We start from the raw sequence: 42,023 nt of genomic DNA, 5'->3' as shown, positions 1-42,023 counted from the left end.
CAATGACGCCCACGACATTCGCACGGGTTATCCCAGCTCCCGGTATGACCGGTTCGCCATCACATCTCATCGCCCTTGCAACTGGTGAACTTCCTTTTCCTTCGCGTCTTGTTTGATTGCCACCGAACCAGATCATGCTGCGGCGCTGATCGGCGCCCGGTAGGTTCCTCCGCGCGTCATGATCGCCCAGGCCGCGCGCGCCGTCCGGTTGGCGGCAGCCACCGTCACGACTCGGGCGGGCCGGCGCTTGAGCATCGCGACCATGCGCGGATCGACCGAGTCAGGCCTTGTCCTTGCCCGCCGAACGAGCGAGGTCATGCCGACCACCAGCAGCCGGCGCAGATAGCGATCGCCCATGCGCGAGATCTTGCCCAATCGTTCCTTGCCTCCGCTGCAGTTGGCAAGCGGCGTCAGGCCCAGCGAAGCGGCGAATTGTCGGCCCGAGCGGAAGCGCTCTGGTTCAATCACCGAGGCAGCCAGCGCAGTGGCCGAGATGACCCCGATACCGGGGATCGTCGCAAGCCGTTGCGACAACTCGTTTGAGCGATGCCAGGCGAGGAGCTCCTTCTCGATTGCTGTCAGCCGGTCCTGCAGGTCTCCGATCTGGCGCGTCAGGCCAACGACGATGCGCTGCGCCAGGGACGGTACTTCGGGCACCTCGCCGGCTGCTAGCCGCGCGGCAAGCGCAAGCGCGTGGTGCAGCCCGCGCGCCATCTCGATCCCGAATTCGGCGAGCAGCCCGCGCACCATGTTCACCAGCTGCGTGCGCTGCTTGACCAGAAGATCGCGCGTCCGGTGCAGCGCCAGAGCCGCCTGCTGCTCGGCCGACTTTACCGGCACAAACCGCATCGTTGGTCGCGTCACCGCCTCGCAGATCGCTTCCGCGTCACCCGCATCGGTCTTGCCGCGCTTTACATAAGGCTTGACGTAAGCCGGCGGCATTAGCCGCACCTCATGGCCAAGCCGGATCAGCTCGCGCGCCCAGTAATGCGATGTCCCGCATGCCTCCATGCCGATCAGACAGGGCGACAGCTTCGCGAAGAAGGGCAGTACCTGCCGGCGGCGCAGCGGCTTGCGGACGACAACATCGCCCACCGCATCAATACAGTGAACCTGAAAAACGCTTTTGGCCAAATCCAGGCCGATCGTGATAATATCCATGACGGGTGGCTCCCTTGGCTCGTGGTCGCTTTGACAGCATCCACACTTTGGCACTCAGATGCCGGGAGCGGGAGCCATCCACATCATCTGCTTTCAGGCGGCAGCAGGGCTGATCGCTACGGCCGACATGCGGCGCAAAGCGGAATATGGGTATCGCGCCGCGACGGTCGAGATTCAACCGCGGCTCAGAGCTCGCCGGAGAGCACTGAAACGAATGCGATATTGCGCCGGCGTCAGCCCGACCTTGCGGCGGAAGAGACGCCCGAAAAAACTCGCATCCTCGTAGCCGACTTCATTCGCCACCGCTTCGACCGGGAGATCGCCCGTCTCCAGCATCTGCTTGGCCTGCTCGAGCCTGAGCGCGTGGATGTAGTCGATCGCCTTCATGTCCGTAGCCCTGGCGAAGCGGCGCACGAAGGAGCGCTCGGACAGGCCTGACAACTTTGTCATGGCGGCGACGGGCGAGGGCGTCCGGTAGTTGAGCTCGGCCCATTTCTGGCACCGGTTGATCACCGCGTCGCTGGTCTGGCGAAAGCGCATGAGCGCGGCGAAAGGCTGCTGGCCCATGTCGTGCCACTGCAGCATGTAGACCTTGGCGACCTCCATCGCCTCCTTGAGGCCGACAAAGCGCGCGATGAGATAGAGGGCGAGGTCCTGCCAACTCGAGCCGCCCCCGGCCATGACAACCCGTTGCGCCTCGCCGCTCAGCACAAGCGACTGGTCCGGCTTCACCTTCACGCCGGGATAGTTGTTCGTGAGCGTCTCGACATAGCCCCAGTGAATGGTCGCCTCGCGATTGTCGAGCAGCCCCGCCTCGCCGAGCAGCACCGCGCCAGAGCATGCGCTGGCCAGCATGGCGCCGTCGTCATGCGCACGCTTCAGCCAGGCGGCTTCGGCGTCATACTGCCCGGCGACGCTTTCGCCCGGATTGACGAAGAAATCGGGGATGCAGACGATGTCGGGGCGGGGGCAATCGGAAAGCGCGTGGTCCGGGCGCACCCAGACACCGTTTGCGGCGCGAAACGCGCTGCCGTCCCCGGCAACCACATAGGGCCGCATGCGCGGCGTGCCCGAGGCTCCGCTGGTGATGAACAGGAAATCCCTACCGGGCGAGGAAAACAAGTCGAACATGCCGTAGATCGTGGAGGCGGTAGCCTCCGGAGCGGCTAGGATCGCCACATTTAATGGTCTGGCCTGTTCAACCATGGCAGAAATGACCGCCTTCTAGCATTTTCGACTTTAGCGACCATGCTCGCGCCGCGCTAGCGTGCTTGAAACGAGGAGACCGCCCCATGGCCGCCACCGCTACCCTTGCACCTTCGAGCATCGAAAGCTTCCGTTCCATCTTGCGCGGCGAGGTGCTGGAGCCGTCGAACCCATCCTATGACGCGACTCGGGTCGTCTGGAACGGCATGATCGATCGCAGTCCCGCCCTCATCGTGCGCTGCCGGAATGCTGCCGATGTCGTGGCGTCGGTGAATTTCGGGCGCGAGCAGGGGTTGGCGATCGCAATTCGCTCGGGCGGCCACAATGTTGCAGGCTACGCCGTCTGCGACGGCGGGCTGATGATCGACATGTCGCTGATGAAGGGCGTACGGGTCACGCCCGGCCTCGACCGTGCCTTCGTCGAGGGCGGCGCCACCTGGGCCGATGTCGATGCGGCCACCACCCCGCTTGGCCGCGCCACTCCAGGCGGTCTCATCTCGGCGACGGGCGTTGCCGGCCTGACGCTTTCCGGCGGCATCGGCTGGCTGCGCGGAAGCCACGGCCTCAGCATCGACAATCTGCTGGCCGCCGATCTGGTGACCGCCGATGGCCGCCTCATCCATGCCGACGCGACGCAGAACCCGGATCTCTTCTGGGCGCTGCGCGGCGGTGGCGGCAATTTCGGCGTGGTGACGAGCTTCGAGTTCAAGCTACACCCGATCGAGCAGGAGCTGATGTTGTGCGGTCCGGCCTATCCCGAAGAGCGCGCCAACGAGATCATTCCGCTCTGGCGCGACTTCATGCAGACCGCACCCGACTGCCTGAGCGGCCTGGCCGAGTTCTCCACCCTGCCCGACGACCCCTCAATTCCCGAGCATACAAGGGGCCGGCGCGTCCTGGCGCTCGCGCATGTCTATGACGGACCGGCCGACGAGGGCGAGCGGGTCGTGGCGCCGTTGCGCAGTTTTGGGGAACCGCTTGTCGATTTCAGCGGCCGCATGTCATATCGCACCATCCAGTCGCTCTATGACGGGCTGTTCCCGAAAGGCCGCGACCGCTGCTACTGGAAATCCACCTACCTCTCGTGCCTCGACGACGAGGTCACCGAGGAGATCACCGCGCGGATGGCGAAGCGCCCCTCCGAAATGACCTTCGCCTCGATCTGGAAGTTCGGCGGGTTCGTCCAGCGCGTTGCAGCCGATGAGACTGCCTTCGGCGACCGCTCCATGCCCTTCATGCTCAGCCTCGACGCCATCTGGCCTGGCGCTGACGAGGACGATGCGAACATCGGCTGGGTTCGCAGCTTCTGGCAGGACATGCAGCGCTACTCGACCGGCCGCCTCTATCTGAACTTCCCCGGCCATGGCGAAGGAGCGGATCTCGTGCGCGACGCCTTGGGAGCCGAGGCCTACGCGAGGCTCGCCAAGATCAAGCACAGATACGATCCGGACAATCTGTTCCGGCTCAACCAGAACATCCTGYCAATGCACTGACGCACAATCCAAATCGGGCGTGCGGTGGCGACTCTCGTTTCGGCCCTGGTGGCTTTAGTCGCGCCCAGCGTGGTCGCCGCGATGTCCGCTTGCAATCAGTGGCAAATCTGTCCGCAACGGCCGAGATTGGGCGCAAAGCAGCCACGGTACCTCTGCCACCACGAGGCGTAGGCCGAAGGTCCAACATCTTGAACCGGATACTCTACTCGCTCATCAGGCTACGACCAATAAATCCGACAAGGGAGAGTGTACCCGCCGGTCTTGGCGGATCCCAAGTCGCCCCGACTTCCTCCGCTAAGGTTGCCCATCCCGCAAGCTTGGCGGTCCATTCGGGCGTCATGCGCCTGTCCGTTGCCCACCCCTCGAACACGTCGGCCAAGTGCATCATATGTCGATAGCCGAGCTCCTCGCGCAGGTCCTCCGACCAGCGTTGCTCTGCAGCTTGATCGAATATGCGTGCGAGTCCTTCTGCCGAGGACTTCGACTGGTTCCTGCGCTCCTCCATAGCGTTCAACGCGAGCAGATTGTGCGCCGAGCGACGAAGTCCGTCTCTTTGCTCTGAAGTGAGACCCTTGCCCGTCTCCGCCCGAATTTCGAGAGCCTTGGCCAGCCTGATCCTTTGCTCAGGAGTTAAGCGGGGCATCGATGCAGCTTTCCTGGTTAAACGAACTCGGGGGCGCTAAGCATTTTCCGATCAATCTGTAGAGGAGGGCCGGACGTCAGATTTCCGACTGACCAGCCCACGGCTCCGCCTTGCTTTCTGGCCATCAGCATGCCGAGACCGTCCAACACCGACCATGCCAAGACGCAGACGGCAGYGCCATGCCACCACGGTTCGCAATGTCGAGTTGGCAAAGGCCATCGATTGGAGTGGATCCCATTAGCTTGCGCCCAGCGTCGACAATCGCGGCACAGGGATCAGGCTCTTTTTGCGAGCCTGCTGAGTGTCGATCGCGAGCAACCGGTAGCGGAAACAATACTGTTCCAACTTTGCCCGTCTTTAAGCATTTTCACGATAGCCGCATTGCGTTTCGCGTCTTCAGGTCGGCCTCGATAAAGACCGCTGCGCCTAGCCTTCTCGATACCTTGCGACTGACGACGACGCCGGTCCTCATAGTCCTTCCTGGCGATAGCCGCGAGCATGTCGAGCATCATTCCATTGATCGCTGCGAACATCCGCCCCGTGAACTCGTCAGACGTGGTTGTCATCATCGTGTGGGAGGTCGGCAGGTCCAGGGCGACAACGCGCACCTTGCGATCATCCATTTCGCGCTTAAGGCGATCCCAATCGGTAGCGTTCAGGCGGCTCAACCGATCGACTTGCTCGATCAGAAGAATGTCGCCGGGCTGACAGTCAGACAGCAGCCGGAACAGTTCCGGCCGTTGGAGCGAGGCGCCGCTCTCGTTCTCGATATAAGTCGCAGCGATGGTCAAACCTTTATCCTTCGCGAATTTCTGGAGATCGACATTCGCCCGTTCGGCGTCCTGGTCTTTGGTCGATGCTCGGAGATAAGCGCGGACGAACATGAAAACCCTCCTTGGTTCGATTTAAGTGGTCCCCCAATATGCGGTTCGATTTGAGTTGTCAAACGACATTTATCGAACCGCGCCAAAGACGGTTCGACAAAGGTACACCCAAAAGACATGCTGACTACGCTGTTCAACACAGCGCCACGGCAGCGGTTCAATCGGAGAACTGCGCTTAAGGAGGATGATGCGATGAGAGAAGACGAACGCATTTCGATCGTTAAGGAACTCCTCTTTGCCTACGTGAAGAGCCCGTCCTTGCGCCACATCCGCGACCCCTATTCGCTGATCAGATTGGCGCAGGAGATCGTTAGGCGGGTTGACCGGGGCAATTCGATCTGGAGGAAGTGGGACGGGCAACGTGAGGTCCTTCTCAAGTCCGCCCTGGGTTGTTGGATACCAGTCGAGGCTCTGCGCGACTTCATCAACGAGATGCCGGGGCCACTGGCTACGACGACAGATGTCGGCCAGCGCCTGAGAGCGTTCGAAGACGAGGAATATTTCTCGTACCCAAAAGAGGAGCTTCGCCCTGGGTGTCTCGCCCTCTACGACAAGGAAAGGGCCGAGGGTACCGAGCTTCCTGCTATCATCGGCCTGCTCAGGGACCACGTAGAACAGGAAGAGGAGCGGCTTCGGGTAGAGCAGGAGGAACGGTATAGGAGATTGCGTGAAGAGGACCAAATTGCTGGCGAACAGCGGCTCCTGTCAGGCGCTGACTGCAAGTGGACGCAGCTCCAGAAATCTCCTCATTGGTATTGCCGCACCAACGGCAGGACATACCGTCTCTCGCCAACGAAGGACAAAATGTGGAACCTCTACCGCGTTAGTTCGGTCTCGGAGGAAGACGAGAGAGCCTTGATCGGGAAGTACCAAGGGCGTGGTGACGCGACGAAAGTGGTTTCGCAAATGACCTATCAGCCGGAGCCAAAGTGGTAACTAGGGCGGATGAGCCGAGCAGAGCGGCTCCCCGCCGCCGCGACCTGGCCACCGCACCCTGGAATGACGATCCCGCTCCGCCTGACCTGCTGGCTCTATGACCTGCGTGGACAGGAACGAGGATGTCGCGGGGGGTCAGGAAACCGCGTTGCCAGAAAACGGCCCAATCCGGCACGGGCGGTGCCCAGCCGGGAGGGGGAGTCGCCCAACTCGGACCCACTGGACCGTCGGTGGTGATGGTGTTCTTGAGTAGCTTGCTCAGGCGCATGTCACTATGCTCGGACTTTTATGGTCAGGCGGGGAACTCGTATGGCACGCCCGAACGTCATACTTATTGCGACGCTGCAACTATCGAAATTGCTCCGAACGATATTTGCCAGACTTGCCGGCCCATTACAAAATATGATCGCGTTCGGAACTACCGGCAAAGATCCAGTATCCAGTCGCCACCTTAGAGCCCTCAACGTATTCGTCACGCTGGTAGTGCTAAGTACAATATTCGTGATAGGACAGTCTTTGTTTCGCCTTGGATTCGCTAAGCATCACGCCTTGATTTTATGGGCGTCGTTTATCCTATTCATGTGGGCACTTACTCCGCTGTCAAATCGGTTTGGCGAAGTTGTAGCGACAACATATTTTGTCGGCGTATCTTGGATCGGTTTTGTTGTTCAAGGATACATCGCCGGCTCTTCCCTTGGCAGTCATTATTTCTTATTAGCGGCCCCCGCGGTATCGATTTCTCTCGGATCCAGGCGAATGTTGATCGCAATATTACTTTTGTTCTGGGCGCTTTTCGGATTCTATATAGTGGAATTCACATTTCCAAGCTCCTCGTTCGAGCCTGTACCAGGGGATTTTGCCGAACTAAACTTGCAGTACTGTTTATTTGGTTCGTCTATATTGGTCTTTTGGTCGATCTACTATGCTCTCTATGTAGGTGACCGCGCTGAAGCGGCGCTTGAGCGTGAATATGAGCGATCGGAACACCTCTTGCTTAATCTCATGCCTGCATCGATTGCTGCAAGATTGAAAGAAAAACCAGACGAAACTATCGCTGACCACTTCGACGAGGTAGCTATTCTTTTTGCCGACGTAGTCAATTTTACGCCTCGCGCTAGCAAGTTACCCGCGGTAGAGGTTGTACGGTTCCTCAATCGAGTCTTTACCAGATTTGACCGCTTGGCAGCGATCCATTGCTTGGAGAAGATCAAAACGGTTGGAGACGCCTACATGGTGGCGGGTGGCATGCCTGACCGCCATCAAGGGTACGCTCGACGGGTAGCCGAGTTGGCACTCGACATGCTGGACGCGACCCGCGACGTCTCGGAAGAGATAGGAGAGGAAATAGCCATACGGATAGGAATCCACGTAGGGCCGGCAGTCGCAGGAGTGATCGGGACACAGAAGCTATTTTACGATGTATGGGGAGATACCGTGAATACCGCATCTCGGATGGAGTCACTTGGTAGTGCCGGCCGGATTCAGGTGACCGAGACAGCTATGCAGATTCTGGCTGACGAGTACGTGTTTGAGAGACGCGCCCGAGTTCATGTCAAGGGGAAGGGTGAGATGGAACTGTACTATTTGCTCGCCCGCAAAGCCGTGGGCGAGCGCGATCAGCCTATCCCCGGTCCTTGACAGCCAAGGGCGGAGGACACCGGCGAATGAGCTTCGTTCGCTCTATATCGCCTCGCCGGCGCGGTCTGGCTGCTTGAAGAGCGCGTTCGCGACCTCGAGCGGCTTCTCGGCCGCAAGACCATGGAAGTGGAGATCCTCAAAGACGCGCTGGCCAGGTCGGAGTCAAAAAAAACCGAACTTGCGGCTCTTGTCGCAGCCGAGGGACGGTTCCCGATGAAGTCCGTTGCCGAGACCCTCGGGGTGGCGCGTTCCCATCTCCATGACAAGGTGCATCGCTGCGCGGGCCTTATCGCAAACCCGACGACGATGGGCTCTTGGAGCTGGTCGCCGCCTAATCGACGCCCGACCTATGGCTATCGTTGCATCACAGCCCTGACGAACAGGGAACGCGCCAAGCGCGTGCGAGAGGCGTTGAACTGCTGGGGTCCTGCCGACTGGAAGGGCGAAGGCAGACATACCGCGTTGATCCGCAACGAACGAATGCTACGCGAGGGTAAGCCCGATCTGGTCTGCGGATTCCCGGGCGGCGGCGGAACCTGGTACACATGTTCCCTCGCCGAGAAGCTCGGAATCACCGTTATCATGCTGGCCTGACCTCACTCGGGTTCCACCGTCTCCATACGCCCTGGGCTCTCCTTAACGGTCGCCTTTGTGCGGAGCGATCTCATTGGCAATGGAGGTGATCTGGTAGATCAGCACGTCCGAGCTCATCTGAGAATAGCGGTTGAGGTCGTTGTTCGTGTCGGCACGCTTATTGCCGATGAGGCCAAACAGTTTCGCCTTGGCCATGATGGCGGAGATTGCCGTAGCCGGCTGCCCGCGCTGATGCGCTAATGCAATCGCGCAGTCCAGTTCCGCGGCGAGCGACTCGCGCGTGACGATTACTGCGTCAGCGAGTTCCTTGACCAATTCACGAATACGGTTTGAAATCTTAGCACTTCTTAGCAGCCGCGAAGAGTTCGCGAAGGCCGTTTGTTTGGAGCATTTGAAGCCTGCCTGTTGGTATGCCTTGTACGCTGGCCACCCGTACGCGCGGAGCTGGCAGAATCTCTCGTGCCTTGGATTGTTTAGTGCAGGGTTGGAAGACTTCCCCCTTGCGTCTGAAGAGCCGCCGAAGGCTTCGAAGGAGCTCCTCCGGGCCCGTCCAGGTAAACCCCGGGCTGCTAAGGCTCTTTCCTCGTCCTGTCTGCAGCCGGACATGATGCCGCTTCGGCGGGCAGAATGCGCAGATGCGTCGATCCGAACCTGGTTGCCGCTACGGATCACCATCATCTCCCGAATCAAATCTGACATCAATGTAAGGACCAGCACTGACGATTCTCTGAGCACTGAAGGCAACTTGGCGGGACCGACCCCTTGCCGCTCAGGCCGACATCAACTCGATCCCCGGCAGCCGCCGCCCTAGCCGAGATCCGATCCGCCAGCAGATGCGCGGCGAACCCGCGAGTGCTTGAAGCTCCGTCGCCCGGCGGACCGGCGGCATCGCCCGTTCCATGTGCCGTCGACACTTACAATTCTTTCTGGCGTCTTCAGACCGCCCTTCAGTGGGGCAGAAGGCAGCAGAAGTCAGCAGCAGGCCGCCACAGACTTGGCTGCGAGCGTTTGCACCGGGGAGCAGATCGAGACCTTGGCTAGCTCTGACTTCGGGACGTAGAACGGCATCCGCTTGGCTCCGTGATGGTGCACCAGATGGTAGCGATGCATGCCGCCGATGATAGCTATCTCTCTATCGTGCTCTGCGATTGGGGGCGGAGACACGCGCAGTCCGTGAACCCAGCGATAGGCGATCTCGATGCTCTTCGACTTACACCGCCTGTGCCAGGGGTCTCTATCCTAGTTGCCTGGTAGGTCAGCTTGGAATGGACGTCCGCCACGTCGGCCTCGATAAGCACGAAGTCGCTGGCGGCATGGTCATCAGGGCCGTCGCCATCCTAGGATAGATAAAGCTTGTGGGGAGCGTAGTCCCAGGCTGGCACGAGGGCCTGTGGGATGTTCTTCCGCCCCTTGCCCCATTTCTGCGCTTTCCGGTCTATCTCCGCCTGGGAGAGTTCGAATTCCTCGTCGAGCTTTCCTTCCATGATGGCCTTCGCCGTCAGGTTGTTCAGCCCGCGGCCAATCAGCCGAATGAGCTCGGCGGCGTCGGCGGCGGCGAATGTCACGCTTTCCCCATCAACCCGGGTCTGACACAGAGGCCCAAGGAGGCCGATGGCGCAGAGCTCCTTCCAGAATGAATTCCCCGCTTACGCTATGGATATCTGATCTGCAGTGCCTTCTTCCGGCAACCAGCGACAAAGGCAGAGCATCGAAGAGCTCTTCATCGCCACGGAAGAGCCCTTTGTCCTGGCAGAAGACCCGCAGAAGACCCCGAAGGTACGGTTCCAGTTCCAGGCTCGTCAAGGCAAACACAGGGCTGCAGGAATCCCCATCGGCAACTAGTTTGACCCGAGCCGTTCGGACGCGTGATCTCTTTCAGCTTGGCTGGGGTGAACTCAGGGACACCGTTCGCCGCGGCGCCAAATCCGTTTCGCAGCGCCTGTGGCCCAGCGTTTGACTCGGCACCGCTTCCATCGTCATGGCGCTCCTTCAGACCATCGCAACTCCCGCAACCTCGTCGATCTCGTGCCCACGCAGCTCGATCTGACAGTGCGACGGTCGGAACATTGCTGCCCGCACGGCGGAACGGGAAGCCACAACTTCAGCCTTGAAGAAGTCGAGTTGCGATTTCATCGGATCAGCCTCCTGTCCCGGTTCGGATGTCACCGTCGCCGCCGCGGTTGTTCGAAGCAGGGGCTCTGCCCCTTCCACCCCGAGAAAGGACATTCGTCCTTTCAACCTCTCCATCATGCACACGGCCTAGTACTTCAACGCTCACGCCATCACGCTCTTGAAGGGGAATGTCGTTCCTATTGCTGCCCCGGTCGTCTGTCACTGTCACCCCCTTCTATAGAAAGGGGGTTAGTGACCGTGACGGTGACGTTTTCGGGTTGAGGTGTCACCAAAGGGGTCATCAAGTGCCACCGGTGACGATGACGGTGACGTTTTCACCATCGGTGCAGATGAGATGTTCGTCGTGCAGGTGTTTACGGTTCTTGCTGAAGAGCTTCCGGCGGGTATCCGGCGACTTGTCCGGCCACATGGCGTAGCAGGCCTCCTGCCACGTCGCCACGGTTGCTGAACCACCGCTGGAAATTCGGCTAAGCGCACCGARCATCTGGTCGGCAATGGTCTGCTTGCGTTGTGCTTTTGCCTCGTCAAAATTCAACGCGGACGGCTCCAAGGCCCGCAATTGCCGGATGACCTGCACAGATATTATCCCGTCGGCACTCTCGATATCAGCGCCGTTAATGTCGAATGCGAAGCGAGCACCGCCTGGCCCGTTGCGCATTTTCTCGACCTCAGCGAATGACGCTCCCGATTTCCCTTTATTCACCCGCACCACTGCATCGGCACGATCAAAGAACACCCGACTGCCGCGCATGCCGCTGTTCTCATTTTTGCCGGTATGGTGGAGGGACAGGACGGCGCATTCCAGTTCGCGAGCGGTCCTATCGGCGTTGCTCATGTATTCCGAAGCGGCGGTGGCGTCGTCTTGGCTCTTCGGACCGAAGCTGGCCGCAAGCGTGTCAACGATGATGACCGCGACAGGCAGGCCCGATTGCTTCGCAAACTTTTGAGCGGCGCCCATCACAGCAATTCGGGACGCATCGGCAATAAGCCCCTGGACCGGGGCCTCCATGAGAGCGATCGGCAGGGAAGCGGCTTCGAGCCCGAGATCGCGCGCAGCGGCTACCAATCGAACCTTTGCGCCCTCGATATCTTCGCCGGCCACGTATAGGACACTACCGCGGCTTACCGGCCTGTTGGCCCATTGCTTGCCGCCAGCCACGGCCACCGCCGTTCTGATCGCAAGGCCGGTCTTTCCAGCGCCGCTCGGGCCGTAGATCAAGCTGGGGCCGCACGGCAGGACATCTGGGATAATGATCCGGCGTCGGGGCTTGTCGTGCAGGAGCGCATGCTCGATCTCTGCCAAGGTGATGAAGGTGTTGCCCATCGACCGTCACTCACCCAGAAATTCTTCGTCGTGAGGAGGCGCTTCGCATTGTTGGCGGGTCTTCGGGGCTCGAGCGGGCAACTCATCGAGAAAGCTTTCCAAGTCACGTCGCAAAATCACGGTGCGCCGGCCAAATTTTCGGGCGACAAGTTGCCCAGCATTGATCGCCGCAAAAATCCGCGTGCGGCCGATGCCGGAAAATTCAACGGCCTCCTCGATGGAGAAACCAAGTTTGTCGGTGTTCATGAAAATGCTCCACGGGTTGTTAACGTGGAGCAACGTTGGGGCGCAGCACCTGAAAAAAGTCTGGCAACGGATCGTCCCGGAATTTAATGGCGGAATTTCCGTGACAGTTTTTTGTCGCCTATAGAAACAACGCCCTTGCCTGGCGGATCACTTCCAGATCCGCGTTCGTCAATTCGACCTCTGCCACATCTGGCTTCGGCGCGGGGGGCTTGAGCGRCTGGATTGCGACCTTCCGCGCCTTCGCCTCGTCCGGCGTCGCGCCTTCGATCTTCTGCCCGGCGGCGCTTGCCTTCTTAGGTGGCCTGCCGCGCTTCTTGAACTGGTATGCCTCGGCCTGGTTGATCACCTCCCAAAGAATTAGCCCGCGATCGTGAGCCGCCTTGTGCGCGCCCTGTAGCATGGCGGCCATTCTTTCATCCTTACGTGCGGCGCTCAGCCGATTTCTAAGAGTCCGCTCGTTCTCGCCCTTCCATCGTTGGACGAACCGCGGCGACCTGGTCAGAATGCGGACGGCCTCGCTGTCCGAACACCGCCGCTCACCAATGACATGGTCAGCATCGAGGACAAGCGCGATGTCCCTCTTCCAGTCTCGCGGCCGGCCACGCTTGCCGCGGTTGTATAGTGAACGGGAACTGGGCTCGCGCTCCAAAAGAAGCGCTATAGCCAAATCCCTCCAGGGCACACCTTTGTCAGGGATCAGTTCAATGCGATGGCGATCGCAAACGAGCATCAGTTTTTTCCACAAGTCTTCGACGGCGTCCCAGTCGAGAGGCTCGGTGGTGGAATCCTTCATGATCCCACTCCAAGCCGAACGACATTGCCGTCCCGCACCGGCACCAGGGGGACCACCGCCCGAGCTGCCAGTTCCTCGAGCCCGTCAACAATCCATTTTCCGTAATGCCTCTCAATCATCGGCACTGACGTATCGTGGAGGGCCGCAACCAGCCGAATCGGCAGATTGGCGCGGATGCCACGCACGATCGAGGAATGGCGCAGGGCGTATGGGATCACGTCGAGCATCTTCGCCCGTTCCCTGACGTCGTGCCACGGCCGATGCAGTTCGCTCGGCGAGTGCCAAGGACCGCGCCCATCACGGACCCATCGAATTCCGCCCGCAACCTGCTTGTACCGCCAGCGCTCCAGTAACGGAGCGTCGTTCTTCCTGCCCGTTTCCGTTGCCACCAGCGCGTCTAGCACGTCCTTGCCGACGGCAACGGGAATGCTGCCGCTCTTCCCGCCTCTACCCTTGCGGCTCACTGGCACCATCAACCGTCCGTGGCTCCGCTGCACATCACCGACTTTCATACGTGCGATCTGCGAGAAGCGCGCGCCGGTCCCCGCAAGGACCACAACAAGTTGGAACAAATCGCCGTCCCAATCCTGTTCGTCATCGATCTCCCGCGCCGCGGCAAGCAGCGCGCCCACCTGGGCATCACTGAGTATCTGATTGTCACGCGCCAGCGGAACGGGGTCATCCTCGTCGCTCTGCTGGGCCTTCAGGCCGTGCTTAATGACGGCTGGCAAGGTAGGTTCCAGCCGGCGACGGTGCGCGGCATAGGCGCCGTTGAGCGCCGCTTTCAGGTCATTGATGGTGCGCTGCTTTGCCGTCACCTTCAGCGTCTCCGGCAAGCGGTCGCGCCACTCTAGGAGGTTGCTTTCCTTCAAGGCGTGCAGCGCCACGTCCACCAGCGGTGCTGCTGGAATTGCTTTCTGTTTGCCGCGCTTCTCCTGGCCGAGGATGTACCGGCTGAGCCGCCTGCTAGCATCTGAACGGACCGTGCGGCCAGCCCTTCTGCTCTCGCGCGCATCGCGGTCGGAAATATAAGATTCGACAGCCAGGCGCACCGTAAGCACTGGCCCGTCGGCTGCGGCCTTAGCTCCCCTGCGCGCCTGATCGACAATTTGGCGAGCCCGCGCCTCGGCCTGCGGGAAAGTGAACAGACCTTCCGTCGGCTTGTCGTTGAGGTCATTGGCAGGGCCTACGGGCGCTTGCTTGTAGTTCGCGCCCGGTCCCCAGTTGCGCCATCGGGCAAACCAGACACCGCCCCGCTTGCCTTTGCGATACCAGAGCGCTGCCTCAGCATCGAGGCGCCTCGGATATTCACCAGCACCGAGCTTGGAACGAGCATTCGCAGTGGTGATTGGTGCTTCCTTGAGGGTCTTCGCCATATTCCCGCCTTTCGATTTTCGAAAACACGTCGAATATACGTCGAATATATCCCCCCGTACAGTGATGAACGGAAAGGAACGAAACCCTTGCAATTACTGGACTTTTGCGAATGGCCGTGAACGGCGAAACCCGGAAAAACCAGCCCTCTCACGGCGGGAACAGGGGTTCGATTCCCCTTGGGCGTACCATTCTCTCCATCAATCATCCGATCTCTCTGCTCTCGTCGCTTCTGGCGCAGCGGGGCCGATTGCATTAGCATTGCGGCGTGGATCCTGAGCTAGCTCAAGCGGCGCGCAGAACGCCGGGTGCAGGGCAGGTCCAGACCGGCAGTTGATGCCACGCGGGGAGGAAGGCCAATGCAGAAACTGCAATCGCAGGGCGTGCATCACATCACGCTGGTCGGCGCCGGGCGCCAGACCTCGATCGATTTCTGGGAAGGCGTGCTCGGCATGCCGTTCATTTTCGAGCAGCCCAACCTCGACAAGGCAAAAGAGAGCCACCTCTATTTCGATCCGGGCGACGGCCGGCTGATCACCATCTTCACCGATGAGAGCCGTACGCCTGAGAAGCGGCGCACGCCGACGGATCCGGGTTGCGTCCACCACATCGCCTTTTCGGTGTCGCGCGTCACCTTCTTGCAGGCGGTTGGCCGGCTCGACGAGCGCGGCATCAAGCACAGCGGCGTCAAGGATCGCGGCTTCATGGATTCGATCTATTTCGAGGATCCGCTCGGCCTGCTGATCGAGCTTGCCTCCTACCGCTTCGAGCCGCCGGCGGGGTTCACCCATGCCGATGTGTTGATGGAAGCGCACAGTCTGCGTGTCGCGCGCGGCGACTACAACATTGCGGAAGTGCATCTCGCCGATGCGATCCAGGCGCTCGTCGAGCGTTCCCGCGCAACCTTGTCGGACGACCGGGCACCGAAGAACCCATACTGAACAAACCAGAGGGAGGAACAAATGGCCAAGACAATAACGAAGAGCGCGAAAAAACCGGCGGCCAAGGTAGCCGCTAAACCGGCGGCGAAAGCGGCGGCTAAGCCAGCGGTGAAGGCTGCTGCCAAGCCCGCTGCGAAGGCCAAGGCAAAGCCGGCTAAGAAACCCGCCGTGAAGCTGAGCATGCTGAAGCCCAGCGTCAACAACATGACCGTTCGGGTGTTCGCGCGCGCGGCCGGGCTGGGCGCCGACGAGACCGATGCCTGGGGCCACACCCGCTCGCCCGAATTCACGGCGCGAAACCCCTCGCATTTGACGCCAATGATCGAGGACAAGGGCCTTCCCAGGGGCGTGTTGTGGGAAAGCTGCGCCATCATGCAATACCTGGCGAACAAGCACGGGCTGGAGAAATTCTATCCCAAGGCGCCGGCCAAGCGGGCGATGATCGACAGTGCCATGTTCTACCTGGTCGGTACGCTCTATCCCTATGTGGCGCGCGCCACCTATCCGTTCCTTGGCTTCCCGCAATATGCCGGCGAGGTCGGCCATAGCGACGCGCACCCCGACAAGAAGTCCGAAGCCCAGAAGGCCGCGATGGCCGCGATTGCCGAGCCGCTGGAGGTCTTCCACAGTTTCTTCAGGGACGGCAAGCCGTTCATCGGCGGCAAGAACCCGTCGATCGCCGACATCCGCCTGGCGGCGACGCTCGAGTTCCTGGCGGTCGTCGATTATCCTCTGCCCAAATGGGCCAAGGAGTATATGGCGGCGATCGAGAAGAAGCTCGGCAAGGCGTACGCCGAGCCTGCCGGCGACGTGCGCGGCTACATCGCCTATGTGAGATCGCAAGCCAAGGCCTGAGGTTAAAGGGGCCCAGGTTAAGGATTCGTTAACCAAAGCCCTGTCTACTGGCGATAATTCACCCCGCGACCACGGATGTACTGGCGCCGAGGTGGAAGGAAAGGTCGGCGCAATGCCGGCCTTTTTGCTTTCGCTCACTGTCGACGTGACGTCCTATCTTCTTGTTTTAACGCAATTCCAGACGGAAAACTCGTTTCACTCCTTTCCTGGAATTGCTCCGGTGTCGCATTTTTGGCGTCAACTTTTTGCCCAGAGATATTGTCATTGCCGGCATTGGCCTTACCATCCATTTCGGCAGTCGGCATGGACTGCCGGTCAGGAGTGAGACGAGGGCTGGCGATGAAAAGCGTTGCGAGGCAGGCTGTGGTTGCGGGGATGATGCTGGCAGGCGCCGTTCATCCTTCAAATGCCGCTGAACTCAACACCATGAGCGATGTCGGGGCTGCGATCCAGGCATGCTGGACGCCGCCGGCGGATGCCGGAACTGCCAGCGTTACCTTGAGCTTCAGCTTCAAGCGGGACGGCACGCTGATCGGCCCCCCGAGGCCGACAGCCATCCATGTGAACGGCGACGCCAATGCGAAAAAATCATTTGTCGATGCCGCGACGACGGCCTTGCAGAATTGCCTGCCCCTGACATTCTCATCGAAGTTGGCCCAAGGCGTCGCCGGCAACGTGTTCACGTTGCAATTCACGTCTCCCAAGTAAGGCGACAGGGAAGCCGGAACCGCCTTGCCACGGCGGTGCACTCAGCTCTTGGCGTATGCTGGTTCAGTGGTGACTGCGCCTCGCCTCGGCATGCCGGGCAAGGTCAGGCGTCTCGAAGACATAATCGTTCCAGGCCGATTCCGGAACCTGGCCGGCCAGATAACATTCCAGCAACAGGCTTTGCTCGGCATTGAGGGGCCTTGGTGCACGCTCGTGATCCAGCCCCAGCGAGTGAAACAGGTTCCTTGTCAGGTCCGAAACCGTGAAGTGGATCGACATCTGCGTTCTCCTCTCTCCTGGCCCATTCAACGCTGAAGCCCAGGCAAAGGTTTCAAGCTCAAACACAAATAAAGGATGGTCTGGAACACAAGGACAGTTGGAACAGAGGGACGCTCACGGCGTTGTGATAGACATCAGCCAGGAGAAACGCCATGGCAACGTTCAGGGAAATGAGGGTGCTGGAGATCGTCGAAGACGGCTCCCTGACCACCGAACAGAAAATCGCTGAACTGCGCGAGATCGAATCCGAGGCTCGTGGGCTGCAGCGGGCTGCGTCGGAGAGCCCGATGGGCGACGATGATGGCTGGCAGGACGATTTGCGTCAGGTACGTCTCGCACTCGACAAGCTCGGTGCGAGAGAACCCAAAAAGGGCGCTGCCTCGCTCTGAACGCAGAGCTTGATGACAGGCATTTGCCAATCGATCGCTATTCGCAGACCATGCGAGCTCTCTTGCCGGGCTCGGTGACGTTTCTGCACGTCAGCAGCTTCGCCGGTTCAGACGCGGAGGCCGGCGCGGTCGAGACCCTCGTCCGGTGCCGTCTTGGCGGGGCATGGGTCACCACCCTGCGCTCGGAAAGTCGCTGTGGCGGCTGCGGCGCCACCGGAAAGGCGCCGTCTTCAACCTGCTCGTATTCGACACGTGGTGGCGGACGATCCCAGAAACGCCTGACATCGAGCGGCCTCGGGATGACCACGGTGCCATCATAGGTGCGCGAGCAGCCGCTCCCGAAAAGCAGCATCAGCCCCATGAAGCAAGGCGAGATCCGTCCAACCATCCGCAATATCCCTTGAAGCTTATATAGCGGCTTCAATCCTGCCGGCAAGCCGGCGGAATAACGCAGGCCGTGTCGACCGAAATATCTAACCGCCCATTAAGGTTAGCGGATCGTTAATGCTTGTCGGGCACATTCCGGCGACGAACCGCGGGGGAGGGTTCGGCCTTGGTTTTCGGGTGGGACGGCATGGCGGAAGCGGACGACACAATCGGCGCGCGCGGCAAGCGCGAGCCTCGCAAATCGGCAGCGCATGGCGACGCTGCATTACCGTCCCCTGCGGGCAGGGATTCGACCGACGCGCTTCGCCAGCTGGTCGAAGCCGGTTCGGACTGGGTCTGGGAGACCGACGCCGAACTGCGCTTCTCCTGGCTCTCGCAAAACTACCAGGCAGCCACCGGCATCGATCCGGCTGATGTGCTTGGCCGGTTCCGCTTCGACTTCCTCGACCAGGTCCTGAACGACGACCGCAGCGGTGCCGCGCATCTGGCGGATCTGCAGGCGCATCGGCCGTTTCGCGACTTCGTGCATGAGCTGAAAGGCGGCCGCTCCGATTGCCGCTGGATCTTGACGTCGGGCTTTCCAAGGTTCGATGGCGAGGGAGGATTTGCCGGCTATCGCGGCATTGGCCGCAACGTCACGGCGCTGGCCGGCGCCTTCGGGGCTCTGGAGCAGAAGCCTGCGGCGGATAGCGAACCCGTCCAGCATCTTGCCGATCTAGAGCGGACGATGGACGCCATGCACATGGGCGTCGTGCTTCTGGACGCGAGGCTCGATACGCTGATCGTCAACAAGGCCTATCGCGACCTCTCCAGGATCCCGGACGGTGCCGTGACCGTCGGCGCCCCGTTCAGCCTGTTGATGGAACTCAACCGCCGCAACGGCATCTATGGCGATATCGACGAACAGCAATGGCAGCGCTACCTCGCCACCCGCATCGAGGAGATCCGCGCCGGCTCCGTTGCGCCACGCGAGTTCCCCCATGCCGACGGCAGGACCATGATGTTCTCGGTCACTGCCCTGTCCGGCGGCAAGCGCCTGCTGACCTACTACGACATAACCGATCTGAAGCTTCGCGACGCCGAAGTCGAGAACGCCAATGCCAGGACCGCGGAGACCTTCGCCAACCTTCGCGCCATGGTCGACCAGATGCCGATCGGTGTCCTCGTCCTCGATGCCGATTTGCGCGCCGAAGTCATCAACCGTGCCTTCTACGATTTCTGGCAGATCGACGCCCGGCGCGCCGAGATCGGCTGCAGCTTCCGCGAGCTGATGGACGCCAGCCGCGACGTCGACCCGTATGGTACCGACGAGGCGACATGGCAGCGGCACATCGCCGATCGCGAGGCGGAAATCAGGGCCGGCACCGCCGGATCGCGACAGTTCCCGCGCAATGACGGCCGCACGCTGATCTCGTCGATGGCGCCGCTGGCCGGCGGCAAGCGGCTGATCTCCTATGTCGACGTCACCGACATGAAGGATCGCGAGGCCGAACTTGCCGACGCGCTGGAGAAAGCGCGGCTGGCGGAAGCGGTGATCAACGCCGTCAAGGATCCGATCTTCGTCAAGGACGACCAGTTGCGGTTTGTGTTCGTCAACGAGGCGTTCGCCGCCTTGTTTGGCCAGACGCCGCAAGCCATGCTTGGCAAGCCCGGCGGTGATTTCGTCTCAGGCAGCAATGTCGCGCTTTTCGAACAGAGCGAACGGGACGTGCTTGCCAGCGGGCGTGCCTACGAAGTCGAAGAAAATTTCGAGGCCGATGGCGCCAGCCGCTCGCGGATCGTCAGGAAGAGCCGCGTCGGCATGGCCAGCGGCCGCAACTACGTCGCCGGCTTCCTGTTCGACATTTCCGACATGAAGCGCCGCGAGACCGAGGCCGAAGATGCGCGCAAGCATCTCGCCAGCGTGCTGGAATCCCTGCCGGCGGCCGTCATCATTTACGACCGCGACGACAAGTTCGTTTTCGCCAACCGCAAGATCCAGGACACGCTGCCGGCTTTGAGGCCGGCATGGCAGCCCGGCTGTACACTTCGCGAAGCGCTCGTCCTCGGTCATTCGAACGGATATTTCCGCAACAGCGGAGACCCGCAAGTCGACACGCTCTACGACGGCGACCCCGATCGCTGGCTGGATGCGATCCTTGCCCGCTACCGCCTGTCCAGTTCCTCGTTCGAACGTCACAACCCCGATGGCCGCTGGTATCAGGTCTACGACATGCGGACCGACGATGGCACGTTCATCGGCGTTCGCGTTGACATCTCCGAGATCAAGAGCCGCGAGAAGGCGTTGCGCGACTCGATGCGCCAGATCGATCTGTTCCGCCACGTGCTGGACGAGCTACCGGTGGCTGCCTTCATCAAGGCGCAGGACCTGAGCATCGAGTTCGTCAACAAGGCCTGGTGCGCGATAACAGGTCTCGCCAAGGAGGAGGTCATCGGCCGCACCGACCGCCAGCTGTTCGGTGGGCAGGATGGCGATAGCTACAGCCATGACGACACCGAGGTCGCCGTGACCGGCGCCGTCAAGGAGGTCGAGGAACCCGTCACCCATCGCGACGGCACGGTTCGGCAATTGATGACGCGCAAGAGCCGCCTGGTGGCGCTGGACGGGTCGGTGCATCTGGTCGGTTCGAGCACCGACATCACCGAGGTCAAGGCGCGCGAGCGCGCGCTGGAAGAAAGCATGCGCGAGAACGAGGTGTTCCGCAGCCTGATCGACAACGTACCGGTGTCGATCTACGCCAAGCGCTCCGATCTCAGGCAGTTCTATGTCAACAAGGGCTGGTGCGACCTGACCGGCTTCGCCAAGGAAGAGGCGATCGGCAAGACCGACATCGAGATATTCGGGCCGGACGGCGAAGCCTTTGTCGGCAGCGACCTTGCGGTGCTGCGCACCGGTGAAACCCAGGAGGTCGAAGAGACGGTGACGTTGGCCGACGGCAGCGTCAGGCATCAGTTCGCCCGCAAGGGCGCGATGATCGCCTCCGACGGTTCGCTGTACCTGATCGGATCGACCACCGACATCACCGAATTGAAGACGCGCGAGGCCGAGCTGCGCGAGGCACGGCAGCGTGCCGTGCTCGCCGACCGCGCCAAGTCGGAATTCCTCGCCAATATGAGCCACGAGATCCGCACGCCGATGAACGGCGTGCTCGGCATGGCCGAACTGCTGGCCAAATCGGACCTCAACTCGAAACAGAAGACGTTCACCGACATCATCGTCAAATCGGGCAATGCGCTGCTCACCATCATCAACGACATCCTGGATTTCTCCAAGATCGACGCCGGCCAGCTGGTGCTCGATCCGGCGCCCTTCAACCTTGCCGAGGCGATCGAGGATGTGGCGACACTGGTGTCGACACGCGCCAAGGAGAAGGATCTCGAGCTCATCGTGCGCATCGAGCCTCGTCTCGAGAGCCTGTTCGTGGGCGATGTCGGCCGCATCAGGCAGATCGTCACCAACCTGCTCGGCAACGCGGTGAAGTTCACCGATGAAGGCCATGTGCTGGTCGATGTCACCGGCGAAAGAGTTCCGACCGGGACGAAACTGACGATCTCGGTCACCGATACCGGCATAGGTATCCCCGAGGAAAAGCTGAAACTCGTGTTCGAGAAATTCAGCCAGGTCGACACCTCGTCGACGAGGCGGCACGAGGGAACCGGCCTTGGTCTTGCCATCACTTCGCGGCTCGTCGAACTGATGGGCGGCGACATCGGTGTCGAGAGCGCCGAAGGCAAGGGCTCGACCTTCTGGTTTACGGTCACGCTGCCGAGGGCCGGACAGCAGAACGGGCAACGCATCACGCCTGTCGACGTGACCGGCGCGCGCGTGTTGATCGTCGACGACAATGCCGTCAACCGGGCCATCCTCACGGAACAGATGACATCGTGGACGTTCGATTCCTGCGCGGCCGAAAGCGGCGCCGAGGGTCTCAAGGTGCTGATCGCGGCCGCCGCCTATGGCGTGCCGGTCGACTGCGTCGTGCTCGACTACCAGATGCCGGGCATGAGCGGCGCCGAAATGGCGCGGATCGTGCGCAACACCGCCGGCCTTGCCGGCACGCCGATCATCATGCTGACCTCGGTCGACCAGTCGCTCGCCAACACCAGCTATCGCGATCTCGGCATCGATGCGCAGCTGATCAAGCCGGCGCGGTCATCGGTGCTGCTGGAAACGCTGGTTGCGACGATCCAGCGGCATCGCCACAACACGGCCGACACCCAGCCGCCGGCAGCCGACATCCCTCCAGGCAAGGTTGTGCGGCCACCGCCGCCGGCGTCGGAACAACGGGCGCTGTTGCAGCCGCCCTTGGTCCGCCCCCGGYCACCCGCGACGGCCGGTGGCGACAGGCTGGATATCCTGGTGGCCGAGGACAATGAGGTGAACCAGATGGTGTTCACCCAGATTCTCGGCGAGACCGGCTATGGTTTCGAGATCGTCGGCAATGGCCGCAAGGCGCTCGACGCCTTCGGCCGGCTCAATCCGTCCATGATCCTTATGGATGTCTCGATGCCGGAGATGAACGGGCTCGAAGCCACCGCCGCCATTCGCCGGCTGGAGGAAGAAACCGGCACGCGTGTGCCGATCGTGGGCGTCACCGCGCATGCGCTGAAGGGCGATCGCGAACGCTGCCTGGAGGCCGGCATGGACGACTACCTGCCCAAGCCGATCAGCCCAAGGGCCTTGCTCGAGAAGGTCGAGCGCTGGGTCGGCGCCAGCCGCCAGGCTCAGCGCAACGCCGGGTAAGGCCGGCGTTGCATCCGGCTTGCCCGAGAGGACTCGGCGGAGATTCGCGACCCCCCGCTGAGGCAAGACTATGGCGCGATCGCACCATATCCAAGGCGGCGCCCAGCCGGGACAATGGCCACATTCGAATTYCGCTCTTCCAGTTACGGGCGGGAGCAGCGACCGCCGGCATGAGACAGCGTCAACCTACCCCAACGGACCTGTTTTCGGCGATGGCCCGGCCACGACAAATGGCTGAGAGCAACGCGTTCCCGTCCGGATTTTCTTTGCCGAGGCGTTGATCGCGAAACCGCAGGTCGCTCTCGGTCAGAAACGGCGCAAGTGCCTGATTCCGGGCACAAAGCCGGTTTCCGCCGCAAGCGCCTGCCTGCCGGCATTTTCCCCGCCCCGATGACGCGTTACCGGGGTGACATGAAACTGTCATGCGACTGTTATAATCGAAGGCTATTGGCCTCAGCGGGCGCCGAGAGGATGGCGCCGAGAGACCATCTTCCGAACAGGAGCAGGCCACATGAGACATTTCATCCGCTCAGCGGTCGTTGCGATTGCAATGGCCACAGCGTCTACCGTCACCCTTTCTGCAGCCATGGCCGCGGACCTTTCCGGCGCCGGCTCGACCTTCATCTATCCGGTGTTCGCCAAGTGGGCCGACACCTATAAGAAAGACACCGGCGTCGGCCTCAACTACCAGTCGATCGGTTCGGGCGGCGGCATCAAGCAGGTCATCGCCAAGACCGTGACCTTCGGCGCCACCGACAAGCCGATGTCCGATGCCGATCTGGAAAAGAACGGCCTCGTGCAGTTCCCGATGGTGATGGGCGGCATCGTGCCGATCGTCAACCTGACGGGCGTCAAGCCGGGCGAACTCATCCTTGACGGCAAGACGATTGCGCAGATCTACCTTGGCGCCATCACCACCTGGGACGACGCCGCGATCAAGGCGCTGAACCCGACCCTGACCCTGCCGTCGACGGCGATCGCCGTCGTCCACCGTTCGGACGGCTCGGGCACGACCTTCAACTTCACCGACTATCTGGTCAAGCTGTCGCCCGACTGGAAGGACAAGGTTGGTTCGGACACCGCGGTCGAATGGCCGACCGGCGTCGGCGCTAAGGGCAGCGAAGGCGTTGCCAACACCGTCAAGCAGACCGACGGCGGCATCGGCTACGTCGAGTATGCCTACGCCAAGCAGAACAACCTGTCGTACTCCAAGATGTTGAATGCCGCCGGCAAGGTCGTCGAGCCGTCGCTCGAATCCTTCGGCTCGGCTGCTTCGAATGCCGACTTCAAGGGCGCGAAGAACTTCAACGTCATCATCACCAACGAACCCGGTGATGCCACCTGGCCGATCGCTGCTTCGACCTGGGTGCTGATCCACAAGACCCCCGATGACGCCGCCGCGACCGGCGAAGCGCTGAAGTTCTTTGCCTGGGCCTACAAGGACGGCAAAGAAACCGCCAAGGGTCTCGACTACGTCTCGATCCCCGACAGCGTCGTCGACCTGATCAAGGCTTCGTGGAAGGCCGACATCCAGGCTGACGGCAAGCCCGTCTACGTCGGCGAATAACATCCCTTTGAAGGAGCGCCGCGCCGCGGCGCTCCTTTTCCCTCAATTCAAAGAGCCGAGCTTCACATGAGTGCTGTCCAGGAAGCCTTGCCAGCCATTCGAGGTTCGCGCGACGCGACTGTCAGACGTTTCGCGCTGACCGACGCGATCTTCCACGGAATGACCCGTGCCGCCGCCATACTGGTGCTGGTCTTGCTCGGCGGTGTTGCGATCTCGCTGTTTGCCGGCTCCTGGCAAGCCCTGTCGACCTTTGGCTTCTCCTTCCTGACCAGCGAAAGCTGGAATCCGGTGACGGAGAAATTCGGCGCGCTGGCGCCGATCTACGGCACCATCATCACCTCCGCCATCGCCATCCTGATTGCCGTGCCGCTTGGCATCGGCATCGCCATCTTCCTCACAGAGCTTTGTCCGCGCCCGCTGCGGCGTCCGATCGGCATGGCGGTTGAACTGCTCGCCGGCATCCCTTCGATCATCTACGGCATCTGGGGCCTGTTCGTGCTGGCGCCCTTCCTGCAGACGACCGTGCAGCCCTTCATCATCAGCGCGTTCCACGGCATTCCCGGCCTCAACAGCCTGTTTGCCGGTCCGCCCTACGGCATCGGCCTTTTGACGTCGTCGCTGATCCTTGCCATCATGGTGCTGCCTTTCATCACCTCGATCACCAAGGACGTCTTCGACACGGTGCCGCCGGTGCTGAAAGAGTCCGCCTACGGCATCGGCTGCACGACCTGGGAAGTGACCCGCCGCGTGGTCATTCCCTACACAAGGATCGGCATCATGGGCGGCGTCATGCTCGGCCTTGGCCGCGCGCTCGGCGAAACCATGGCGGTGACCTTCGTGATCGGCAACGCGCACCGCATCAGCACCTCGCTGTTCGCGCCGGCAACGACGATCTCCGCGACCATCGCCAATGAATTCACCGAAGCCGTCGGTGATCTCTATACCTCTTCGCTGGTGGCGCTCGGCCTGATCCTGTTCGTCATCACCTTCCTGATCCTCGCCATCGCACGCTACATGCTGATGCGCATTGACGCCCGCACGGGAGCCTGACCGATGTCGACAGCCACATCGCTTCATCAGAGCCGCAAGAGGAAGAATTCCGTGATGATGACGCTGTGCGTCGCCGCCGCGGGCATCGGACTTGCCTGGCTGGCGCTCATCCTCGGCGCGCTGCTGTACAAGGGCCTGTCCGGCGTCAATCTCGCGGTGTTCACCGAAATGACGCCGCCGCCCGGCGATGCCGGTGGCCTGCTCAACGCCATCTACGGCAGCATCATGATGACCATCATCGGCGTCGTCGTCGGTACACCGATCGGCGTGCTGGCCGGCACCTACATGGCCGAATACGGACGCTTTTCGAAGCTCACCACCGTGGTGCGCTTCATCAACGACATCCTTTTGTCGGCGCCCTCGATCATCATCGGCCTGTTCGTCTATGAACTGATGGTCCGGCCGATGGGGCATTTCTCGGCGATCGCCGGCGCCGTCGCGCTTGCCATCCTGGTCATCCCGGTCGTCGTGCGCACCACCGAGGACATGCTCAACCTGGTGCCGAACGCGTTGCGCGAGGCCGGCACCGCGATCGGCGCGCCGCGCTGGGTGGTCATCAAGTCGGTCGCTTACCGCGCCGCCCTTTCCGGCATCGTTACCGGCATATTGCTGTCGATCGCCCGTATCTCCGGCGAGACGGCGCCACTGCTCTTTACGGCGCTCAACAATCAGTTCTGGTCGAGCAATCTCAACGCGCCGATGGCCAGCCTGCCTGTGACCATCTTCCAGTTCGCTCTCAGCCCTTACGAGGAATGGCAGCAACTGGCCTGGACCGGTGCACTCATCATCACATTGACGGTTCTCGCGCTCAGCATCTTTGCTCGCAGCCTGACCGGACGCAGAGAGGACAAATGAGCCAGATGTTGTCTCCAGACATGACGATCGCCGCCGAGGCAATTGCCGGCAAGGCCAAGATCGAGGTCAAGAACCTCAACTTCTACTACGGCCAGAGCAAGGCGCTGAAGGACATCACGCTGTCGCTGCCCGAGCGCAGCGTCACCGCCTTCATCGGACCTTCGGGCTGCGGGAAGTCGACGCTGCTGCGCGTCTTCAACCGCATCTACGAGCTCTATCCCAAGCAGACCGCCGAGGGCCAGGTGCTGCTCGACGGCCACAACGTTCTCGACCGCTCGCAGGACCTCAACCTGCTGCGGACCAAGATCGGCATGGTGTTCCAGAAGCCGACGCCGTTCCCGATGTCGATTTATGAAAACATCGCTTTCGGCGTCAGGCTCTACGAGAAGATCAGCAAGTCCGAGATGGACGGCCGTGTCGAGCAGGCGCTGAAGCGCGCCGCACTGTGGACCGAAGTCAAGGACAAGCTCAACGCCAGCGGCCTCAGCCTTTCCGGCGGCCAGCAGCAGCGTCTCTGCATCGCCCGCACCGTGGCGGTGAAGCCGGAAGTCATCCTGCTCGACGAGCCGGCTTCGGCGCTTGACCCGCTGTCGACCGCCAAGATCGAAGAGCTGATCGACGAGTTGCAAGCCGACTACACGATCGTCATCGTCACCCACAACATGCAGCAGGCGGCGCGCGTGTCGAAGCAGACGGCCTTCATGTATCTGGGCGAACTGGTCGAGTTCGACCGCACCGAGAAGATCTTCACGTCGCCCCGCGAGAAGCGCACGCAGGACTACATCACCGGCCGCTTCGGCTGAGCTCAGGCATACGAGGACTAAGATCATGGGCGAACACACAGTCGCTTCTTTCGACGAGGATCTCGGACAGATCAGCAGGCTGATCCGCGACATGGGCGACCTCGCCGGCTCGATGGTCGGCGGCGCCACCAAGGCGCTGTTGAATTCCGACAACGCCCTGGCGCAGCGCGTCGTCTCCGACGATGCGATCATGGACGCGCGCCAGCGCGAGCTCGACGACCGCGCCATCACACTGATCGCCAAGCGTCAGCCGATGGCCGACGATCTGCGTCATGTCGTCGGTTCGATCCGCATGGCCGGCGACCTCGAGCGCATTGGCGACCTTGCCAAGAATATCGCCAAGCGCGTCGGCACCGTCGGCCTCAGCGTCACCCCGCGCGACCTGTCGCACTCCATCGACGCAATGGCGCAGCTGGTGCTGATCCAGGTGCAGGGCGTCATCGAGGAATATACGGCACGCGATGCGGCGGCGCTGGCGAAGCTGCGCGCCGACGACGAGCGCATCGACGTCAAGTACACCTCCGTGTTCCGCGAACTCCTGACCTACATGATGGAAGACCCGCGCAACATCACCGCCTGCACGCATCTTTTGTTCTGCGCCAAGAACCTTGAGCGCATCGGCGATCACGTCACCAACATCGCGGAAAATGCGTATTATGTTTTGACCGGCACGCAGCTGCCCGCCAATCGTCCGAAGCAGGACGAGACGGCGATGTCCGCGCCGGCGGCATGACGGCAGGGATGACCAGTCGATGATCGCGCCACGCATCATGGTGGTGGAGGATGAGGAGCCGCTGGGTGTGCTGCTCCGCTACAATCTGGAGTCCGAGGGCTACCAGGTCGAGGTGGTGACGCGCGGCGACGAGGCCGAGATCCGGCTGCAGGAGAACGTCCCCGACCTTCTGGTGCTGGACTGGATGGTACCGGCGGTTTCCGGTATCGAACTCTGCCGCCGGCTAAGGATGCGTCCAGAGACCGAGCGGCTGCCGATCATCATGCTGACCGCGCGTGGCGAGGAAAGCGATCGTGTGCGCGGCCTCTCGACAGGCGCCGACGATTATCTGGTCAAGCCGTTCTCGACGCCGGAGTTCATGGCCAGGGTCAAGGCGCTGCTGCGCCGCGCCAAGCCGGAAGTGCTGTCCAGCGTGCTCAAGGTCGGCGACATCGTGCTCGATCGTGAATCGCACAGGGTCTATCGCAAGAAGAGCGAGATCCGGCTCGGACCGACCGAATTCCGCCTGCTCGAATTCATGATGCGCCATCCCGGCCGCGTGTTCTCGCGCAGCCAGCTGCTCGACAATGTCTGGGGCGAGACGATCTACATCGACGAACGCACGGTCGACGTGCATGTCGGCCGGCTGCGCAAGGCGGTCAACAATGGCCGCATGCCCGATGTCATCCGCACCATTCGTGGGGCGGGCTACGCAATCCGGGAAGATTAGGGATCTGCTGATATTCAGGTGATGCCGGCCTGCGAACGGCAGTTTCCTGCGCTTCCGGTACTCACGGATCCAAATGTCCGCTCCGTTCCGGTTCTCGGAACCCGCCATTCTCGACTCGGCCTAACCTGAATCTCAACACATCCCGGCGCGTTATTCACGCAACGTTCTTGCCACCGAGGCCGGATCTCGCCTGCGTGCCGGGCGCGAAAATCTCCTGGTCTACGAAGGTCAGTGCCCGCGTGGCGCAGCCTTCGCGGATCAGTGGCAGTTCGTTCGGTTCGGTGTCGAAGGAAATCGATTGCGAATGCTGGCCGCCGGCGGTCTGAGCAATGGCCTCGCGCAATGCCGGCTCGATCAGGTCGAAGGCCGCGGCGCTGACACCGACCATGGCGACGGGCGCCGGATCGATCAGCGCGAACAGGCTGCCGAGACCGTAGCCGAGTGCCTCGCCGGCCTTGCGATAGGCCTCGCGCTCGGGTCCATCCCTCTCGCGGGCCGCGGTCGCCAGCGCGCGCATGTCGGCATCACTGACATCGGCGACCGGTTCCGCATCCTCACTCATCTGCCTTGCGTTGCGCCAGATGGCGTAGTTGCCGGCATAGGCCTCGACGCAGCCGCGCCGCCCGCAGCGGCACAGCGCGCCGTGCGGCCGATGGATCATATGGCCGAACTCGCCGCCCGAGGAATGAGTGCCGGTGAACAGCTCGCCCTTCAGCACCAGGCCCATGCCGATGCCGTGCGACAACAGGATGGCGATGAAGTCGTCGCGGTAGCGATCAGGGTCGCGCCAGCGCAACGCTATCGCCATCATATTGCAGTCGTTCTCCATGGTGGCGGGGATGCCGAACTCGTCCTCGAGTATGTCGGCGAAGGCGATGTCGGTGTGCGGCGTGATCGGCGACCACAGCATGGCGCGGGCTCGAGTGTCGGTGATGCCCTGGATCGCCAACGCGATGCGGGCGACACTGCGGACGTCGAGGTCGGGGTCTTCGAGACGACGCCGTACGATGGCAACGCATTCACCGACCAGCGCGTCGCGCGACATGGTCAGCGTGTCCAGCCGGCGCTGTTCCTCGGCGATCACCTGGCCGGCATAGTCGATGACGGCGACCGAGAGGAAGTTCAGTGACAGCACCACGGTCATCACCGCCGCCGCTTCCGGATTGAGGCCGAGGCCGACCTGCGGCCGGCCGCGTTTGAGCGAGCCGGCCTCGCTCGGCTTGCTCTCAGTCAGGATGCCTTCGCCGATGAGGTCGGAGGAGATCGCCGATATAGTCGAATGGCTGAGGCCCGTGGTCGCGGCGATCTCGGTGCGGGACGGCTGTCCGGCGCGGCGCACGGCCGCAATCACCATCGCCCGGTTGCGGCGGCGCAGATCGTCGTGACGGATTCCGACCGACATGCTTTTTCACATCCTCCCGGTCGCTGCAGCCTTTCGTGCCTCCCGAAGGCCATCAGCGAAGCCTGAAAGCGCGACGCGCTTCAGGCACTTGTTTCTGCACGTGTCGTTGCCCCAAAACCGCTGCGCACTTTTGGGGCGACATGCGCCAAGCCAAATTCTGGCAGAACCCCACCATCATGTCATTATTTATTCCGGAGCTCGAAAAAAACTCGGAGAGACGTCAAAATCCATCAGAATCGATGTTGACAGCGTTCGGGCGTTGGATCACTATTTTTTCGAGGCTCGAAAAAATAGAGCCTCTGTGCCGGCCTACGGGTCAGTTTGGTCGCGCCATACGCGGCGCAGGGAGGATAATATGAAAAAATTCACAGCCGCCATCCTGGCGGGTGTCGCCATGTCGCTGACGCTGGTGTCGGTCGCGCAGGCGAAGGACAAGGTCATCGGCGTTTCGTGGTCCAACTTCCAGGAAGAGCGCTGGAAGACCGACGAAGCGGCGATGAAGAAGGCCATCGAGGCGGCTGGTGACAAATACATTTCCGCTGATGCGCAGTCCAATCCGGGCAAGCAGCTCACCGACGTCGAGAGCCTGATTTCGCAGGGCGCCAACGCGCTGATCATCCTGGCGCAGGATGCCTCGGCCATCGGCCCGGCGGTGCAGAAGGCATTGGACGAAGGCATTCCGGTCGTCGGCTATGACCGGCTGATCGAGAACAAGAACGTGTTCTACCTGACCTTCGACAACAAGGAAGTCGGCCGCATGCAGGCCCGCGAAGTGTTCAAGGTCAAGCCGGAAGGCAACTACGTCTTCATCAAGGGCTCGGGCGCCGATCCGAATGCCGATTTCCTGTTCGCCGGCTCCATGGAAGTGCTCAAGGCAGCCATCGACAGCGGCAAGATCAAGAATGTCGGCGAAGCCTATACGGATGGCTGGCTGCCCGCCAATGCCCAGAAGAACATGGAACAGTTCCTCACTGCCAACGACAACAAGGTCGATGCCGTGGTGGCAGCCAATGACGGCACCGCCGGCGGCGTCGTCGCCGCGCTGACGGCGCAAGGGCTGGCAKGATCGGTTCCGGTGTCCGGCCAGGACGGCGACCATGCCGCACTGAACCGCGTCGCACTCGGCACACAGACCGTGTCGGTGTGGAAGGACGCACGCGAACTCGGCAAGAACGCTGCCGAAATCGCCTCGCAGCTGGCCGCTGGCACTGCCCTGGACAAGATCCCGAACGCCGTGAAGTTCACCACGCCCGGCGGCAACGAGACCAACTCGCTGTTCCTGACCCCGATCGCGATCACCAAGGACAATCTCAACGTCGTCATCGACGCTGGCTGGATCAAGAAGGACGAAGTCTGTGCAGGCGTCGCCGCCGGCACCGTCGCGGCCTGCAACTAAAACCGAACGGGATCCCAGTTCGATCTCAGCGCCGCGGCCCCTGGGCCGCGGCGTTTCTCAAGGGGCATTCCGCTTCAAATGATCGCGGAAAGCAAATAGCATCGTGTTTCCGGCATCCGCGCCAGACGGCAAACCGGTGGGAGGACTTCATGACCGACACGGCCTCTAACACGCCTGCCGCGAATACGCCCGCAGACCGGGCGCGTGCGTCCGAATTGAGCACCGTCGGACGCTTCCTCAAGGCGACCGAACTCGATACGCGCATGCTTGGCATGGTCGGTGCGTTGCTGGTCATCTGGGTCGGCATTCATATCCTGTCGGGCGGACTTTTCCTGACGCCGCGCAATCTCTGGAACCTGTCGGTGCAGACTTCCTCGGTCGCGATCATGGCGACCGGCATGGTGCTGGTCATCGTCATGCGCAACATCGACCTTTCGGTTGGTTCCGTCGAAGGCGTGATCGGTATGATCATGGGTGTGGCGCAAGCCGAATTCCTCATTCGCGTCATCGGCTTCCAGCTTGGAAATCCCTGGCTCTGGATCATCGCACTGGCCGTCGGCGTGGTGCTCGGTCTTGTGATCGGCGCCTTCCAGGGCTTCATCATCGCCTATCTCGAGGTTCCTGCCTTCATCGTGACGCTGGGCGGTCTGTTGGTCTGGCGCGGCATGGCATGGCTGATCACCAACGGCCGCACGGTCGCGCCACTCGACGCTACATTCCAGTTGATGGGCGGCGGACCGCGAGGCTCGGTCGGCGCCACCGCCAGCTGGATCATCGGCATCGTCGCTTGCGTGGCTGTGGCTTTCGCGTTGCTCAACGGCCGGTCGCAGCGCAAACGGTTCAACTTTCCACTGCGCCCCGTGTGGGCGGAAACCTTTCTCGGTGTGGTCAGTTGCGCTGCCATCCTTGGGGCCGTCTGGATCGCCAATTCCTATCCGTGGCCAATCGGCATCGTGCGCCAGTATGCACAGCAGAACGGCATCACCATTCCCGAAGGCGGGCTGTTCATCGCCCACGGCATCGCCATACCGGTGCTGATGGCTGTCGCGGTCGGTATCGTCATGACCTTCATCACCAAGCGCACCCGTTTCGGCCGCTATGTCTTTGCCATCGGCGGCAATCCAGAGGCCGCCAATCTCGCCGGCATCAACACCCGCTGGGTGACCATGAAGGTGTTCATGATCATGGGTGTACTGGCCGCGATCAGCGCGGCGATCTCGTCGGCCCGCCTCAACGCGTCGACCAATGCGCTGGGCACGTTGGACGAGCTGCTGGTGATCGCCGCCGCCGTCATCGGCGGCACCTCGCTTGCCGGCGGCTCCGGAACGGTGCTCGGCGCCATGCTCGGCGCGTTGCTGATGCAGTCGCTGCAGTCCGGCATGGTGCTGCTCGGCATCGACTCGCCGCTGCAGAGCATCGTCGTCGGCGCAGTGCTCGTCGTCGCGGTCTGGCTCGATACCGTCTATCGCAAGCGCGTCTAGGGGAGGACAAGGATTATGGCAGACAAGACCGCTCCCACCAGCACTGCGCTGATCGATATGCGCAACATCTCGATCGCCTTTGGCGGCATCCGCGCCGTCGACGACGCCTCGATCGACCTTTTCCCCGGCGAGGTCGTGGCGCTGCTGGGACACAACGGCGCCGGCAAGTCGACGCTGATCAAGATCCTGTCCGGCGCGTACAAGCGTGACGCGGGCCATATCTTCGTCAACGGCGAGGAGGCATCGATCTCCAACCCGCGCGACGCCAAGAAATACGGCATCGAGACGATCTACCAGACGCTGGCGTTGGCCGACAATGTCGATGCCGCCGCCAATTTGTTTCTCGGCCGTGAGCTGATGACCGCCTGGGGTACGCTCGACGACGTTGCGATGGAGGCAGAGGCGCGCAAGGTGATGGGCCGGCTCAATCCCCGCTTCCAGCGCTTCAAGGAGCCGGTGATCAAGCTGTCTGGCGGTCAGCGGCAGTCGGTGGCGATCGCGCGCGCGATCCTGTTCAATGCGCGCATCCTGATCATGGACGAGCCGACGGCGGCACTCGGTCCGCAGGAAACGGCGCAGGTCGGCGAACTGGTCAAGCAGCTCAAGTCCGACGGCATCGGCATCTTCCTGATCAGCCACGACATCCACGACGTGTTCGAGCTTGCCGACCGGGTCTGCGTCATGAAGAACGGCCAGGTCGTCGGCACCGCGCGCACCACCGATGTGACCCAGGACGAGGTGCTCGGCATGATCATTCTGGGCAAATGCCCGCCTGGCGCCATTCCCGGGCCAGGCGCCCTGAAGATCGCCGCCTAGACTCCAGCGGATCTTCCAAAAAAAATCTTGCTACGTCTCGATCCGTTTCCGCCCGTCGGATCGTCCTTGGTGTGTCCAAACAGAAGGAGACATGCCATGTCCGACGAGTCCGTCATCTTGATCAATCTGCTTAAGGTCGAACCCGGGAAGCAGGATGCGCTGATCGCGCTCTTGAAGCAGAACACCGATACGGTGGTCCGCACGCTCCGCGGCTGGAAGACGACCGGCTGATCGCGGCGCAAGACGGCGCCGGCGTCGTCATCTACTCCGAGTGGGAGACCCCCGCAGCCGTCGAGGCGATGCGCAGCGATCCGCGCATGAAAGCCTATTTCCCGAAGATCCTGGAGCTGGCGAGCCTGGACTCGATCATGGGCTCGGCGGTGTTGAGCGAAACACACAAGTAAGAATGCCTCACACAAGCAACAAAGGAGAACCGCAATGGCTCGGATGGTTGTAATTTACCCGACACCGGAGAACGTTGAGGCGTTTGACCGGCATTACTTCGAAATCCACGTGCCCCTCGCCAAGAAGCTTCCGGGCCTCAGGAAATACGAAGTCAGCAATGGCCCTATCGCAACGCTGGTAGGACCCTCCAATGTTCACCGGATCGGAACGCTGTATTTCGACGACCTTGCGGCGATCGAAAAGGCGTTTGCAAGCCCGGAGGGGCAGGCGGCCGGGGCGGATCGCCGCCTTTTTGCGCCTGATGACTCGGGCGTTCAAATGTTCCTTTTCGACAACAGGGAAGTTTGAACCCTCTTCCTTGTTCGTCTCGGGTAAAATGACGACGAAAGAGCGCGCAGGCGCGGTAGGTCTCGATACATGAACGCGAATGAATTCGAGGATCGTCTGAAAGCGCTGCGGCCACGCCTTCACCGCTACTGCGCGCGCATGACGGGATCGGCGGTCACTGGCGAGGATGTATTGCAGGACGCCCTCGTCAAGGCCCTTCACGCGCGAGCCCAGGGCGCCGGAGTGGATAACCTCGAGGGCTGGCTGTTCCGCATCGCCCACAATGCGAGCCTCGATTTTCTGCGCGCCAAATCCCGGAACACGGTCGTCCCGCTTACCGAAGACGTCGAAGCGGCGCCCATACCCGAGGCGGACATCGTCGCGATCAGCTTTCAGACTTTTCTGCGGCTGCCCGAACTTCAGCGCTGCGCGGTGATCCTCAAGGATGTTCTGGGTCATTCGGTCGACGAGATCGCAAGCATCGCAGGGTGCTCTCCAACAGCCGCAAAATCGGCGCTTCAGCGCGGGCGCGCTGCGCTGCGGCTTTTCGCACAGGCGCCCGAAGACACAACGCTGCCGCTGATGTCCGATTCGGACCGGCGCAAGATCGCCGCTTATGTCCATCTGTTCCGGAGCGGCGATTTCGACGCAGTCCGCGTCATGCTTGCCGACGACGTGAAGCTCGATCTGGTGAACCGGATCCAACTGGAGGGGCGCGACAAAATCGGCATCTATTTCACGCGCTATGCGCAAGAGACGAAATGGCGGTTCGCCCTCGGCGCTGTCGAAGGAAAGCCGGCTATGCTGGTCTTCGACAGCACCGGCCGGATGGAAAGGCCTGCGCATTTTGTCCTGATCGACTGGTCGGAAAGTCGGATCATCGAGATCCGCGATTTCTTGTTCGCTCCCTATGTGCTTGAAGCCACAGATTGGGTGCGGCTGGACTAGCGTCTACAGTACCACTTGGCCGGACGAACCGTGCCTGGCCTCTGGTTGCCGGTCATGTGATGTGCCAGCTGTCATGATGGCTTGGCCTTGCCATTGTGTTGGCACATCGACTTGCCCATAAAGGTCCGACATTGCCCATGGACCGCATCATCCGTTGAAGAAGCTTTTTCCAATCGTCGCGTTCATCGCCGTTGCGCTGATCAGCATGACGATGGCGGGGTTTGCCTATTTCGCCACGCAGGAAGCTGCCCGTATCAAATTCGAAGCGACGGCCGACGACGCGCTCAACCGGATCGAGAGCCGCATCGACCTGCATCTGTCGCTGCTGCGGTCGACGCTGGCCCTGTTCGATGCCCGCAACGGCGATATCTCGCAGAACGAGTTCAAGGCCTTCTTCAACGCGCTCGATGTCGACAACAATTTCGCCGGCTTGCGCGGTATCGGCTTTCTCAGGCTGGTGAAGACGGGGGACGAGGCGGCGGTCGAACGCGACATGCTGCACGACCTTGGTGTCAGCCATCCGATCTATCCGGACACCACGCAACCCTGGCGCGCGCCCATCGTGATGTTCGAGCCGCTGGATCCATCCAACCAGGCCGCCATCGGCTACGACATGTTCAGCGAACCTGTGCGGCGCGTGGCCATCGAAAAGGCAATGTCCKACGATGAGCAGCACGCCAGCGCGCTGGTGCAGCTCGGCCAGAGCACGGGTGCCGCGCAGACGTTCCCGGGCTTCCTGGTCTTCGTGCGGCTCAATGTCGAAACCGCTCCCGATGTCATCAATGCGTCCAGGTCCTCCACGGCCGGCTTTCTCTACGCGGCTTTTCGGGCACGGGACCTGTTCCAGATAGCGCTCAGCCGGTCGCCGCTGCTGCCGGTCAACACCGAAATCTATGACGGCGCTGTGAGCGGCGACAATCTCTTGTTCCGGTCGGAGACGCCACCAGCGTCATCCTTCGGGGACAGGCTGCTGGTCACCCGCAAGATCATGGTGGCCGGCCAACCATGGACGGTCCTGTTTCGACCGACAAGCGCCTTCTCGCAGCCGTCGTCGCGGGCAATTCCGGTGATGCTGGGGCTGTTCGGCTTGCTGCTGGCGGGCGCCATCGCTCTGGTGGCGCGCTATCAGGAGCGGGCCTATGAGGCGGCGTCGCGCTTGCATGAGACGACGGAAAAGAGCCTGCTCGAAAAAGACCTGATGCTGCAGGAGATGAAGCATCGCATCAAGAATTCGATCACCCGAGTGCTGGCGATCGCGCGCCAGACGGCTTCGCGGGCCACTGACGTCAACGAATTTTCCTCGTCCTTCTCTGCCAGGCTGCAGGCGATGGCGGCGTCTCAGGATATGCTGACGCGCTCGCGCTGGCAGAAGGCCGACCTAGGCGATCTGCTGCGCATCGAGCTCGGCCAGGTGTTCGGCAAGGAGCTGCCCGAAGAGCTTTTATCAGGACCGGAGGTTCTGCTCGACGAAACCACGACGCAAGCGCTCGGCTTGACGTTCCACGAACTGGCGACGAATGCGTTGAAATATGGCGAAGCCGGCAATTCAGCCAATCCGCTCAAGGGAGATTGGGCACTCAAGGTCGACTGGTCGCTCGAAGGGCGCGGACGTGAAAGGGTACTGGTTCTCAACTGGCGCGAAACCGGACAGAAGAAACTCGAAGCGCCGGCCAAGACCGGATTCGGCACCAAGCTGATCGATCTCAACGTCACGCGCGAATTGCGTGGCACGATCAACCGCGATTATCGCGATGATGGGTTGAATGTGGAGATCAGGATTCCGTTGACGGGCTAGATCAGTTTCACTGAAACGTAGAGCCGCTCTATCTTCTTGTTTTGACGCAAAATTCCGGACGGGAAACCGTTTCATCAAGCGAACAGAAATGGTGCGTCCAGACGTCGAAAATCCGGAGGCCGGCGGACCGGTCTCCGGATCGACGTTTCGATTATCGCCGAACTAGTTGCAGCGAGCCGTGTAGATCCGGCCGCGATGATCGCGATACTGGCAATAGCCGTTGCGCAGGTTGCGCACCAGCAGGCCGGAACCGGCGCCCACAGCCGCGCCGATCAGGGCGCCCTTGCCGCCACCGACCAAGCCGCCGACGCCGGCGCCAATCAAGCCGCCGCCGACCACGTCCTTCTCGGTGCTGGTGCAGCCGCTGAGGGCAGCCACCGCAATCATGGCAATAATCATCTTCCGCATAGAGTCACTCCTCGCTTTGTGTCCACACTTTGGTAAGCTCCAGCAGCCATTTAGCATGAAATGGCCGCCTTTGCTGCTGCAATCTATTGTTGGCGAAGATAGTCTTTTTCTGGGCGCGCGGCGCTCGATGCCATGACGACGTTGGAGATTGCCAGGGAAGCGTCGAGCGTGCCGTCCGGGCGAACGTTCCAGACGATCTGGTCGTAGTCGTCTTCCAGCGCCGGATCGACGGCAAGGCACTTGGCGACGATGTGCTGAGCCTGCCCCTGCACGTCGCCCAGCGCGAATGGCCGTTCGGCGACGCATTGGTCGGCGGTTTCGAAAACGCTGACCGGTACCTGCAATTCATGGCAGTCGGCCATCGTGTTCGAGCAACCGATGACCAGCAACAATGCAGCAATGTGTTCCATGGCGACATGTCCTCTCGCCACAGTAACGGTCCATAGCCGCCAAAGTTCCTCGGCCGCAGGGCGACCAGCGAAATAACGCGGCGCAACGGGCAATTCCGGCGCCGACCGCGACAGCAGACGCAGTCGGACGACGTCCGGAGACCAACTTCAACGCGGCAATGTTCGACGGTCCAGCAGGTTCCAGCGGTACCTGGGAAAAACAGAATCCGCTTTTATGGTGAATAGCCGGTTAAGGATGGATGATCAGACGAGAGGCGCGGCCGCTCACTCGGTCTCGAAATTGCCGTGCGGAACGACAAGGCGGTATTCAAGGCGACCGGGCATCAGCTCCAGCGTCGCCGTTCCGTTCAGGGAGGCGGGCACGACCCGCTCGAGCGCGACACTGCCGAAGCGCTTCTCACTGTGCTCGACGTCGCTCGCCGGTATCGCTTCGGACCATGTCAGCGACAGCGCCAGGCCGCCGGCAGCAGCATTGAGATCGGCCGTAACGTCAACGAAGCCATCTGGACGTGAGAGAGCGCCATAGCTGACCGAGTTGACGGCGAGTTCATGCATGGCAAGGCCGATGTGCAGCGCGGCGTTGGGATTGAGATAGGGATTTGCGCCGCGGAAGCGCAGGCCGTGCGACGGATTCACCCCGTTGCGACTGACCTGGCCCGACACCAGCTCGCGAAGTGCGGCGCCGCGCCAATTTGAGGAGGTCACCAGATCCTGGGACGAGGCCAGCGACTGCAGCCGGCCGCGAAAGCGCGTCAGGAAATCAGCGATGCCATCGGAATAGCGCCCGGTCTGGGTGGCTATGCTTTGAATGATCGCCAGGAGGTTCTTCGAGCGATGACTGACTTCGCGCAACAGCGTCGTCAGGGTCTGCTCACGGCGCTTCTGATCGGTCGTTTCGACCATGGTGGTGACGACACCTTGCACCGTTCCACCATCGCCATGGTCGGCGTCGACCCAGACCTGAAACCAGCGAAAGCCGTCCTCGGCGGGGACGCTGATTTCAAGGCGTTGCGGATTGCCGGATGCGATGACGTCGCGCTTTGCCGCGCCGATGCGGTCGATCTGCGCCGCGGGCAGGATGCCGTTGCCGTCCGCGGTGTCGGAAACCCACGGCGCACGCATATTGCGCGCCCATACCGTTTTCAGCTCGCGATCTTGATAGAGAACGGAAATGCCGGCATTGTGCAGCGCGTGGAGAAGAGCCCGGCCAAGTTGCATGCCACTTTCGGCGGGATGCAGGGCGATGACTTCATCGCTTGGCACGTCGTCTTTCCTATCTCCGGCCCTGGAACGCATCGCCAATCTGTCCACCCAACTCAGGCTGAACGGCTCACCGCGGAATGGGTTCCAGAGGGCTTCCCGAAAACCCGCCTCCAAAAGCGGTCCGCCGAGCGGTATCCGTTGAAGGATGCCGCCCGGCGGTGGCTGGAAACCGTTTGAGGGGTGCGGCTTCCAGTGTTCGCTCGGATGATCGTTCGGTCCTCACGCCCGTTTGAACAGGCCGGCAAGAAGCGAAATGACCAGGAAAGCGAGAAAGATGAAAAACAATATCTGCGCTATGCCGGCAGACGTGCCGGCGATGCCGCCGAAACCAAGCGCGCCGGCTATGATTGCCACGACGAGAAATACGAGCGCCCAGTAAAGCATGATCCATCTCCTTCGAATGGTGTGATGAAAACGTGGGTAGATGCGGTTTGTTCCACCATTTGCCGAAAAAGACGATGCTTGCCAATCGTTCCAGACAAGGGTGGCGCCGGGAATTCGCTGATGACGGGGTCCCGGCATGTCAAAGGCCGCCTGATGCATCGCATCAGACGGCCTTTTGATATCGCGTCGTGCCTGCCGCTGCCCCTAGGCGGCGGCTTTCGCCTGGCGATCGAAGAACAGCGCCTGGCTGATCAGAGCCTTGACCATGTCGGGGTTGAACGGCTTGGTGACCAGGAATGCCGGCTCGGGGCGTTCGCCGGTCAAAAGACGCTCGGGGAAGGCGGTGATGAAGATGACCGGCACCGACGTCGACGACAGGATCTCGTTCACGGCCTCGATGCCCGAGCTGCCATCGGCAAGCTGGATGTCGRCAAGCACCATCTTGGGCCGCGTCTTGCCGAACATCGTCACCGCCTCGGCATGCGTGCGCGCCGTTCCGACGACGCGGTGACCGAGGCTCTCGACCATTTCCTCTATGTCCATAGCGATCAGCGGTTCATCCTCGATGATCAGCACGTCCGTTGCCACCTGGCGGGATATTTCGTTGCTTGCCTGGGCAAGCAGCTCTGAAAACTCCTGGTCGCCGGCATCGAGGATCTCGGCCGCCTCGTCTTCACTGAAACCTTCGACGGCGACCAGCAGGAAGGCCTGGCGGGGACGCGGCGCAATCGCGTTCAGATTGGCGGCGGCGCGCTGTTCCCATGGCGACTGCGCCTGCTCCTGCGGGACGCGGATAGCGACCGACGTGAACAGCTTGGCGAACACCTTGTAAAGCGCGATGCGGTCGCTTGAGGCCTCGGGAAAGATATCGATATCGGCGATGATGGCTTCCAGCATCGCGGCGACCAGCGCGTCGCCACTTTCCTGCGATCCGGAAACGGCCCGGGAGAAGCGGCGCAGGAACGGCAGATGTGGTGCGATGGTGGCTGATAAGCTCATGGTAAGACGTCTCCCTCAGAATGACGTGGTTGCATAGAGTGCAGGTCAAGCTGATTGCAAGCCCCGGTCAAACAACGCCGGTCTTGAGAAAAAGTTCCGACCTTGATGGAACTAACGCGCCGGGACGGCGTTTGAAGTTCGGACGGGCAACCAGACGAGGGGGCCGCTTGCGTTGTGTTGAGTAGTGTGATGAGCGGCTTGGGCGCTGGGAATACAAGGGCAAAATGAAGGATATGACGAAAGATATTCTGGCTGGCGTCGCGGGCAGGCGCCGGAACGGGTCCAGTGACGCACTCGGGCCGAATTCCGAAATCGGACGCAAACTCAAACAATATTACGATGAGCTGGTCTCTGACGATGTGCCGGATCGCTTTGCACAGTTGCTCAGTCAACTGGAGCAGGCCGAACCCGCACAGAAGAAGGACTGAAGCATGGCAGCGGTCTCCCAAGGCTTCAAGACCGATCTGCTTGGGGCAATCCCGAGCTTGCGCGCCTTTGCCGTGTCGCTGACGCAAAATGCCGACAAGGCGGACGATCTCGTCCAGGAAACACTGGTCAAGGCCTGGGACAAGCATGAGAGCTTCCAGCCCGGCACCAATCTCAAGGCGTGGCTGTTTACCATCCTGCGCAACGAATTCTATTCGCAGATGCGCAAGCGCGGACGCGAAGTGCAAGACAGCGACGGTATCATGACGGCCAGGCTTGCCGTTCATCCGGCCCAGCATGGCCAGCTCGACCTGAAGGATTTTCGCGGCGCCCTCGAGCAATTGCCGGAAGATCAGCGCGAAGCCATCATCCTCATCGGTGCGTCGGGCTTCTCCTACGAGGAGGCGGCCGAAATCTGCGGTTGCGCGGTCGGGACGATCAAGAGCCGGGTCAGCCGGGCCCGCACGCGCTTGCAGGAGATCCTGAAGATATCCGGCGAAGACGAGTATGGCCCGGATGCGATTTCGACTCAGGTCACGGGCTCGCCGGCCAACTGAGCTGCGATCGCAAGGTGCGATCCGCAGAAGTTGGATCGCGTCTCAGCCGGGAGAACCCCGCCCGCAGGCCGCCGCCACCGCTTGCATGAGGTCCTCACCCGAATAGGGCTTGCCGACCAGCCTGACGCCCGGAAACGATGTCTTGATTTCATCGGGATCCGAATAGCCCGAGGCAAACACGAACGGCACGCCTGCCGCGCGTAGGCCCGACGCGAAATCGAGTGTCGAGGCGCCACCCAGCATAAGGTCGACAATGGCGGCGTCGAAGTGCGTGGCGATTTGTCGATCGTCGATCTCGGCCAGATCGCGGGCGATCACCACCTCGCCCGCACCATGATCGCGGCAAAGCTGCTCGACATCCATGGCGATGAGAAACTCATCCTCCAGGACCAGAATCCGCAATCCATCAAGCAAAGGGGACACAGGCAAGGGCTCCTTGTAACGGATGGAGTCATGATCGCTATTTGGCAAGCTGTCATTTAAAAAAGACATGTGCCCGTGCGGAACCTCGATCCGCGCGACGCGTTGGGACGCAGCCTTGTGCGGGCTTTCGAAGAGGGG

43 protein-coding genes, 1 tRNA gene and 1 pseudogene (1 of these 45 only partly in view) are annotated in these 42,023 nt (G+C 61.5%); 25 read left to right on the top strand and 20 right to left on the bottom strand.

The features are described from left to right. Positions 1 to 132 precede the first annotated feature (132 nt). Complete coding sequence (locus AC1D0I_RS16750) at positions 133 to 1,161, bottom strand: IS110 family RNA-guided transposase (protein WP_477396449.1); 1,029 nt, start codon at positions 1,159 to 1,161, stop codon at positions 133 to 135. Positions 1,162 to 1,335: 174 nt separating this feature from the next. Then, positions 1,336 to 2,367 carry a GlxA family transcriptional regulator gene (locus AC1D0I_RS16745; RefSeq protein ID WP_477308697.1) on the bottom strand — a complete coding sequence of 344 codons (1,032 nt, stop codon included), beginning with the start codon at positions 2,365 to 2,367 and terminating at the stop codon, positions 1,336 to 1,338. An 86-nt stretch (positions 2,368 to 2,453) separates the two neighbouring features. Here AC1D0I_RS16745 and AC1D0I_RS16740 point away from each other — a divergent pair, with 86 nt between their 5' ends. After that, entirely contained in the window at positions 2,454 to 3,860 is a 1,407-nt protein-coding gene (locus AC1D0I_RS16740; protein WP_477396447.1) for an FAD-binding oxidoreductase, read from the top strand. A 202-nt stretch (positions 3,861 to 4,062) separates the two neighbouring features. Here the strand turns inward: AC1D0I_RS16740 and AC1D0I_RS16735 are convergent, their stop codons facing one another. Together AC1D0I_RS16735 and AC1D0I_RS16730 are read right to left on the bottom strand one after the other, a co-directional pair. Beyond that, positions 4,063 to 4,503 carry a hypothetical protein gene (locus AC1D0I_RS16735; RefSeq protein WP_477396445.1) on the bottom strand — a complete coding sequence of 147 codons (441 nt, stop codon included), beginning with the start codon at positions 4,501 to 4,503 and terminating at the stop codon, positions 4,063 to 4,065. A gap of 275 nt (positions 4,504 to 4,778) precedes the next feature. Beyond that, positions 4,779 to 5,387 carry a recombinase family protein gene (locus AC1D0I_RS16730; RefSeq protein ID WP_031241134.1) on the bottom strand — a complete coding sequence of 203 codons (609 nt, stop codon included), beginning with the start codon at positions 5,385 to 5,387 and terminating at the stop codon, positions 4,779 to 4,781. Between the two features lie 192 nt (positions 5,388 to 5,579). On the opposite strand from AC1D0I_RS16730, the gene AC1D0I_RS16725 reads away from it, so the two are divergent. From AC1D0I_RS16725 to AC1D0I_RS16715, 3 genes and pseudogenes are all read left to right on the top strand, one after another. Continuing rightward, positions 5,580 to 6,323, top strand: coding sequence for a hypothetical protein (locus AC1D0I_RS16725; RefSeq protein WP_477396443.1), 744 nt, complete (start codon positions 5,580 to 5,582; stop codon positions 6,321 to 6,323). Positions 6,324 to 6,632: 309 nt separating this feature from the next. Beyond that, entirely contained in the window at positions 6,633 to 7,961 is a 1,329-nt protein-coding gene (locus AC1D0I_RS16720) for an adenylate/guanylate cyclase domain-containing protein (RefSeq protein ID WP_477396441.1), read from the top strand. A gap of 72 nt (positions 7,962 to 8,033) precedes the next feature. Then, a pseudogene (locus AC1D0I_RS16715) lies at positions 8,034 to 8,220 on the top strand (IS3 family transposase); the annotation flags it as partial. A 377-nt stretch (positions 8,221 to 8,597) separates the two neighbouring features. On the opposite strand, the gene AC1D0I_RS16710 reads toward AC1D0I_RS16715, so the two are convergent. The 7 genes from AC1D0I_RS16710 to AC1D0I_RS16680 form a co-directional block, all read right to left on the bottom strand. Next, the gene (locus AC1D0I_RS16710) at positions 8,598 to 9,161 is read right to left on the bottom strand and encodes a terminase small subunit (protein WP_477396454.1); all 564 of its coding nucleotides are present in this window, start codon (positions 9,159 to 9,161) and stop codon (positions 8,598 to 8,600) included. Positions 9,162 to 9,892: 731 nt separating this feature from the next. Next, positions 9,893 to 10,120 (bottom strand): hypothetical protein, encoded by a 228-nt coding sequence (locus tag AC1D0I_RS16705; protein WP_477396440.1) that lies wholly within the window; start codon positions 10,118 to 10,120, stop codon positions 9,893 to 9,895. 424 nt (positions 10,121 to 10,544) lie between these two features. Next, positions 10,545 to 10,688 carry a hypothetical protein gene (locus AC1D0I_RS16700; protein ID WP_477396438.1) on the bottom strand — a complete coding sequence of 48 codons (144 nt, stop codon included), beginning with the start codon at positions 10,686 to 10,688 and terminating at the stop codon, positions 10,545 to 10,547. Between the two features lie 280 nt (positions 10,689 to 10,968). Further along, positions 10,969 to 12,012 carry an AAA family ATPase gene (locus AC1D0I_RS16695; RefSeq protein WP_477396436.1) on the bottom strand — a complete coding sequence of 348 codons (1,044 nt, stop codon included), beginning with the start codon at positions 12,010 to 12,012 and terminating at the stop codon, positions 10,969 to 10,971. A gap of 6 nt (positions 12,013 to 12,018) precedes the next feature. Continuing rightward, positions 12,019 to 12,258 (bottom strand): helix-turn-helix domain-containing protein, encoded by a 240-nt coding sequence (locus AC1D0I_RS16690; protein ID WP_477396434.1) that lies wholly within the window; start codon positions 12,256 to 12,258, stop codon positions 12,019 to 12,021. Between the two features lie 118 nt (positions 12,259 to 12,376). After that, on the bottom strand, positions 12,377 to 13,051 hold the full coding sequence (locus tag AC1D0I_RS16685; RefSeq protein WP_477396432.1) for a hypothetical protein: 675 nt from the start codon (positions 13,049 to 13,051) through the stop codon (positions 12,377 to 12,379). Beyond that, positions 13,048 to 14,427, bottom strand: a complete 1,380-nt coding sequence (locus tag AC1D0I_RS16680; protein ID WP_477396430.1) for a tyrosine-type recombinase/integrase — start codon at positions 14,425 to 14,427, stop codon at positions 13,048 to 13,050. The genes AC1D0I_RS16685 and AC1D0I_RS16680 overlap by 4 nt, the downstream gene beginning before the upstream one ends. 106 nt (positions 14,428 to 14,533) lie before the next feature. On the opposite strand from AC1D0I_RS16680, the gene AC1D0I_RS16675 reads away from it, so the two are divergent. The 4 genes from AC1D0I_RS16675 (at position 14,534) to AC1D0I_RS16660 (ending at position 16,929) form a co-directional block, all read left to right on the top strand. Next, positions 14,534 to 14,616 (top strand) — tRNA-Glu (locus AC1D0I_RS16675). Positions 14,617 to 14,784: 168 nt separating this feature from the next. Then, positions 14,785 to 15,366 (top strand): VOC family protein, encoded by a 582-nt coding sequence (locus AC1D0I_RS16670; protein ID WP_477396428.1) that lies wholly within the window; start codon positions 14,785 to 14,787, stop codon positions 15,364 to 15,366. 21 nt (positions 15,367 to 15,387) lie between these two features. Beyond that, positions 15,388 to 16,221 (top strand): glutathione S-transferase family protein, encoded by an 834-nt coding sequence (locus AC1D0I_RS16665; protein ID WP_477396426.1) that lies wholly within the window; start codon positions 15,388 to 15,390, stop codon positions 16,219 to 16,221. Between the two features lie 339 nt (positions 16,222 to 16,560). Then, positions 16,561 to 16,929, top strand: coding sequence for a hypothetical protein (locus tag AC1D0I_RS16660; protein WP_477396424.1), 369 nt, complete (start codon positions 16,561 to 16,563; stop codon positions 16,927 to 16,929). A 63-nt stretch (positions 16,930 to 16,992) separates the two neighbouring features. On the opposite strand, the gene AC1D0I_RS16655 is transcribed toward AC1D0I_RS16660, so the two are convergent. Continuing rightward, positions 16,993 to 17,208: a hypothetical protein gene (locus AC1D0I_RS16655; RefSeq protein WP_477285082.1), complete on the bottom strand. Its 216-nt coding sequence runs from the start codon at positions 17,206 to 17,208 to the stop codon at positions 16,993 to 16,995. 152 nt (positions 17,209 to 17,360) lie between these two features. On the opposite strand from AC1D0I_RS16655, the gene AC1D0I_RS16650 reads away from it, so the two are divergent. Then, positions 17,361 to 17,597 (top strand): hypothetical protein, encoded by a 237-nt coding sequence (locus AC1D0I_RS16650; RefSeq protein WP_095089328.1) that lies wholly within the window; start codon positions 17,361 to 17,363, stop codon positions 17,595 to 17,597. 37 nt (positions 17,598 to 17,634) lie between these two features. Here AC1D0I_RS16650 and AC1D0I_RS16645 read toward each other — a convergent pair whose 3' ends face one another. Continuing rightward, on the bottom strand, positions 17,635 to 17,985 hold the full coding sequence (locus tag AC1D0I_RS16645) for a hypothetical protein (RefSeq protein WP_477227747.1): 351 nt from the start codon (positions 17,983 to 17,985) through the stop codon (positions 17,635 to 17,637). Positions 17,986 to 18,171: 186 nt separating this feature from the next. Here AC1D0I_RS16645 and AC1D0I_RS16640 point away from each other — a divergent pair, with 186 nt between their 5' ends. From AC1D0I_RS16640 to phoB, 7 genes are all read left to right on the top strand, one after another. Next, entirely contained in the window at positions 18,172 to 22,728 is a 4,557-nt protein-coding gene (locus AC1D0I_RS16640; protein WP_477396453.1) for a PAS domain-containing protein, read from the top strand. 511 nt (positions 22,729 to 23,239) lie between these two features. Beyond that, entirely contained in the window at positions 23,240 to 24,295 is a 1,056-nt protein-coding gene (pstS, locus tag AC1D0I_RS16635; RefSeq protein WP_477299923.1) for a phosphate ABC transporter substrate-binding protein PstS, read from the top strand. A gap of 66 nt (positions 24,296 to 24,361) precedes the next feature. After that, complete coding sequence (gene pstC, locus AC1D0I_RS16630; RefSeq protein WP_184875813.1) at positions 24,362 to 25,345, top strand: phosphate ABC transporter permease subunit PstC; 984 nt, start codon at positions 24,362 to 24,364, stop codon at positions 25,343 to 25,345. A 3-nt stretch (positions 25,346 to 25,348) separates the two neighbouring features. After that, positions 25,349 to 26,200: a phosphate ABC transporter permease PstA gene (gene pstA / locus AC1D0I_RS16625; protein ID WP_095089321.1), complete on the top strand. Its 852-nt coding sequence runs from the start codon at positions 25,349 to 25,351 to the stop codon at positions 26,198 to 26,200. Next, positions 26,197 to 27,003 carry a phosphate ABC transporter ATP-binding protein PstB gene (gene pstB / locus AC1D0I_RS16620; RefSeq protein WP_477396423.1) on the top strand — a complete coding sequence of 269 codons (807 nt, stop codon included), beginning with the start codon at positions 26,197 to 26,199 and terminating at the stop codon, positions 27,001 to 27,003. Before pstA ends, pstB begins: the two co-directional genes overlap by 4 nt. Before the next feature lie 25 nt (positions 27,004 to 27,028). Continuing rightward, complete coding sequence (phoU, locus tag AC1D0I_RS16615; protein ID WP_095089319.1) at positions 27,029 to 27,736, top strand: phosphate signaling complex protein PhoU; 708 nt, start codon at positions 27,029 to 27,031, stop codon at positions 27,734 to 27,736. A 19-nt stretch (positions 27,737 to 27,755) separates the two neighbouring features. Next, positions 27,756 to 28,445 carry a phosphate regulon transcriptional regulator PhoB gene (phoB, locus tag AC1D0I_RS16610; protein WP_010911896.1) on the top strand — a complete coding sequence of 230 codons (690 nt, stop codon included), beginning with the start codon at positions 27,756 to 27,758 and terminating at the stop codon, positions 28,443 to 28,445. A 154-nt stretch (positions 28,446 to 28,599) separates the two neighbouring features. On the opposite strand, the gene AC1D0I_RS16605 is transcribed toward phoB, so the two are convergent. Beyond that, positions 28,600 to 29,847 (bottom strand): ROK family protein, encoded by a 1,248-nt coding sequence (locus tag AC1D0I_RS16605; RefSeq protein ID WP_477227751.1) that lies wholly within the window; start codon positions 29,845 to 29,847, stop codon positions 28,600 to 28,602. A 355-nt stretch (positions 29,848 to 30,202) separates the two neighbouring features. Between AC1D0I_RS16605 and xylF the strand changes: the two genes are divergently transcribed. The 7 genes from xylF (at position 30,203) to AC1D0I_RS16570 (ending at position 37,015) form a co-directional block, all read left to right on the top strand. Further along, on the top strand, positions 30,203 to 31,243 hold the full coding sequence (gene xylF / locus AC1D0I_RS16600) for a D-xylose ABC transporter substrate-binding protein (protein WP_477396421.1): 1,041 nt from the start codon (positions 30,203 to 30,205) through the stop codon (positions 31,241 to 31,243). A 149-nt stretch (positions 31,244 to 31,392) separates the two neighbouring features. Next, the gene (locus AC1D0I_RS16595) at positions 31,393 to 32,724 is read left to right on the top strand and encodes a sugar ABC transporter permease (protein WP_477396420.1); all 1,332 of its coding nucleotides are present in this window, start codon (positions 31,393 to 31,395) and stop codon (positions 32,722 to 32,724) included. A 15-nt stretch (positions 32,725 to 32,739) separates the two neighbouring features. Continuing rightward, a complete protein-coding gene (locus AC1D0I_RS16590) occupies positions 32,740 to 33,540 on the top strand; it encodes an ATP-binding cassette domain-containing protein (protein WP_457151628.1) in 801 nt (266 codons plus the stop codon). 96 nt (positions 33,541 to 33,636) lie between these two features. After that, positions 33,637 to 33,771, top strand: coding sequence for a hypothetical protein (locus tag AC1D0I_RS16585; protein WP_477396419.1), 135 nt, complete (start codon positions 33,637 to 33,639; stop codon positions 33,769 to 33,771). Between the two features lie 207 nt (positions 33,772 to 33,978). Next, on the top strand, positions 33,979 to 34,293 hold the full coding sequence (locus AC1D0I_RS16580; protein WP_477396417.1) for an EthD family reductase: 315 nt from the start codon (positions 33,979 to 33,981) through the stop codon (positions 34,291 to 34,293). A 69-nt stretch (positions 34,294 to 34,362) separates the two neighbouring features. Further along, the gene (locus AC1D0I_RS16575) at positions 34,363 to 35,220 is read left to right on the top strand and encodes a sigma-70 family RNA polymerase sigma factor (RefSeq protein ID WP_477396415.1); all 858 of its coding nucleotides are present in this window, start codon (positions 34,363 to 34,365) and stop codon (positions 35,218 to 35,220) included. 154 nt (positions 35,221 to 35,374) lie between these two features. Continuing rightward, the gene (locus tag AC1D0I_RS16570) at positions 35,375 to 37,015 is read left to right on the top strand and encodes a CHASE domain-containing protein (protein ID WP_477396413.1); all 1,641 of its coding nucleotides are present in this window, start codon (positions 35,375 to 35,377) and stop codon (positions 37,013 to 37,015) included. A 162-nt stretch (positions 37,016 to 37,177) separates the two neighbouring features. Here the strand turns inward: AC1D0I_RS16570 and AC1D0I_RS16565 are convergent, their stop codons facing one another. From AC1D0I_RS16565 to AC1D0I_RS16545, 5 genes are all read right to left on the bottom strand, one after another. Continuing rightward, complete coding sequence (locus AC1D0I_RS16565) at positions 37,178 to 37,423, bottom strand: YMGG-like glycine zipper-containing protein (RefSeq protein WP_457151623.1); 246 nt, start codon at positions 37,421 to 37,423, stop codon at positions 37,178 to 37,180. 83 nt (positions 37,424 to 37,506) lie between these two features. Continuing rightward, the gene (locus AC1D0I_RS16560) at positions 37,507 to 37,833 is read right to left on the bottom strand and encodes a hypothetical protein (protein WP_477227757.1); all 327 of its coding nucleotides are present in this window, start codon (positions 37,831 to 37,833) and stop codon (positions 37,507 to 37,509) included. 264 nt (positions 37,834 to 38,097) lie between these two features. Next, complete coding sequence (locus AC1D0I_RS16555) at positions 38,098 to 39,129, bottom strand: sensor histidine kinase (RefSeq protein ID WP_477299920.1); 1,032 nt, start codon at positions 39,127 to 39,129, stop codon at positions 38,098 to 38,100. Positions 39,130 to 39,315: 186 nt separating this feature from the next. Then, positions 39,316 to 39,480 (bottom strand): DUF1328 domain-containing protein, encoded by a 165-nt coding sequence (locus tag AC1D0I_RS16550; protein WP_027031438.1) that lies wholly within the window; start codon positions 39,478 to 39,480, stop codon positions 39,316 to 39,318. Positions 39,481 to 39,684: 204 nt separating this feature from the next. Continuing rightward, positions 39,685 to 40,479 carry a response regulator gene (locus AC1D0I_RS16545; RefSeq protein WP_477396411.1) on the bottom strand — a complete coding sequence of 265 codons (795 nt, stop codon included), beginning with the start codon at positions 40,477 to 40,479 and terminating at the stop codon, positions 39,685 to 39,687. Positions 40,480 to 40,703: 224 nt separating this feature from the next. On the opposite strand from AC1D0I_RS16545, the gene AC1D0I_RS16540 reads away from it, so the two are divergent. Together AC1D0I_RS16540 and AC1D0I_RS16535 are read left to right on the top strand one after the other, a co-directional pair. After that, positions 40,704 to 40,907: a NepR family anti-sigma factor gene (locus tag AC1D0I_RS16540; protein ID WP_095089301.1), complete on the top strand. Its 204-nt coding sequence runs from the start codon at positions 40,704 to 40,706 to the stop codon at positions 40,905 to 40,907. 3 nt (positions 40,908 to 40,910) lie between these two features. Beyond that, positions 40,911 to 41,462 (top strand): sigma-70 family RNA polymerase sigma factor, encoded by a 552-nt coding sequence (locus AC1D0I_RS16535; protein WP_095089299.1) that lies wholly within the window; start codon positions 40,911 to 40,913, stop codon positions 41,460 to 41,462. 42 nt (positions 41,463 to 41,504) lie between these two features. Here the strand turns inward: AC1D0I_RS16535 and AC1D0I_RS16530 are convergent, their stop codons facing one another. Next, a protein-coding gene (locus AC1D0I_RS16530; protein WP_477227759.1) for a response regulator crosses the window boundary here: on the bottom strand, positions 41,505 to 42,023 show its 3' portion. The gene runs 36 nt beyond the window's last position; the window shows 519 of its 555 coding nt (coding positions 37–555); its start codon lies off the right edge, out of view; its stop codon occupies positions 41,505 to 41,507.

The sequence above is a fragment of the Mesorhizobium sp. P2_D1 genome, from assembly GCF_056404455.1.
Note: the sequence above shows the minus strand (reverse complement) of the source record. Positions and strands in the feature narration are given on the sequence as shown.

Excerpts from the sequence above, each read along its gene's own strand:
- AC1D0I_RS16750 (WP_477396449.1), bottom strand. The coding sequence starts at position 1,161 with ATGGATATTATCACGATCGGCCTGGATTTGGCCAAAAGCGTTTTTCAG.
- AC1D0I_RS16745 (WP_477308697.1), bottom strand. The coding sequence starts at position 2,367 with ATGGTTGAACAGGCCAGACCATTAAATGTGGCGATCCTAGCCGCTCCG.
- AC1D0I_RS16735 (WP_477396445.1), bottom strand. The coding sequence starts at position 4,503 with ATGCCCCGCTTAACTCCTGAGCAAAGGATCAGGCTGGCCAAGGCTCTC.
- AC1D0I_RS16730 (WP_031241134.1), bottom strand. The coding sequence starts at position 5,387 with ATGTTCGTCCGCGCTTATCTCCGAGCATCGACCAAAGACCAGGACGCC.
- AC1D0I_RS16725 (WP_477396443.1), top strand. The coding sequence starts at position 5,580 with ATGAGAGAAGACGAACGCATTTCGATCGTTAAGGAACTCCTCTTTGCC.
- AC1D0I_RS16720 (WP_477396441.1), top strand. The coding sequence starts at position 6,633 with ATGGCACGCCCGAACGTCATACTTATTGCGACGCTGCAACTATCGAAA.
- AC1D0I_RS16710 (WP_477396454.1), bottom strand. The coding sequence starts at position 9,161 with ATGTCCGGCTGCAGACAGGACGAGGAAAGAGCCTTAGCAGCCCGGGGT.
- AC1D0I_RS16700 (WP_477396438.1), bottom strand. The coding sequence starts at position 10,688 with ATGAAATCGCAACTCGACTTCTTCAAGGCTGAAGTTGTGGCTTCCCGT.
- AC1D0I_RS16690 (WP_477396434.1), bottom strand. The coding sequence starts at position 12,258 with ATGAACACCGACAAACTTGGTTTCTCCATCGAGGAGGCCGTTGAATTT.
- AC1D0I_RS16680 (WP_477396430.1), bottom strand. The coding sequence starts at position 14,427 with ATGGCGAAGACCCTCAAGGAAGCACCAATCACCACTGCGAATGCTCGT.
- AC1D0I_RS16670 (WP_477396428.1), top strand. The coding sequence starts at position 14,785 with ATGCAGAAACTGCAATCGCAGGGCGTGCATCACATCACGCTGGTCGGC.
- AC1D0I_RS16665 (WP_477396426.1), top strand. The coding sequence starts at position 15,388 with ATGGCCAAGACAATAACGAAGAGCGCGAAAAAACCGGCGGCCAAGGTA.
- AC1D0I_RS16660 (WP_477396424.1), top strand. The coding sequence starts at position 16,561 with ATGAAAAGCGTTGCGAGGCAGGCTGTGGTTGCGGGGATGATGCTGGCA.
- AC1D0I_RS16655 (WP_477285082.1), bottom strand. The coding sequence starts at position 17,208 with ATGTCGATCCACTTCACGGTTTCGGACCTGACAAGGAACCTGTTTCAC.
- AC1D0I_RS16650 (WP_095089328.1), top strand. The coding sequence starts at position 17,361 with ATGGCAACGTTCAGGGAAATGAGGGTGCTGGAGATCGTCGAAGACGGC.
- AC1D0I_RS16645 (WP_477227747.1), bottom strand. The coding sequence starts at position 17,985 with ATGGTTGGACGGATCTCGCCTTGCTTCATGGGGCTGATGCTGCTTTTC.
- pstS (WP_477299923.1), top strand. The coding sequence starts at position 23,240 with ATGAGACATTTCATCCGCTCAGCGGTCGTTGCGATTGCAATGGCCACA.
- pstC (WP_184875813.1), top strand. The coding sequence starts at position 24,362 with ATGAGTGCTGTCCAGGAAGCCTTGCCAGCCATTCGAGGTTCGCGCGAC.
- pstA (WP_095089321.1), top strand. The coding sequence starts at position 25,349 with ATGTCGACAGCCACATCGCTTCATCAGAGCCGCAAGAGGAAGAATTCC.
- pstB (WP_477396423.1), top strand. The coding sequence starts at position 26,197 with ATGAGCCAGATGTTGTCTCCAGACATGACGATCGCCGCCGAGGCAATT.
- phoU (WP_095089319.1), top strand. The coding sequence starts at position 27,029 with ATGGGCGAACACACAGTCGCTTCTTTCGACGAGGATCTCGGACAGATC.
- phoB (WP_010911896.1), top strand. The coding sequence starts at position 27,756 with ATGATCGCGCCACGCATCATGGTGGTGGAGGATGAGGAGCCGCTGGGT.
- AC1D0I_RS16605 (WP_477227751.1), bottom strand. The coding sequence starts at position 29,847 with ATGTCGGTCGGAATCCGTCACGACGATCTGCGCCGCCGCAACCGGGCG.
- AC1D0I_RS16595 (WP_477396420.1), top strand. The coding sequence starts at position 31,393 with ATGACCGACACGGCCTCTAACACGCCTGCCGCGAATACGCCCGCAGAC.
- AC1D0I_RS16590 (WP_457151628.1), top strand. The coding sequence starts at position 32,740 with ATGGCAGACAAGACCGCTCCCACCAGCACTGCGCTGATCGATATGCGC.
- AC1D0I_RS16585 (WP_477396419.1), top strand. The coding sequence starts at position 33,637 with ATGTCCGACGAGTCCGTCATCTTGATCAATCTGCTTAAGGTCGAACCC.
- AC1D0I_RS16580 (WP_477396417.1), top strand. The coding sequence starts at position 33,979 with ATGGCTCGGATGGTTGTAATTTACCCGACACCGGAGAACGTTGAGGCG.
- AC1D0I_RS16575 (WP_477396415.1), top strand. The coding sequence starts at position 34,363 with ATGAACGCGAATGAATTCGAGGATCGTCTGAAAGCGCTGCGGCCACGC.
- AC1D0I_RS16565 (WP_457151623.1), bottom strand. The coding sequence starts at position 37,423 with ATGCGGAAGATGATTATTGCCATGATTGCGGTGGCTGCCCTCAGCGGC.
- AC1D0I_RS16560 (WP_477227757.1), bottom strand. The coding sequence starts at position 37,833 with ATGGAACACATTGCTGCATTGTTGCTGGTCATCGGTTGCTCGAACACG.
- AC1D0I_RS16555 (WP_477299920.1), bottom strand. The coding sequence starts at position 39,129 with ATGCGTTCCAGGGCCGGAGATAGGAAAGACGACGTGCCAAGCGATGAA.
- AC1D0I_RS16550 (WP_027031438.1), bottom strand. The coding sequence starts at position 39,480 with ATGCTTTACTGGGCGCTCGTATTTCTCGTCGTGGCAATCATAGCCGGC.
- AC1D0I_RS16540 (WP_095089301.1), top strand. The coding sequence starts at position 40,704 with ATGAAGGATATGACGAAAGATATTCTGGCTGGCGTCGCGGGCAGGCGC.
- AC1D0I_RS16535 (WP_095089299.1), top strand. The coding sequence starts at position 40,911 with ATGGCAGCGGTCTCCCAAGGCTTCAAGACCGATCTGCTTGGGGCAATC.